The organism is Microbacterium aurantiacum, from assembly GCF_002872075.1.
Lineage (GTDB): Bacteria > Actinomycetota > Actinomycetes > Actinomycetales > Microbacteriaceae > Microbacterium > Microbacterium aurantiacum_A.
Genome location: NZ_PGGU01000005.1, coordinates 1 through 56,454, shown reverse-complemented (window position 1 = coordinate 56,454; position 56,454 = coordinate 1). Strand labels below are relative to the sequence as shown.

The 56,454-nt window shown below is 67.8% G+C and carries 56 protein-coding genes (1 of these 56 only partly in view); 14 read left to right on the top strand and 42 right to left on the bottom strand.

The features are described 5' to 3' along the window. From CUR96_RS03180 to nusA, 6 genes are all read right to left on the bottom strand, one after another. Positions 1 to 636 carry the start of a glycosyl hydrolase family 18 protein gene (locus CUR96_RS03180; protein ID WP_281255040.1) on the bottom strand. It extends 1,254 nt beyond the left edge of the window, so 636 of the gene's 1,890 nt are visible here — the first part of the coding sequence; it begins with the start codon at positions 634 to 636; its stop codon lies beyond the left edge, outside the window. A 177-nt stretch (positions 637 to 813) separates the two neighbouring features. Next, the gene (locus CUR96_RS03175) at positions 814 to 3,009 is read right to left on the bottom strand and encodes a helix-turn-helix domain-containing protein (RefSeq protein WP_102191850.1); all 2,196 of its coding nucleotides are present in this window, start codon (positions 3,007 to 3,009) and stop codon (positions 814 to 816) included. 71 nt (positions 3,010 to 3,080) lie between these two features. Next, positions 3,081 to 3,518, bottom strand: a complete 438-nt coding sequence (rbfA, locus tag CUR96_RS03170; RefSeq protein WP_102191849.1) for a 30S ribosome-binding factor RbfA — start codon at positions 3,516 to 3,518, stop codon at positions 3,081 to 3,083. Positions 3,519 to 3,590: 72 nt separating this feature from the next. Next, entirely contained in the window at positions 3,591 to 6,374 is a 2,784-nt protein-coding gene (gene infB, locus CUR96_RS03165; RefSeq protein ID WP_102191848.1) for a translation initiation factor IF-2, read from the bottom strand. A gap of 95 nt (positions 6,375 to 6,469) precedes the next feature. Next, a complete protein-coding gene (locus tag CUR96_RS03160) occupies positions 6,470 to 6,724 on the bottom strand; it encodes a YlxR family protein (protein WP_102191847.1) in 255 nt (84 codons plus the stop codon). A gap of 41 nt (positions 6,725 to 6,765) precedes the next feature. After that, positions 6,766 to 7,749, bottom strand: a complete 984-nt coding sequence (gene nusA, locus CUR96_RS03155) for a transcription termination factor NusA (RefSeq protein WP_102191846.1) — start codon at positions 7,747 to 7,749, stop codon at positions 6,766 to 6,768. 129 nt (positions 7,750 to 7,878) lie between these two features. Between nusA and CUR96_RS03150 the strand changes: the two genes are divergently transcribed. Then, the gene (locus tag CUR96_RS03150) at positions 7,879 to 9,234 is read left to right on the top strand and encodes a flavin monoamine oxidase family protein (protein WP_102191845.1); all 1,356 of its coding nucleotides are present in this window, start codon (positions 7,879 to 7,881) and stop codon (positions 9,232 to 9,234) included. Between the two features lie 7 nt (positions 9,235 to 9,241). On the opposite strand, the gene CUR96_RS03145 is transcribed toward CUR96_RS03150, so the two are convergent. The 6 genes from CUR96_RS03145 to CUR96_RS18690 form a co-directional block, all read right to left on the bottom strand. Beyond that, a complete protein-coding gene (locus tag CUR96_RS03145) occupies positions 9,242 to 10,276 on the bottom strand; it encodes a TIGR00730 family Rossman fold protein (RefSeq protein WP_102191844.1) in 1,035 nt (344 codons plus the stop codon). Between the two features lie 63 nt (positions 10,277 to 10,339). Beyond that, positions 10,340 to 12,097: a proline--tRNA ligase gene (locus CUR96_RS03140; protein ID WP_102191843.1), complete on the bottom strand. Its 1,758-nt coding sequence runs from the start codon at positions 12,095 to 12,097 to the stop codon at positions 10,340 to 10,342. A gap of 50 nt (positions 12,098 to 12,147) precedes the next feature. Next, positions 12,148 to 12,918: an isocitrate lyase/PEP mutase family protein gene (locus CUR96_RS03135; protein ID WP_102191842.1), complete on the bottom strand. Its 771-nt coding sequence runs from the start codon at positions 12,916 to 12,918 to the stop codon at positions 12,148 to 12,150. A 59-nt stretch (positions 12,919 to 12,977) separates the two neighbouring features. Beyond that, positions 12,978 to 13,244 (bottom strand): hypothetical protein, encoded by a 267-nt coding sequence (locus CUR96_RS03130; protein WP_102191841.1) that lies wholly within the window; start codon positions 13,242 to 13,244, stop codon positions 12,978 to 12,980. 26 nt (positions 13,245 to 13,270) lie between these two features. Further along, positions 13,271 to 13,918 carry an NAD(P)/FAD-dependent oxidoreductase gene (locus CUR96_RS03125; protein WP_219721956.1) on the bottom strand — a complete coding sequence of 216 codons (648 nt, stop codon included), beginning with the start codon at positions 13,916 to 13,918 and terminating at the stop codon, positions 13,271 to 13,273. Continuing rightward, positions 13,873 to 14,196: an FAD-dependent oxidoreductase gene (locus CUR96_RS18690; protein WP_219721954.1), complete on the bottom strand. Its 324-nt coding sequence runs from the start codon at positions 14,194 to 14,196 to the stop codon at positions 13,873 to 13,875. The genes CUR96_RS03125 and CUR96_RS18690 overlap by 46 nt, the downstream gene beginning before the upstream one ends. 77 nt (positions 14,197 to 14,273) lie before the next feature. Between CUR96_RS18690 and CUR96_RS03120 the strand changes: the two genes are divergently transcribed. Continuing rightward, complete coding sequence (locus tag CUR96_RS03120) at positions 14,274 to 14,864, top strand: helix-turn-helix transcriptional regulator (RefSeq protein WP_102192239.1); 591 nt, start codon at positions 14,274 to 14,276, stop codon at positions 14,862 to 14,864. 177 nt (positions 14,865 to 15,041) lie between these two features. Here the strand turns inward: CUR96_RS03120 and CUR96_RS03115 are convergent, their stop codons facing one another. Next, on the bottom strand, positions 15,042 to 15,422 hold the full coding sequence (locus CUR96_RS03115; protein WP_102191840.1) for a hypothetical protein: 381 nt from the start codon (positions 15,420 to 15,422) through the stop codon (positions 15,042 to 15,044). 265 nt (positions 15,423 to 15,687) lie between these two features. Here CUR96_RS03115 and CUR96_RS03110 point away from each other — a divergent pair, with 265 nt between their 5' ends. From CUR96_RS03110 to CUR96_RS03080, 6 genes are all read left to right on the top strand, one after another. Beyond that, positions 15,688 to 16,962: an HNH endonuclease signature motif containing protein gene (locus CUR96_RS03110; protein WP_102191839.1), complete on the top strand. Its 1,275-nt coding sequence runs from the start codon at positions 15,688 to 15,690 to the stop codon at positions 16,960 to 16,962. A gap of 109 nt (positions 16,963 to 17,071) precedes the next feature. Next, positions 17,072 to 18,487 (top strand): RNB domain-containing ribonuclease, encoded by a 1,416-nt coding sequence (locus CUR96_RS03105; protein ID WP_102191838.1) that lies wholly within the window; start codon positions 17,072 to 17,074, stop codon positions 18,485 to 18,487. An 80-nt stretch (positions 18,488 to 18,567) separates the two neighbouring features. After that, the gene (locus tag CUR96_RS03100; protein WP_102192238.1) at positions 18,568 to 19,332 is read left to right on the top strand and encodes an aminoglycoside phosphotransferase family protein; all 765 of its coding nucleotides are present in this window, start codon (positions 18,568 to 18,570) and stop codon (positions 19,330 to 19,332) included. 59 nt (positions 19,333 to 19,391) lie between these two features. Continuing rightward, entirely contained in the window at positions 19,392 to 20,303 is a 912-nt protein-coding gene (locus tag CUR96_RS18740; protein ID WP_245861066.1) for an NUDIX domain-containing protein, read from the top strand. An 81-nt stretch (positions 20,304 to 20,384) separates the two neighbouring features. Next, a complete protein-coding gene (locus CUR96_RS03085; RefSeq protein ID WP_102191837.1) occupies positions 20,385 to 21,281 on the top strand; it encodes a hypothetical protein in 897 nt (298 codons plus the stop codon). After that, a complete protein-coding gene (locus CUR96_RS03080; protein ID WP_102191836.1) occupies positions 21,278 to 21,625 on the top strand; it encodes a GntR family transcriptional regulator in 348 nt (115 codons plus the stop codon). Before CUR96_RS03085 ends, CUR96_RS03080 begins: the two co-directional genes overlap by 4 nt. Positions 21,626 to 21,631: 6 nt before the next feature. On the opposite strand, the gene CUR96_RS03075 is transcribed toward CUR96_RS03080, so the two are convergent. The 5 genes from CUR96_RS03075 to ispG are packed head-to-tail and all read right to left on the bottom strand — an operon-like array spanning position 21,632 to position 25,328. After that, positions 21,632 to 22,516 (bottom strand): hypothetical protein, encoded by an 885-nt coding sequence (locus CUR96_RS03075; protein ID WP_102191835.1) that lies wholly within the window; start codon positions 22,514 to 22,516, stop codon positions 21,632 to 21,634. Positions 22,517 to 22,538: 22 nt separating this feature from the next. Next, positions 22,539 to 23,273 (bottom strand): cytochrome c biogenesis CcdA family protein, encoded by a 735-nt coding sequence (locus CUR96_RS03070; RefSeq protein ID WP_102191834.1) that lies wholly within the window; start codon positions 23,271 to 23,273, stop codon positions 22,539 to 22,541. A 7-nt stretch (positions 23,274 to 23,280) separates the two neighbouring features. Then, positions 23,281 to 23,772, bottom strand: coding sequence for a thioredoxin family protein (locus tag CUR96_RS03065; RefSeq protein WP_102191833.1), 492 nt, complete (start codon positions 23,770 to 23,772; stop codon positions 23,281 to 23,283). Positions 23,773 to 23,818: 46 nt separating this feature from the next. Continuing rightward, positions 23,819 to 24,148, bottom strand: a complete 330-nt coding sequence (locus tag CUR96_RS03060) for a nuclear transport factor 2 family protein (protein ID WP_102191832.1) — start codon at positions 24,146 to 24,148, stop codon at positions 23,819 to 23,821. 28 nt (positions 24,149 to 24,176) lie between these two features. After that, on the bottom strand, positions 24,177 to 25,328 hold the full coding sequence (gene ispG, locus CUR96_RS03055; RefSeq protein ID WP_180968925.1) for a flavodoxin-dependent (E)-4-hydroxy-3-methylbut-2-enyl-diphosphate synthase: 1,152 nt from the start codon (positions 25,326 to 25,328) through the stop codon (positions 24,177 to 24,179). 229 nt (positions 25,329 to 25,557) lie between these two features. On the opposite strand from ispG, the gene CUR96_RS03050 reads away from it, so the two are divergent. Further along, on the top strand, positions 25,558 to 27,441 hold the full coding sequence (locus tag CUR96_RS03050; RefSeq protein WP_102191830.1) for a chorismate-binding protein: 1,884 nt from the start codon (positions 25,558 to 25,560) through the stop codon (positions 27,439 to 27,441). A gap of 18 nt (positions 27,442 to 27,459) precedes the next feature. Here the strand turns inward: CUR96_RS03050 and CUR96_RS03045 are convergent, their stop codons facing one another. Continuing rightward, the gene (locus CUR96_RS03045; RefSeq protein ID WP_102191829.1) at positions 27,460 to 28,773 is read right to left on the bottom strand and encodes a M50 family metallopeptidase; all 1,314 of its coding nucleotides are present in this window, start codon (positions 28,771 to 28,773) and stop codon (positions 27,460 to 27,462) included. Positions 28,774 to 28,857: 84 nt separating this feature from the next. Here CUR96_RS03045 and CUR96_RS03040 point away from each other — a divergent pair, with 84 nt between their 5' ends. After that, positions 28,858 to 30,483 carry a Mur ligase family protein gene (locus CUR96_RS03040; protein ID WP_180968924.1) on the top strand — a complete coding sequence of 542 codons (1,626 nt, stop codon included), beginning with the start codon at positions 28,858 to 28,860 and terminating at the stop codon, positions 30,481 to 30,483. Between the two features lie 20 nt (positions 30,484 to 30,503). On the opposite strand, the gene dxr is transcribed toward CUR96_RS03040, so the two are convergent. Then, positions 30,504 to 31,586: a 1-deoxy-D-xylulose-5-phosphate reductoisomerase gene (dxr, locus tag CUR96_RS03035; RefSeq protein WP_102191827.1), complete on the bottom strand. Its 1,083-nt coding sequence runs from the start codon at positions 31,584 to 31,586 to the stop codon at positions 30,504 to 30,506. Between the two features lie 16 nt (positions 31,587 to 31,602). Continuing rightward, on the bottom strand, positions 31,603 to 32,553 hold the full coding sequence (locus CUR96_RS03030; protein WP_102191826.1) for an FKBP-type peptidyl-prolyl cis-trans isomerase: 951 nt from the start codon (positions 32,551 to 32,553) through the stop codon (positions 31,603 to 31,605). Positions 32,554 to 32,675: 122 nt separating this feature from the next. Between CUR96_RS03030 and CUR96_RS03025 the strand changes: the two genes are divergently transcribed. Next, entirely contained in the window at positions 32,676 to 33,455 is a 780-nt protein-coding gene (locus CUR96_RS03025) for a lysophospholipid acyltransferase family protein (RefSeq protein WP_180968923.1), read from the top strand. Between the two features lie 26 nt (positions 33,456 to 33,481). Here CUR96_RS03025 and CUR96_RS03020 read toward each other — a convergent pair whose 3' ends face one another. Continuing rightward, on the bottom strand, positions 33,482 to 33,976 hold the full coding sequence (locus CUR96_RS03020; RefSeq protein WP_102191825.1) for an OsmC family protein: 495 nt from the start codon (positions 33,974 to 33,976) through the stop codon (positions 33,482 to 33,484). A 44-nt stretch (positions 33,977 to 34,020) separates the two neighbouring features. On the opposite strand from CUR96_RS03020, the gene CUR96_RS03015 reads away from it, so the two are divergent. Then, the gene (locus tag CUR96_RS03015) at positions 34,021 to 35,013 is read left to right on the top strand and encodes an asparaginase (RefSeq protein WP_102191824.1); all 993 of its coding nucleotides are present in this window, start codon (positions 34,021 to 34,023) and stop codon (positions 35,011 to 35,013) included. Here CUR96_RS03015 and CUR96_RS03010 read toward each other — a convergent pair whose 3' ends face one another. From CUR96_RS03010 to prmC, 17 genes are all read right to left on the bottom strand, one after another. After that, a complete protein-coding gene (locus CUR96_RS03010) occupies positions 35,014 to 37,788 on the bottom strand; it encodes an FtsK/SpoIIIE domain-containing protein (RefSeq protein ID WP_180968922.1) in 2,775 nt (924 codons plus the stop codon). It abuts the gene before it with no gap. Positions 37,789 to 37,846: 58 nt separating this feature from the next. Continuing rightward, positions 37,847 to 38,653, bottom strand: coding sequence for a PP2C family protein-serine/threonine phosphatase (locus CUR96_RS03005; protein WP_180968921.1), 807 nt, complete (start codon positions 38,651 to 38,653; stop codon positions 37,847 to 37,849). Positions 38,654 to 38,732: 79 nt separating this feature from the next. Next, positions 38,733 to 39,716: an aldo/keto reductase gene (locus tag CUR96_RS03000; protein ID WP_102191821.1), complete on the bottom strand. Its 984-nt coding sequence runs from the start codon at positions 39,714 to 39,716 to the stop codon at positions 38,733 to 38,735. 103 nt (positions 39,717 to 39,819) lie between these two features. After that, on the bottom strand, positions 39,820 to 40,527 hold the full coding sequence (locus CUR96_RS02995; protein ID WP_245861065.1) for a DUF5684 domain-containing protein: 708 nt from the start codon (positions 40,525 to 40,527) through the stop codon (positions 39,820 to 39,822). Positions 40,528 to 40,717: 190 nt separating this feature from the next. After that, a complete protein-coding gene (locus CUR96_RS02990; RefSeq protein WP_102191819.1) occupies positions 40,718 to 41,473 on the bottom strand; it encodes a YaaA family protein in 756 nt (251 codons plus the stop codon). Between the two features lie 70 nt (positions 41,474 to 41,543). Continuing rightward, entirely contained in the window at positions 41,544 to 41,804 is a 261-nt protein-coding gene (locus tag CUR96_RS02985; RefSeq protein WP_102191818.1) for a F0F1 ATP synthase subunit epsilon, read from the bottom strand. Positions 41,805 to 41,806: 2 nt separating this feature from the next. Further along, positions 41,807 to 43,261: a F0F1 ATP synthase subunit beta gene (gene atpD, locus CUR96_RS02980; protein WP_102191817.1), complete on the bottom strand. Its 1,455-nt coding sequence runs from the start codon at positions 43,259 to 43,261 to the stop codon at positions 41,807 to 41,809. Between the two features lie 22 nt (positions 43,262 to 43,283). Next, positions 43,284 to 44,183 carry a F0F1 ATP synthase subunit gamma gene (locus CUR96_RS02975; RefSeq protein ID WP_102191816.1) on the bottom strand — a complete coding sequence of 300 codons (900 nt, stop codon included), beginning with the start codon at positions 44,181 to 44,183 and terminating at the stop codon, positions 43,284 to 43,286. A gap of 20 nt (positions 44,184 to 44,203) precedes the next feature. Then, positions 44,204 to 45,844, bottom strand: a complete 1,641-nt coding sequence (gene atpA / locus CUR96_RS02970; protein WP_102191815.1) for a F0F1 ATP synthase subunit alpha — start codon at positions 45,842 to 45,844, stop codon at positions 44,204 to 44,206. A gap of 52 nt (positions 45,845 to 45,896) precedes the next feature. Beyond that, the gene (locus tag CUR96_RS02965) at positions 45,897 to 46,685 is read right to left on the bottom strand and encodes a F0F1 ATP synthase subunit delta (RefSeq protein WP_102191814.1); all 789 of its coding nucleotides are present in this window, start codon (positions 46,683 to 46,685) and stop codon (positions 45,897 to 45,899) included. Next, positions 46,685 to 47,236 carry a F0F1 ATP synthase subunit B gene (locus tag CUR96_RS02960; protein ID WP_102191813.1) on the bottom strand — a complete coding sequence of 184 codons (552 nt, stop codon included), beginning with the start codon at positions 47,234 to 47,236 and terminating at the stop codon, positions 46,685 to 46,687. Before CUR96_RS02960 ends, CUR96_RS02965 begins: the two co-directional genes overlap by 1 nt. A 27-nt stretch (positions 47,237 to 47,263) precedes the next feature. Then, positions 47,264 to 47,500, bottom strand: coding sequence for an ATP synthase F0 subunit C (gene atpE, locus CUR96_RS02955; protein WP_042541851.1), 237 nt, complete (start codon positions 47,498 to 47,500; stop codon positions 47,264 to 47,266). 57 nt (positions 47,501 to 47,557) lie between these two features. Beyond that, complete coding sequence (gene atpB / locus CUR96_RS02950; protein WP_245861064.1) at positions 47,558 to 48,343, bottom strand: F0F1 ATP synthase subunit A; 786 nt, start codon at positions 48,341 to 48,343, stop codon at positions 47,558 to 47,560. Between the two features lie 132 nt (positions 48,344 to 48,475). Next, positions 48,476 to 49,006: a hypothetical protein gene (locus CUR96_RS02945; RefSeq protein WP_102191811.1), complete on the bottom strand. Its 531-nt coding sequence runs from the start codon at positions 49,004 to 49,006 to the stop codon at positions 48,476 to 48,478. Further along, complete coding sequence (locus tag CUR96_RS02940; protein ID WP_102191810.1) at positions 49,006 to 50,175, bottom strand: MraY family glycosyltransferase; 1,170 nt, start codon at positions 50,173 to 50,175, stop codon at positions 49,006 to 49,008. The genes CUR96_RS02945 and CUR96_RS02940 overlap by 1 nt, the downstream gene beginning before the upstream one ends. Next, positions 50,172 to 50,870: an L-threonylcarbamoyladenylate synthase gene (locus CUR96_RS02935; protein ID WP_102192235.1), complete on the bottom strand. Its 699-nt coding sequence runs from the start codon at positions 50,868 to 50,870 to the stop codon at positions 50,172 to 50,174. Before CUR96_RS02935 ends, CUR96_RS02940 begins: the two co-directional genes overlap by 4 nt. A 49-nt stretch (positions 50,871 to 50,919) precedes the next feature. Further along, positions 50,920 to 51,780: a peptide chain release factor N(5)-glutamine methyltransferase gene (gene prmC / locus CUR96_RS02930; RefSeq protein WP_102191809.1), complete on the bottom strand. Its 861-nt coding sequence runs from the start codon at positions 51,778 to 51,780 to the stop codon at positions 50,920 to 50,922. A gap of 99 nt (positions 51,781 to 51,879) precedes the next feature. Here prmC and cysK point away from each other — a divergent pair, with 99 nt between their 5' ends. Together cysK and epsC are read left to right on the top strand one after the other, a co-directional pair. Next, positions 51,880 to 52,818, top strand: a complete 939-nt coding sequence (gene cysK, locus CUR96_RS02925; RefSeq protein WP_102191808.1) for a cysteine synthase A — start codon at positions 51,880 to 51,882, stop codon at positions 52,816 to 52,818. Then, positions 52,818 to 53,387, top strand: coding sequence for a serine O-acetyltransferase EpsC (gene epsC / locus CUR96_RS02920; protein WP_102191807.1), 570 nt, complete (start codon positions 52,818 to 52,820; stop codon positions 53,385 to 53,387). Before cysK ends, epsC begins: the two co-directional genes overlap by 1 nt. Before the next feature lie 6 nt (positions 53,388 to 53,393). On the opposite strand, the gene CUR96_RS02915 is transcribed toward epsC, so the two are convergent. The 3 genes from CUR96_RS02915 to rho all read right to left on the bottom strand — a co-directional run. Further along, positions 53,394 to 53,804 (bottom strand): phage holin family protein, encoded by a 411-nt coding sequence (locus CUR96_RS02915; protein ID WP_102191806.1) that lies wholly within the window; start codon positions 53,802 to 53,804, stop codon positions 53,394 to 53,396. Positions 53,805 to 53,859: 55 nt separating this feature from the next. Further along, positions 53,860 to 54,933: a peptide chain release factor 1 gene (gene prfA, locus CUR96_RS02910; protein WP_102191805.1), complete on the bottom strand. Its 1,074-nt coding sequence runs from the start codon at positions 54,931 to 54,933 to the stop codon at positions 53,860 to 53,862. 6 nt (positions 54,934 to 54,939) lie between these two features. Next, positions 54,940 to 56,454: transcription termination factor Rho (gene rho / locus CUR96_RS02905; RefSeq protein ID WP_180968920.1), on the bottom strand; the 1,515-nt coding region annotated here is incomplete at its 5' end.

The window sequence follows — 56,454 nt, the reverse complement described above, 5'->3', positions numbered from 1 at the left end:
GCCGCGTCCGTCGATGACGGGCAGGTTGCCCTTGATGTAGAGGTCGATGCAGCTGGAGACGAACGTCTTCCGGGTTGCGTCGGTCGCAGCGGCCGCCGAGAAGTTCTTCGACCAGGTCCAGCCGACGAGCGACAGCATGACGTTGAGGTCCGGGTTCTTCTGCTTGAGCTGCTTGAGCTGGTTGAAAGACCCGGCCAGCGGCTGGTCCCAGCTGTCGGCGACCCCCGAGACCGAGTTCGCCGCGGTATACCCCATCCCGAAGTCGGCCCAGGCATCACCCGCACCGTCGGAGCCGTTCGGGCCTGTGCCCTGCGCCTTGTTGGCGATGAAGCACTTCAAGGTCTCGTGGTGGATGTTGCCGAACGCGTAGTTGATGTGGGTGAGGTCGGCGGCGGCACCGGACACGTCCAGCTGCTTCGCCTGGAAACCCCGCCCGTACACGCCCCATTGCGCGAAGTAGCCGACGGTGCGGTAGCCGTTCAACGCGCTCGGCTCCTCGGCCGAAACGCTCTGGGTCTCCGTGGCAGCCGCGGCCGGCACTGCGGCGACGGTGGCGAGTGCGGCCACGGTCGCCGCCGTGGCCAGCGTCGCGAGCGCGGCGGCGATGCCGCGCCGGGATCGTTCAGGTCTCGTCATGATCTTCCTTCGTCGGGCGGATGCCGGAGCATCCGCATCCTGTTCCCTCCCGTACTCGATGACGAGCGGGAGATGCGGTGGTCTGACGCTATTGACGGCGTTCCCGGGGGCGCATCGGGGTTAACCACATGGGGCCGTCATGCGCGCGGCGCACGGGTGTCCCGCATCGACGGACGCTCAGGCGTACTGGTTCGTCCGATGAGCCAGCACCGTGAGCTCAGCGCGTGTGCGCACATCGAACTTCACGAACAGCCGTCCGACATGGACCTCCACGGTCCGCACCGACACGTGCAGCCGCGATGCGATCTCACGGTTGCTGTTTCCCTCGGCCACGAGCATCGCGACCTGCAGTTCTCGATCGGTGAGCACCGGTTCCCACGCCGCACGGCACGCCGCCAAGGGGTCGGCGGAGCATACCGGGATGGGAGCCGTCGGCAGGCTGGACCTCTCCGTGACCAGCTCCCCGAGGCGCAGCAGCCGGGCATCCACGGCAGATCTCCACGCGTCGGCGCCCGACGCGGCGAACAGACTCCGTGCCGCCTGCAGATGCCGTACTCCGGCGCCCAGATCGCCGCGCGTGACGCAGGTCGTGCCGAGGAGCGCCTCGACCCTGCCGCGCTCGAACGACGATCTGATCATGCGGCCGGCGTCGGCGGCCGCCTGGTAGTCCTGTCCCCACGCATTCACGCGCGCCGCGCGGATCTGGATGCGAAGGCGGCGTGCTGCGGTGATGTCCTCGGGCTCGATGAGATTCGGAAGAGTGACAGGGCCCACCTCGTCCAGGCCGGGCAGACCGAGACAGAAGGCGGGGGCGTCGCGATCAGCCCACAACCGCACGTGCGTCGCCGCCTCGTCGAACCGACCTTCCAGGTACGCGCTGATCCCGTCCTCCACGAGGTGGTCGCTGTGCAGCGCCTGCGGCAGAGCGAACTCGAGCGCCTCGGACACGGCACTCCGGCATCCCGTCCTGGCCTGTTCCACCAGGCGCATCAACGCGACGGCGAGGCCGGCGAATGGAAGCGCGAGCGGCACTGAGACCGCCGCGCGCATGAGGACCTCGTGCGCGGCACGCAGGTCTCCGGACCAGAGGCGCAGCAGTGCCACGGCTGTCGCCCGGTAGGCCTCGACCACCGGACTGCGATCGAATCCTCGCGTGTCCGTTCCTCGGCCGTCGATCCGGTCGTCTGCGGCCAGCAGCTGGAGTCCGCCTGCGGTGTCGCCCGAGAGCCCGCTCCGCAGTGCCAGAAGGATGCGCCGGAGCGGCGCATCACCGCGGATCTCCGTGATTTCATCACCGACGACCATCGCCGCCCAGGCGTCGGCGGGGCCGCTCAGCGCACCTCCTGCCGTGCATGCCGCATCGGCCTCGTGGGCCATCGCCGCCCACTTCCTGCTCTCCGCGCCGGCGTTGCGCTCCGTGCTCAGCATCGCCGCCACCGCGGCGAGTCGTCCCCAGTCGCGCCACATCCCGACTCCGGCATCAACCGGCCGGAGACGGGCAGCATCGACGACCGGGACGGTCCCGCTGCGCAGCGTATTCGCCACGACGAGCCCTGCTGCGGCCACGCCGTCGGGGCGTCTGTCGCGTCGGGAGTCCTCGTCGACCACGGCGCCGAGCAGGTCGGCGGCATCATCCACCCACCCGCCGCGGAGCGCAGCCATCCCCGCAGCGATCCGCGCCTCGACGAGGGCGTCCGTATCGGCGTGACCTGCCGCCTCCCTCGCCACGGCGAACGAGCGCGTCGCGTCTCCCTCGGCCGCGGCATGACGCGACAGTTCCAGGAGCGGGTGCACCAGCGCGGAATCGCCCTGCATGGTGCTCAGCGACCGATGCCAGAGGGCACGCCGCTCGTCGCCGATCTGATCGTATGCGCGGTGCAGGGCGGCGTGGACCGCTGTGCGCTCGGACAGGCCGGCGCCCTCGTGCACCCAGATGCGCAGCCGAGGGTCGACGAACGCGAAGTGCCCGGCGACGAGCAGCAGACCGGAACTGATCTCGCTGGTGATGATGTCCGCCATCGATCGCCCCGACACCGCACGGAGCACTTCGGTGCGGTCGTCGACGGCCGCAGCCAGCAGCGTCCGTCGCTCCCACGGCGCCAGGACGAGATCTGCGAACCGGGTGGCGACCGCAGCGGTCAGCGGAAGCGGATCCGGCAGCGCACGGGTTCCACGACGTTCACCGGCGGAGAGCTCCGCGGCGACCTCTGCGATCGCCTGCGTGTCGCCGTCGAGTTCACGGAACAGACCTGCCGCGACATGGGGCGCGATCAGCAGATCCCGCTCCCGGAGGTGCTCCAGCAATTGCCCGACCAGCTCAGGGCTTCGGTGCGAACGCGTCGCTCCTCCGCTGCTCGCATACGTCGCAGCCACACCTGTCTCCGCTCACCTCATCGTCGCGTGTCACAAATGTTAGCAGCGCTTACAAAGGTGAGGTGATGCGATCACGCCTCGTCGTCGTCGAGCTCCCGCGGCTTGACGTACGGGTCGGCGTCGCCGGCGTGCACGGCCGAAGCGGCGATTCCGGCGACAGCTGCATCGCGCTCGCGAGCTTGACGCAGCAGAGCCGAGATGTGGTCGGCGTTCTCCGGCAGTGCATCAGGGATGAACTCGAGTGTGGGCACGAGGCGCGTGCTCAGCTGCCGTCCGACCTCGCTGCGCAGCATCCCTGTGGCTGATGCGAGTGCCGCACCGCTGGCGATGCGCTCCTCTTCCGTGCCGAGCACGGTGTAGAACACCGAGGCATGCTGCAGATCGCCGCTCACTCGGACATCGGTGAGAGTGACGAATCCGAGACGCGGGTCGCGCAGCCCCTTCTCCAGACGCTCAGCCAGGATCACACGGATGCGATCGGCGAGACGGGCCTGTCGTTCACCAGCCATTGTTCTCTTCCTCTCCACGAAGCCTTCGGGCGAGGATGCTCAGCGCACCCTCGCCCGAAGATATCGAACTGATCAGCCGCGAGGCTTCTCGACGAGTTCGATGGTCTCGATCTCGTCGCCGATCTGAATGTCGTTGAACTTGCCGAGGCCGATACCAGCCTCGTAGTCCGTGCGAACCTCGGTGACGTCGTCCTTGAATCGCTTGAGCGACTCGATGGCGAGGCCGTCCGCGAGGACGACTCCGTCGCGGATGACGCGAGCCTTGGCGTTTCGCGTGATCGTTCCCGACCGCACGATGACACCGGCGATGTTGCCGAACTTCGAGGAGCGGAACACCTCGCGGATCTCGGCGACACCCGACTGGACCTCTTCGTACTCCGGCTTGAGCATTCCCTTGAGGGAGTTCTCGACCTCGTCGATGGCGTTGTAGATCACCGAGTAGAACCGGATGTCCACACCTTCGCGAGAAGCGCGCTCGCGCGCCTTCGTGTCGGGGCGGACGTTGAAGCCCACGATGATCGCATTGTCGATCGTCGCGAGGTTGACGTCGGACTCGGTGATCGCACCGACACCGCGGTGGATGATGCGCAGCTGCACCGAGTCGTCGACCTCGATCTTGAGGAGCGACTCCTCCAGCGCCTCGACGGCACCGGACACGTCACCCTTGATGATGAGGTTGAGCGACTCGACCTTGCCCTCTTCGAGTGCACGGGTGAAGTCCTCGAGCGAGATGCGCTTGCGGGCCTTGGCCAGCTGCGCGTTGCGCTCGACCGCTTCACGCTTCTCAGCGATCTGGCGGGCCAGGCGGTCCTCGTCGGTGACGAGGAACACGTCACCGGCGCGGGGCACGGAGTTCAGACCCTGCACCTGGACCGGACGGGACGGGTAGGCCTCTTCGACCGCATCGCCGTTCTCGTCGAGCATCGCTCGGACACGGCCATATGCCGTGCCTGCGACGATCGAGTCGCCGACACGCAGCGTTCCGGACTGGATGAGCACCGTCGCGATCGAACCGCGGCCCTTGTCGAGCTTCGCCTCGATGGCGACGCCGCGTGCGGACTTGTTCGGGTTCGCGGTCAGGTCGAGGCCGGCGTCGGCCGCGAGCAGCACGGCGTCCAGGAGCTCCTGGATGCCGGTACCGGCGCGGGCCGAGACATCGACGAACATGACGTCTCCGCCGTACTCCTCGGCGACCAGACCGTACTCGGTGAGCTGCTGGCGCACCTTGGCCGGGTTGGCGTCGGGCTTGTCGACCTTGTTCACCGCGACCACGATCGGCACGTTGGCCGCCTGGGCGTGGTTGAGCGCCTCGACCGTCTGCGGCATGATGCCGTCGTCGGCCGCGACCACCAGGATCGCGAGGTCGGTGACCTGCGCACCACGGGCACGCATGGCGGTGAACGCCTCGTGACCAGGGGTGTCGATGAAGGTGATGGCGCGTTCGATGCCCTCGTGCTCGGTCCAGACCTGGTAGGCACCGATGTGCTGGGTGATGCCACCGGCTTCACCCTCGATGACGTTGGTCTGACGGATCGCGTCGAGGAGCCGGGTCTTACCGTGGTCGACGTGACCCATGACGGTGACGACCGGCGGACGGATCTCGAGGTCGTCCTCGTTCTCCTCCTCCAGCTCCTGCTCGAGGTTGAGACCGAAGCCCTCGAGGAGCTCCTTGTCCTCGTCCTCGGGCGAGACCATCTGGATCTTGTAGCCGAGCTCGGCGCCGAGCACCTCGAACGTCGCCTCATCCAGCGACTCGGTGGCCGTGGCCATCTCGCCGAGGTTGAAGAGGATGGTGACGAGGGTTCCGGGCTGCACCGTGTAACCGGTCAGCGTCTCGATCTTGTCGGCGAAGTCCGCGATGGACGCTCCACGACGCATGCGAATGATCTCGCCGTTGCCGCGGGTGACGTTGACGCCACCGACGACCGGGGCACTCCGCATCTCGAATTCCTGCCGCTTCGCCCGCCGCGACTTGCGCTGCTTGCTCTTGCCGCCGCCCTTGCCGAAGGCACCTGCGGTACCGCCGCCGGGACCACGGCCACGACCACCGCCGCCACCGGGACGACCGGCGAAACCGCCACCGCCGCCGGGACGTGCACCGGGTCCGCCTGCGCCACCGGGGCCGCCTGCGCCGCCGGGACGACCGGGGCCGCCTGGACGCTGCTGGAACGGTGCGCCACCGGGACGACCGCCACCCTGTCCGCCGCGCGGAGCGCCGGGACGAGCAGGACCGCCTGGGCGGGGTGCACCCGGACGCGGAGCGCCGGGACGCGGAGCCTGCGGACGCGGGATGTTGCCGGGCGTCGGACTCGGACGCTGGCCCATCCCCTGCGCCGAAGCGAAGGGGTTGTTGCCGGGACGCGGACCAGCCGGTCGCTGGCCCATGCCCTGCGCCGAGGAGAACGGGTTGTTGCCGGGACGAGGCCCGCCAGGTGTGGGAGCCGCGCCGTCGGCCTTCGGCGTCGCGGTTTCCGCCTTCGCAGCAGCCGGAGCATCCTGCGCAGCCGGAGCAGGCGTCTCAGCGACGGGGGCGGGTGCTGCGGGGGCGGGAGCCTCCGGAGCGGGCTTGGGGCCGGGCTTCGGTCCCGGGGTCGGGCCGGTCGGCTTCGCCGCACCGGGCTTTGCAGCTCCGGGCTTGGCCGACGCGGCCTTGGCGGCCGGCTGGGCCGCGGCTTCTGCGGGCTTCGCAGCGCCGTCGGCCTCGATCGCGGCGCGCAGCTTGCGCGCCACCGGCGGTTCGATGGTCGAGGAAGGACTCTTGACGAATTCGCCGAGTTCCTTCAGCTTTGCAAGAGCGACCTTGCTGTCGACGCCAAGTTCGGCGGCGATCTCGTGTACGCGTGGTTTTCCAGCCACAATTCTCCTGTCAGGGTCGGTCCACCCAGACAGGGCAGACCACTAGTCGCGGACGGGTCTCATTTCGAGCCGTTCACTTTGTTTCCATAGCCGTATCAGCCTTTGTTTCTTGGTGGGTATTGTTCGATGGTCTGCGTGTCCAGTGGTGCGGACACACGGAGGGCTCGTGCGAAAGCGCGGCGCCGCAGCGCGGCATCCATGCATTCCTGCGTCGGATGCAGCCACGCGCCTCTCCCCGGCAGAACCGCACGCTCATCGATGATGAGGATGTTGTTCTGGGAAACCACCCTGAGGAGGGCGGAGCGAGAAGCACGGGTGCGACAGCCGACGCACGTTCGTACGGGTTCCATCTTACACCGCGCCGCCGAGAGTCTCTGCGCAGGCCATCGGCTCAGTCCAGGACGCTGTCCGGCTGGATGTCGATCTTCGCGCCGGTCAGCTTGGCCGCCAGACGTGCATTCTGGCCTTCCTTGCCGATGGCGAGCGACAGCTGGTAGTCGGGCACGAGGGCCCGCACAGCCTTGGTTCCGGCATCCAGGATGAACGAGCTGGTGACCTTCGCCGGTGACAGCGCGTTGGCCACGAAAGCCGCGAGCTCGGGGTTGTAATCGACGATGTCGATCTTCTCCCCCGCCAGTTCCTCGGTCACCGCCCGCACGCGCCGGCCGAGTTCGCCGATGCACGCGCCCTTGGCGTTGATGGAGGGGTCGTCCGACCTCACCGCGATCTTCGTGCGGTGCCCCGCCTCGCGGGCGAGCGCGACGATCTCGACGAGACCCGCCGCGATCTCGGGCACCTCGAGCGCGAACAGCCTGCGGACCAGTCCGGGGTGCGTGCGCGAGACGGTGATCTGCGGGCCCTTCATGCCCTTGGCGACGCTGGTGACGTAGACGCGGATGCGGGAACCGTGGGTGTACTCCTCGCCGGGCACCTGCTCCTCAGGAGGGAGGATCGCCTCGACGGCGCCGAGATCGACGTGGATCATCCGCGGATTCGGCCCCTGCTGGATGACACCGGCGACGATGTCGCCTTCCTTGTCCTTGAAATCTCCGAGTACGACGTCGTCGGCGATGTCGCGCAGCCGCTGGCTGATGACCTGCTTCGCCGCGAAGGCCGCGATACGTCCGAAGTCGTCGGGGGTGGCATCCTCCTCGCCGATGATCGCGCCCTCTTCGTCCTTGACGACCTGCAGCACGGCGACGTGGCCGGACTTGCGGTCGAGTTCGACGCGGACGCCCTCCGGCGTGGTCCCATCGGCGGCGACATGCTTCGAGTAAGCGGTCAGGACGGCCTGTTCGATGATCCGGACGAGTTCGTCGAAGGGGATCGCCTTCTCCTTCTCGATCCCACGCAGCAGACTCAGTTCGATGTCCATGACGACTCCCTATTCAGCTCTCGTCGGCGCTTGTTCACACGCCGACATCCGTACCACGATACCCTGTGGCCACCGCTCGGCGCGACGCACGGGACCGCCGCCCGCCGCCCCGGGGCCCCAGGAGGACCAGTGACCGCGTTCGACACGATCATCATCGGGGCCGGGATGTCGGGCGTGACCAGCGCCCGGATGCTGGCGGATGCCGGCCGGCGCGTGCTCCTCCTCGAGGCACGCGATCGCATCGGCGGTCGGATGCACACCGACCGCTCCGCCGGCTTCGCCGTCGATCTCGGCGCCTCGTGGATCCACGGGATCACCGATTCGCCGCTCTGGGATCTGGTCCGGACGCTCGGCATCCCCACGATCGAGTTCACCGTCGGGAGCTTCCAGGCCGGCGGCCGGCCGATCGAGAATTTCGACGGCGATGGCGACCCGATGGATGCCGAGGCCACCGAGCGCTGGGTCGCCGACGTCGCGTGGGCCGACCTCGCGCTGGCCGATGAGATCGCGCGCTCCGCGCCCGGCGACACGTATCTCGACGTCACCGAGCGGGTTCTGGACCGTTCAGGCTGGACGCCGGAGCGCATCGACGAGGTGCGCGAGTTCTTCCGGCACCGTGTCGAGGAGCAGTGCGGTGCCTGGATCGGAGATCTCGACGCGCACGGCCTCGACGAGGATGCGATCGAGGGCGATGAGGTGATCTTCCCCCGCGGGTACGACGAGCTGCCGCAGCGGATCGCCCGGGGACTCGACGTACGGCTCGACCACGTCGTCACCCGGGTCAGCCGTTCTCGCGACGGCGTGGTGGTCTCGACCGATCGGGGTGATTTCGCGGCGAGCCACGTCGTCGTCACAGTTCCGCTCGGCGTGCTCAAGACAGGAGCGATCGAGTTCGAACCGGCGCTGCCCGAGCAGGTCGCCGGACCCATCGCGCGCCTGGGCATGGGCGTCTTCAACAAACTCTTCCTGCAGTTCCCGGCGCGATTCTGGTCGGAGGACAGCTACGTGCTGCGCGCCCTCGGTGAGGCCGGCGAGCACTGGCACTCCTGGTACGACGTCTCCGCGGTCAGCGGACGCCCGACGCTGCTGACCTTCGCCGCCGGACCCTTCGGCCGGTATCAGCAGGGGCGGTCCGACGACGCGGTGATCGACGACGCACTCGCCAGTCTGCGCGCGATGTACGGCGAGCGCGTGGGGAGGCCCGTCGCGCACTGGATCACGCACTGGGGCGATGACCCGTTCTCGTTCGGCTCCTACTCCCACCTCGCCGTCGGCTCTTCCCACCGTGATCACGATGCGCTGGCCGGTCCGGTCGACGGCGTGCTGCACTTCGCGGGCGAGGCGACGTGGGGCGACGAACCGGCGACGGTGGGCGCGGCGCTGTACTCCGGGCATCGCGCGGCCGAGAGGATTCTGAACCGCCCGATCGCGATGAGTGACTTCGCTGGGCGCATCGCGGCGCGCGAGCAGACCGACACCGACTGACAGGTCCTCAGGGTGCGGAGGGAAGCGCGTTGATCGCACCGATCAGTCGGTAGAGGGCACCGACCTCACGCCGACGCAGCCGCAATCCGAGCCTTGGCAGTTCGAGGAGATCACGGTCGACCACCTCGGCCTGGACCGGTTCGATGCGCTCGATCACCCCTTCGGACAGCAGACCGCCGAACTCCTGGTTCAGCGCTGCGACATCCGCATCCGTCGGCTCCGCCCGCAGTCGCAGGACCAGCTGATCTCCGACCCAGCGCAGCGAGTCGTAGTTGCGCCAGAACCCGGTGATCGCGGCGGCGGCCGCATCGACGGAGTCGGTGACGAGCACCCGGTCGAAGTCGTGAGGTGAGATGACCCCGGCGGGGACCATCTGCTCTTCGATGAAGCGCTTGAGCCCCTGCCAGAAGTCGCCGCCCGGCTCGTCGAGGAGCACGATCGGCATCGGCTCGGCCTTGCCGGTCTGCTGCAGGGTGAGCAGCTCGAACATCTCGTCCATCGTCCCGAACCCGCCGGGAAGGCAGATGAAGCCGAGGGACTCCTTGATGAGCATCAGCTTGCGTGTGAAGAAGTACTTCATCTGCACGGTGTGGGAGTCGTTCGTCAGCGTCTCCAGGGGCTTCTCCTCGAACGGCAGGCGGATCGACACTCCGATCGCGCGTTCGCTGCCCGCCCCCTCCGCGGCCGCCTGCATGATCCCGGGGCCCGCGCCGGTGACGACCATCCAGCCCTGGGCCGCGAGAGCAGCCGCGACGTCTCGCGCCTGCTCGTAGAGCGGATCCTCCTGCCGAGTGCGTGCCGATCCGAACACGGTGACCTTGGGGATGTGCTCGTACGGCTGGAACAGCCGGAACGCATCGCGCATCTCCGCAAGCGCCGCCGAGGCGATCTTCAGATCCAGGCGCGACGTGGCGTCCTGCCCCAGCAGGACTCCGCTGCGCAGGATCCTGGTGATCAGCGATCGATTGGTGCGGATACCCGCCTCATCGAGCACCTTCGCGAGGTCGGCATCCAGGGCATCCGAAGTCAGTGCGTCGCTCATGACCCCAGCCTGTCACGTCCGCTGCAGACGGGCGCGAGCGACCCGGCGCGACACCCCTGCCCCTCAGCCGGCAGAGAGAGCCGCGATGGCCTCCGCGACCGAGACCGTCTCGCGCTCACCGGTACTGCGGTCCCAGAGCTCGACCTGGCCCTCGGCGGCCCCTCGGCCGACGATCACGATCCTCGGGACGCCGACGAGCTCCGCATCGCCGAACTTCACGCCGGGAGACACCTTGGGACGATCGTCGTAGAGCACATCGAGGCGTGCGGACTCGAGCTGAGCCGCGATGTCCTCGGCCACGTCGAATGCGACCTGGTCGCGGCCCGCGGCGACGACGTGGACGTCGAAGGGAGCGACGGATGCCGGCCAGATGAGGCCCTTCTCGTCGTTGTTCAGTTCGGCGATGATCGCAAGGATGCGGGTGACGCCGATGCCGTACGAGCCCATGGTGACGGTGACGAGCTTGCCGTTCTCGTTGAGGACCTTCAGTCCGAGCGTCTCCGCGAAGAAGCGGCCGAGCTGGAAGACGTGGCCGATCTCCATGCCGCGAGCCAATTCCACCGGACCTGAACCGTCGGGGGCGGGGTCGCCGGCGCGGACGTTCGCGATCTCGATGACGCCGTCGGCGATGAAGTCACGGCCGGCGGTGACCGAGTGCGCGTGCTTCTGGTCCATGTTCGCGCCGGTGATCCAGCTCGTCCCCTCGCTCACGCGCGGATCGACGAGGTAGCGGATGCCGGTGGCGGACTCCTCGCCGAGGACGGCGCCGGTCGGCGACCACGGCCCGATGTACCCCTTGACCAGAAGCTGGTTGTTCTCGAAGTCGTCCTCGGTGGCAGTCGAGACAGCGGCGGGGGCGAAAGCCACCTCGGCACGCTTCTCGTCGACCTCTCGATCACCGGGGATGCCGACGATGACCAGCTCGCGCGTGCCGTCGAGGTGGGTGAGTGCCAGGACGACGTTCTTCAGTGTGTCGGCGGCGGTGTACTCCCCTTCGAGGTGGGCGTTGCAGTGCGCGACGAGAGTCTCGATGGTGGGCGTGTTCGGGGAGTCGAAGATCACCGGCGCGGCATCCGCGTCGAAGGGGATCGCGTCCGGCACGGCCGTCGTGAACGCCTCGACGTTCGCGGCGTAGCCGCCGTCAGAACGCACGAACGTGTCTTCGCCGACCGGTGTCGGGTGCAGGAACTCCTCGCTGCGCGCGCCGCCCATGAGGCCGTTGTCGGCCGCGACGATCACGTACTCGAGGCCGAGACGCTGGAAGATCCGCTCGTAGGCATCGCGCTGCGACTGGTAGCTGATCTCGAGCCCGGCATCCGAAGCATCGAACGAGTACGCATCCTTCATCGTGAACTCGCGGCCGCGCAGGAGGCCGGCGCGGGGACGAGCCTCATCGCGGTACTTGTCCTGGATCTGATAGATCGTCAGCGGAAGGTCCTTGTACGAGGAGTACAGGTCTTTGACCAGGAGAGTGAACATCTCCTCGTGCGTCGGAGCGAGCAGGTAGTCGGCGCCCTTGCGGTCCTGGAGACGGAAGATGCCATCGCCGTAGGACTCCCACCGGCCCGACTGCTCATAGGGGTCGCGGGGCAGTAGCGCGGGAAAATGCACTTCCTGCGCACCGGCGTTCGCCATCTCGTCACGGACGATGCGCTCGATCTTGGCCTTGACCTTCAGTCCCAGTGGCAGCCATGTGAAGACGCCAGGAGCGGCGCGGCGGATGTAGCCGGCGCGTACCAGCAGGCGGTGGCTGGTGACCTCCGCGTCAGCGGGGTCTTCACGCAGCGTACGGAGGAAGAAGTTCGAAAGACGAGTGACCACGGGCCAAGTCTAGTGACCCGTGATCACTCGCTTTTCTTCGCGAGATGCGCTCAGTTCAGAGCGGGCAGCCCTGCCGGGACGACGCCACCGGCGTAGAGGCTGGAGGCGAGTTCCTGCAACGCCGTGAGCGCCACACGCTGCGGGAGCGGCCCGAATGAGATGCGGGCGACACCGAGCGTCTCATACGCGGACGCAGCGAGAGCCCCTGGTACCCCGATCACGCTGATCTTGCGCTCGCCGATGCCGTCGACGAGCTGGCGGGTCACATTCGCGTCGAGCAGCCCCGGCACGAAGACGCAGGTCGCACCGGCGTCGAGGTAGGCGCGGCCTCGCTGGATCGCATCGGCGATGCTCTCCTCGATCGGTCGGTGACCGGCGCGGACGAAAGCGTCGGTGCGGGCGTTGAGCGCGAACGGAACACCCTCGGCCTCGGCGGCCTTGATGATCGCTTCGACGTCCGCCACGGACTCGTCCAGGGGCTTGAGGCGGTCCTCGACGTTGGCGCCGACGACCCCTGCGGCGATGGCGAGGCGCGTGGTCTCCCCCGCGTCGCCGTAGCCGTCGTCGAGATCTGCCGTCACCGGCAGCTCCACGGCGGCGGCGATCCTGCCGACCATGTCGATCATCAGGTCGCGGGGAATCGCACCGTCCGCATATCCGAACGTCGCGGCGATGCCGTGTCCCGCAGTGGCGATCGCGGTGGTCTCAGGAAGGCCGGCGACGGCTCGCGCCGACACCACGTCCCAGACGTTGACGACGCGGAGGATCTGCGGCGCCTCGTAGAGTCCGACAAGGGTCTGAGCTTTGGATGCAGTGGTCATGGCTCAACGCTAACGCGACGTCGCCCGTGCCGGGCGGATGAGGGGCTTCAGCCCGTCAGTCATCGGCGTGCGCGGCGGACGAGCGCGCCGTAGGCCCGCATGAGCTGCGGGACGACGAGGTAGACGGCCACCGGGACGACGACGATGGTGAGGGCGAACGCGCGCAGTACGGGGTTCCATCCTTCGGCGAAGGGCGCGATGGCGAAGAGGCCGAGGGTGACGAGCGGAAAGATGGCGAGCCAGGTGATGATCGCGCGCACGTGCACGGAAGGCGGGCGCGGGGCGTCGACGGGAGGCGCGATCTCGGTGGGCGCAGACTGGGACATGGAGGCCTTTCGATGGTTGTCGGAGCTCACGCCGCGGCAGCGGCGTCGAGATTCAGTTGCAGAAGCCATCCGTTGATGGCGATGGCCGCGGCGCTTCCGGCGCCCGCTGCGGTGATGACCTGAGCCGTGGGAGTCACCACGTTGCCGGCTGCCCAGACGCCGGGCACGCTGGTCTGGCCGAAGCCGTCCGTGCGGACGAGCCCGCTGGTGTCGTCGGCGTCGCAGCCGAGGGCGCGCAGAAGCTCGTCATGCGGACGTTGTCGTGGTGCGATGAACACCGCCTCGCAATCCACGACCCCACCGGCGTCGAGGGCGATCTTCACGCGTCCGTCGTCACCGCTCAGGTGAGAAACGACCTCGTCCATCACGTGCACGCCGAAAGACGTGAGCCTGTGCAGTTCCGTCTCGGAGAGCTCGATTCCGTTCGTGATGAACGAGACGCGGTCGCTGTAGCTGCGCAGCAGACCCGCCTGTTTGATGGACATGTCGCGCATAACCCCGCCGATGACAGCGATATTCCGCCCGCGCACTTCATGGCCGTGGCAGTACGGGCAATGATGCACCGAAGTGCCCCACCCCTCGCCCACGCCGGGAATGTCGGGCAGTTCATCGATGAGACCTGTGGCGATCAGGATCGCACGTGCTTTCTCGTCGCGCGTGTCCGTCGAGACGATGAACGTGCCGTCGCTTTCGCGATCGACGCTTCCACTCCGGCGCGGAGAAGGGAAGCGCCGTAGTGCGCCAGCTCGTCACCGCCCGTGGCGAGGAATTCGGCTGGAGGGATGCCGTCGCGAGTGATGAAGCCGTGTATATGGGTTGCCGGAGCGTTCCGCTGCGCGCCGCTGTCGATCACCAGCACGTTCGCCCGGGCTCTCGCGAGCACGAGGCCGGCGCTGAGGCCTGCTGCACCTGCTCCGATGATGATCACGTCGTGGAGATCGTTCCTGTTCATACGGTCAACATGGCGACCACTATCCGGCGTTCGGGAATTCTGTTGCCGAAAGTGGGACGGTGTGCTTCGCTCGGCACGTGAGCACAACGCAACGCATCGAGAACGAGCTCAGCCAGGTCGCACCTCGACTTCGCCACGCACGTCAGAAGAAGGGCATCACGCTCGAGGAGCTCGCTGCGGAGACCGGCATCTCCAAGAGCACGCTGTCTCGGCTCGAATCGGGCCAGCGCCGGCCGAGCCTCGAGCTCCTGCTGCCGGTCGTGGCCGCCCTCGGCGTGCCTTTCGACGAGATCGTGCGCTCACCGCGCATCGAAGACCCTCGCGTCACGCAGCGAGAGACTCGCGCCGACGGACGGATCCTCACGCGCCTGTCGGCATCGCGAGGAGAACCGCAGGCGTTCAAGATCACGATCCCTGCGACGGAACGCGAGCCGGTGCTCCGCACGCACCCAGGCTACGAGTGGATCTACGTCCTGGACGGTCGCCTGCGACTCCTCCTCGGCGATCATGACATCGTGATGGGCCCTGGTGAGGTCGCGGAGTTCGATACGAAGAACCCGCACTGGTTCGGCTCGACCGGCACCGCGCCCGTGGAGATCGTGAGCCTGTTCGGCAAGCACGGTGAACGGATGCACGTGCGGGCGCGCACCCGTCCCACTTCGGCCTGAGTACGATCCCGACGGCACGTGCTCGGGACTATCTCGCGCCCAGGGTCTGCCCGCCGATCGCCTCAAGACCGCGAAGCGGATCCTCGCGACTGTGCCGAAGGATGGGCCGCCTGGCCGCAACCGGCTTCAGAATCATGATCAGCACGTCTCTCATCCTCTGCCGGCGCGCGCTATGAGTCAGCGTGCTTGTTTACCAGGTCGACGTGGGAGCCGCGTTGCGAGGAAAGCGACGATGACGAAAAAGGCAAGGGCGATCGCGCCAGCCCACAGTGTTGCCGGTGTCTCGACGCCGTAGCCAGGCAACACCCAATTCTCAAGCTCGGGTCGGCTGGCGAACTGTGTCCGATTCCAGGCCGTGAAGACCTCGATCAGACCGAACCGCGCGACGAAGAAGAGCACGGCCACCGCTAGAGCGATCACGGTCATTCGACGCGCGATCGGAGTCCACAATCGGTTCAACCGGCTGTCCACTCGCTCAGTCATCATGCGGTCATCGTACGCGTCCGATACGCCAGCGCTCGACGGTTCCGGCGAGGGCTCAACCACGATCGCGATCACGAGAACTCCACTGGGATCTACCCTCGCAGCGACTGACCGACCCCAGCCAAGCTCGGCTTGAGACGCGTTCTTTGCTCAGACTATGTCGGGATGGGCATCACGCCGCAGCGACAGACGGCGAAACAGTGACGGTTCGTGAGGTGGGACGCGGTTCCGGAACACTCGTTTCGCTCACGTTCGAGTCGTTATCCAGTCGTGATCCGGTTGGGTGTTTTCAGCCTGGATCTGGGGTTTGAATGTCGGTGGCCCCTGGTGTACTTGGGTTATGACGGCGTTGATAGATGCGACAGTGGAGCAGGTGGACGCGCTGGGCGCGCTCACCGATTCTGTCGTGGAGATCGAGCGCACGATCAGCCAGTTGCAGGCCGCACGCGACGGGCTTCTCACCCTCGGCTCGCGCCTCGCGTTGGAAGTCGCGCAGCAGGCGGAGCACTCCGACTACGGCGACATGGCGCTGCGGACGGTCTCCGCCGAGATCGCTGCCGCGCTGCGCGTCAGTGACCGCACCGTGCAACGCCGGATCGCGGAAGCGTCGTTCCTGGTGGAACAGTTCCCGTCGGTGTGGCAGGCGCAGGGTGCGGGACGGATCAGTGCCTCACATGCCCGGGTCATCGTCGACGCCGGTGCACACCTCGACGATGCTGCCGATCGAAATGCGTACGCGGAGCAGATGATCGGGTTCGCGGAGACCGAGTCCCCGAACCGGGTGGGGCGGATGGCTCGCCGAGTCGCGGAACGATTCCAGCCCCGATCGATCGAGGACCGGCATCAGGATGCTCGCGACCGGCGCGGCGCCTGGGTGAAAGACAAGGCCGACGGGATGGCCGAGTTCGGCCTGTCAGGCCCGGCGGCGCTCGTGCACGGTGCATTCGGGCGGCTCACCGGGATGGCCAAGGAGGTGCAGGGTGCTGGCGACGGTGCGGATGCTCCCGACCCGCGCACGCTCGATCAACTCCGCTGCGACCTCGCCCTCGACCTGCTCCTCACCGGAACACCCGCCGGGCACGACACCCCCGACGGGCTCCTCGCCACCGTCACCGCGCACGTGTCCGTGACCGTCCCGGTGACGACGCTGATGGGTACCGGCACGACTCCGGCTGAGCTGAACGGCCGCACCCCGATCGACCTAGCCACCGCCCGTCGGCTGGCCGGTGCGGCATCCGGGTGCGACAGGATCCTCACCCACCCGATCACCGGCGCCCTCCTCGCCGTCGACCGGTACCGCCCTTCCGCACACCTCAAACGCCACCTGAAAGCCCGCGATCAACGCTGCCGCTTCCCGACCTGCGGGCTCCCCGCCCGAGACTGCGACCTCGACCACAACCAGGATGCCGCCCTCGGCGGTGCCACCACCGAGGCGAACCTCGGCGACCTCTGCCGCCGACATCACGTCCTCAAACACCACTCCCCATGGCACGTCGAACAACAAGGCGCCGGCATCTTCGCGTGGACCAGCCCCACCGGGAAGGTCTACCTCGACCGACCCCCATCCCAGAACACCGTCACCTTCACCGAAGACGACACCCCACCACCCTTCTGAGGCCGCGGGTGGAGCGAGGCCGCCCACGAATCGCCGAGAACCGCCACGGTCAGGTCGGTTGCCGTGCCGCATCGGCGTGGGTACACCAGCAGCCGCATAGTGTGGATTCATGCCTCAACGCCGATCACACGTCGCTCCCTCCGCCGCGCAGACCGAGCTGGCAGCGGCCCTCGCAGCGCTTCGGACCTCGTTGGACGCACCGGTCGAGTTCCCAGCATCCGTCCTCGCAGAGGCCGAAGCCGCAACCGCACCGACACCCGAGCTCGACCTGCGAGACACCCCGTTCGCAACACTCGATCCGGCCGGCGCACGCGACCTGGACCAGGCGTTCCACCTCGCACGCAACGGCACCGGATACACGGTGCGCTATGCGATCGCGGACGTCCCCGGCTTCGTCGTGCCGGGCGGCGCCGTCGACGCCGAGGCTCGATTGCGCGGCCAGACCCTGTACGCGGCGGACGGCACGATCCCCTTGCATCCACCCGTCCTGAGCGAAGATCGCGTCTCACTTCTGCCCGACGTCGACCGGCCCGCGCTGGTGTGGACATTCGAACTCGACGAGGCCGGAGTGGTCACCGAGTTCCGGCTGGAGCGCACACTCATCCGGTCGCGGGTGCAACTGGACTACGTCAGCACTCAGCAGGCGCTGGACCGTGGTGAAAACGGACCCGCGGCGCTCCTGCCTGAGATCGGTGCACTGCGGCTGGAACAGGAGCGTCTGCGAGGAGGCGCGAGCCTGAACCTCCCCGACGACGAGGTCGTGCGCACCGCCGACGGCGGGTACGCCATGGAGCGGCGGCGACCTCTGCCCATCGAGGAATGGAACGCCCAGCTCTCGCTGATGACCGGGATGGCCGCTGCCTCGCTGATGCTGGATGCCGGTGTGGGCATCCTGCGCACCATGCCGCAGCCTGACGAGAAATCGTTCGCGACCTTCCGCCGTCAGACCGAGGCGCTCGGCCGCCCCTGGACGACAGGACGATACGGCGAATACCTGCGCACTCTCGATCGAGACGATCCGATGACCCTGCCGGTGCTCGAAGCGGCCGCGATGCTGTTCCGCGGCGCCGGCTACCTCCCCTTCGACGGCACTTCGCCAGCGGATGCCGAACAGGCGGCGATCGCCGCCCCCTACGCGCACGCCACCGCACCGCTGCGGCGTCTCGTCGACCGGTGGGTGCTGACGATATGCCTCGCCGTCTCGAACGAGAAGGATGTTCCCAACTGGGTACGGGAGTCTCTCGACGAGCTGCCCGGCCTGATGCAGGCATCCGGACAACGCGCGTCGCAGTTGAACAATGCCACGATCAACTGCGTCGAAGCCGCCCTGCTCACGCCACTCGTCGGGTCCGTGATCGAAGCGACAGTGATCGAACTGCGGGAAGGGCGAGCGACGATCCAGATCGCGGAACCCACGGTGACAGCGTCCGCTCCCGTGCCTGCGGGCACCGCGCCCGGCGACACCGTGTCGCTGACGCTCGTCCGCGCGGACATCGCGAAGGGTGAGCTGGAGTTCTCGTTGTGAGCGATTGGCACCAGCGGCTGTCGCCGGCGCAGTCGCAGTGGGCCTCGGTACGCGTTCGCGGCGCCGAACTCGTGCGCGACATGTCCTGGGATCTCGTCGAATCGACCGTGCTGCACGTACGAACCTCTGACGGCGATGTCATTGTCAAAGCCGGTGGGGAGTCGAACCATCACATCGAGCGCGAGGTCTCGGCGCATCCGACGTACACCCGGGATCTGGTGGCGAGCGGACACGCAGCCCGCTTGCGCGATGCCGACTCGTCACTGCGTGTGATGGTGCTCGACTACCTGCCGGGCGGGTTGGTCGAGGGCACAGAAGCGGAGTGGGATCGTCCGACCTACGTCCAAGCCGGCGCGCTACTTCGGCGATTGCATGACGTCGAGGCGCGGATCGACCCTGAGATCGCGGCCGACACGGCAGCACGCGCTCTGGCCTGGCTCGATCGGCCGCATCGCATCAACCGAGAGAAGGAGCAGGCAGCGCGGCGCGCGCTTGCGGATGCGCCGGCGGGTCCGGTGCCCGTCGTGCCGACGCACGGTGACTGGCAGCCGAGGAACTGGCTGATCGACAGCGGTGTCGTGCGCATCATCGACTTCGGTCGGTTTGCCTTCCGGCCGGCGTCGAGCGATCTTGCGCGTCTCGCAGCCCAACAGTGGCGCGGCAGGCCGGATCTCGAGCGGGCGTTCTTCGAAGGCTATGGCGAAGACCCTCGCGATGCGGCTCAATGGCGATGGGACCAGCTCAAGGAGGCGGTGGGCACAGCCTGCTGGGCCTTCCAGGTTGGCGACGAGGAGTTCGAGGCCCAGGGGCATCGGATGCTCTCCGAGGCCCTCGCCGCATTCTGACGCCTCGTCGGGTCTGTGATCAATGCTCGTGGAGGGCACCTCGACGTAGGCTCGCCTGCATGCCGAAGTCACCATACGTCGAGAAGCTCCGGGCGCACGTGGGCCATGATCTGCTGCTGCTCCCCGCCATCACCGCGATCATCCATGACGGCGACCGGTTCCTGCTCGCCCGACAGCACGGCTCCGACATGTGGGGTCTGATCGGCGGTGGCATCGAGCCGGGCGAGAGTCCGCAGGATGCCGTCGCCCGCGAAGTACTCGAAGAGTTGGGCATCGGGACTACGGTCGGCACCCTCATCGGCGCCTATGGCGGCCCCGATCTGGTCGTCGAGTACCCCAACGGCGACCACGTCGGCTACACCACCATCGCGTACGAATGCGAGTTACCGGCCGGGACAGCCCTCACCCTCGAGGAGGAGGAGATCGTCGAGGTCGGCTGGTTCGCCCCGTCCGAACTGGCCGCATTGCCGCTGCATCCGGGGGTGCTGCGGATACTGGGCGATGCGATCCGGATACTTCCGACTCCGGGCAGAGCGGTCGTCGAGAAAGCCGTCTGCTACGTCATCTCCGACAATCACCTGCTGGTCTTCACACATGACGACGTACCCCTGACCGCGACCGGCGTGCAGGTGCCTGCGGGGACGGTTCGCCCCGGAGAATCACCAGACGAAGCTGCCGTGCGGGAGCTCTTCGAGGAGACCGGGCTGCGCGGGGAGATCTTCTCTGCTCTCGGCACCGCGGACTATGACCTCGCGCCGACCCGGTCCGAGATCGCGAGGAGACACTTCTTCGTGATGCGCGTCGACGAGGCGGACACTCGCGCTTCGTGGGTTGCCGGCGAGGGCGACCCCGATGGCGGCGGAGGGAAACAGACATGGACCTGCCGATGGATGCCGCTCGCGCAGGCTCACGTCCTCGCCGCCGGACTCGGCGCGAAGCTCGGAGAAGTCGCAATTCCCGTCGACGACTGACGCGGAGAACCGACCCGCTTGCAATGTATCGACCAATCAGTACATTATGTATCAATTGATTGGCACATTCTGGAGGGATCGATGTTCACGTTCATCCTGATCGCTGTGGGCCCGATCGCTCTCGCCGTGATTGCCGCCCCCTGCATCCGCTTCCTGATCCTGCGAACGGTTCCACCGCTGAGCGCACGGACGGCGCTGCTCACGGCTATCGCCGGCGGCATTCCGGCACTCGCTTTCGTGCTTCTCCGCGTCTTCGGGTTCTGGTTTCCGCTCGTGATCACGCTGGACTTGCGATTCCGTGCGATGCTTCCGCTGGCCCTCGGCATCGTCGCCGTACTCCTGCTGATGGTCCCGCCATCGTCACAGCGCACGAGGGCGACCGCCCAGGTATCCCGCCGCACAGTGCTGTCTTTCCTCTCACCATGGTGGATCGCCGGGGCAGGCGTGCTCGTCGCGATCATCCTCGCTTTGTCGATCGCTGCGGGAGTGGCTTCCCGGCCAGATTTCGAAGGTCACTACACGTTCTATTCGATCACCCTGGGCTCGATGGAAATGGGGACCGGGATCTACGGCTGGTACTACTCCGTGCCGGCCCTGTTCGGACTCGCTGCCCTCGTGGTCACTGCCTCGATCGCGTGGGCCGTCATTCCTCGAACCGCATGGAACGACGATCTGACGCACGACGCCGCAGTCCGCCGCCTTCGCGCAGACAACATCGGGCGGGTCACGTGCGCTGCACTACTGGTCCATCTCTCCACGGTGCTGACCTCGCTGGGCGGGACAGCCTCGCTGCGCGGATCAACGAGTACAACCGAGCTCGGGTCGGTCGCGACCGGCACTCCGTTTGCGGCACTCGGGCCCGCTCTGCACACGTCTGCCGCGCTCACGCTCGCCCTCGGCCTGACGCTGTGGATCCTCACCGCTCTCACGGCGGTCCCGGTCAGATCACGACGCACCTCGCCGGTGCGTGCCTCATGATCATCGTCGTCTCGCCCACGGGCGGAACGCCAGCGGAACAGGTGCACAGCCAACTTCGGGGTCTCATCACAACGGGCGGTCTGGCGTCCGACGAAAGGCTCCCCTCGGTACGCCAGCTCGCGTCCGATCTCGGCATCGCGCCTGGAACGGTCGCCAAGGCATACAAGCAGCTGGAGGCGGAGGGACTCGTCGAATCGCGCATCGGCGCCGGGACGCGAGTGAGCCGCTCTGCGACCGCCGTATCGCAGGATGTCGCGGATGCCGCCCGCGCCCTGGCCGCTGCCGCACGACGTGCACAGTTGACTCAGGCGGATACGGTACGAGTCCTGCGCGCGATGTGGTGACTCGCCTCAGACCGCAGGAACCGCTGTCGTCGTCATCACCAGCAGCTGCGGATCGCTGAGATCGAGCGACACCGAGATGGCCGAGAACTCCGCGAGCGATGCCACGTGAGTCCCGCCGCAGAGGATCACGGCCTCTCCTTCGGGCAGCTCGCAATGCCAACGACGGCGATCGACGATGGTCGGCCCGTCGACCTCGATCCGGCTGCGGGCACCGGACGCCACCCACGCCGCGAGCTGCGCGTTGATGCGCTCCTGGCGCTCGACGAGCGTCGCGACGAACGTCTCCGTATCGAAGCCGGCCTTGCGCAGGCTCTTTCCGAGCCGGTACTCGTCCACGCTGCCGTCGTCGTGGATACGGCTGGACTGGTTCGCGCGCCCCTCGAAATCCGGGCTTCCCAGCGCATCCGCTCCCGGGTCCTTCCGCCACAGATCGGCGAGCGCCAGGTCCAAGGCGAGCGACGCCAGATGACAAGCCGTATGCCCGCGACTGAGCGCCGCACGTCGCTCAGCATCCGCCTCCGCGACGACCGTCGATCCGGCGGCGAGCCAGGCCGGAGCATCCGCCGTCTCGATCCGATGCGCGACGAACCAGCTCCACCCTTCACTCCCCCGCCGAACTGGAATCTCCGCGCCGAGCGCGAACTCACCCGCGTCACTGCGCGCAGCCATCTCCGTGTCTGTGACGAGTACCCGGCCGGCCTCGCTGACCAGCGCACCCGTGTCCCCCGGCTGATCGGGCCACGTGTGATCGACCGGGTGGAACGGAGTCGCATCCAGCACGATGACAGCCCCGTCCTGGCGACTCTCGATCTGCAGGATCCGCGCGTCACCGCGCAGCCCGCCCGCGGGGAAAGTCACGATCGTGTCGGTCACGGCACTGCTCTGCGTCATCGGGTTCCTGCTCCATTCACGTTCAACCGCCGCCGATCCAGCGCTCGAGCTGCTCTACCGGGGCATACCAGCCCAGATCCAGGATCAGCGTCTGCAGTGCCTTGTCCAGGCCTGCGATCACGGCGATCCCCACGATAACGAACAGAACGCCGATCACCCGACGGAACCAGCCCCGCGGATCAGCGAGCCAGCCGAGCCGCCTCACCAGACGCCGCCCGAGAAGACCCACCAGCAGCAGAGTGCCGGCGAGCCCCACCGCGTACGCGATCACGTGGACGAACCCTTCGGCGAACGACACCGGCAGGATGGCGGCGACGATGAGCGCGTATGTGGGGCTGCAACTCGAGAAGACCGGCCCGAGGGCGGCTCCGGTGAGCACGTCGCCCGCGATCCCCCGGCGCGACTGCGAGCTCTCCAGCATTTCGCCGCTGCGCTCCTGCAGACGGAGCCGCGCGGAAATCCGGTCCCAGATCACCGGGAAGAGCAGATCCACACCCAGCAGGATGATGATCGTTCCCGAGACGATCTGCCAGACGGCGGGTGGGATGCCCAGCAACGCGGTCGTGGCCTTCAGTGCAAGGGTGAAGACGATGACGCTCACGGCGAGCGACGCTGCGATCGTGTAAGGCCGTAGCCGGCTGCGCCGCTCGTCTCCGACGGCTGCGCCGCCGATGATGATCGGCAGCAGAGGCAGCACGCAGGGCGCGGCGACGGTCAGAATCCCGGCGGCGAGGCTCAGCAGCAGCGACGCGGTCATCGCACGGTCACGGCGCCGCGGCGAGAAGCGACTCGATGGACGGCTCGTCGTACACCACGGCGCTGGACAACTTCTCCCCGTCGTCGCCGACGTACACGACCGTCGTCTGCAGGGTCACACCGTACTGCTGTCGCAGATCCACCCGATCGTCGTAATCGACCTTGAACACGGTCACCCCGTCGGGCGCCCCCTCGTTCCGAAGCTGTTCATCGAGCATCCGGCACTGCGGGCACCACGTCGCGTGGAAGAAAAGGACCTTGGTGCCGGGTGTGGCTTCGATCGCCCCATCCTCGTAGTCCAAGTAGACACCCGCTATCGGCGAGTCATCTTCCGGGGACGGCTCGACGGCCGGGGCTACGGACTCGGACGGAGCAGGCTCGGTCGCCTCCGCCGAAGCGGGTGACGACGGCTCAGCGGACGGCATCGGCGCGCACGCAGACAGCGAGAGTGCGATGACGGCGCCGAACACGATCCCGACCCGGGTCTTTGCAGTACGCATCAAGCACCTCCCGATGAATGGTTCCGTTATCGGTACCGTACTCCGCTCAGTGATTCGGCGGGATGGTGAAACTGGCGAGCCTGTCACCGGAGACGACGAAGATCCCGTCGGACTCCCCGTTGAACACCCGACTGGACCATGCGAAGCGGATGCGTGTCGTGTCGCCCTCGGTCTCCGCGCTCAGCACCGTCATCTGCGCCCCGGCGCCGATGGCGTCGCTCCCCGCCCAGCTGCGGACGCCGTCGGGGCCGGCCCTGACCGTGCCCCAGTCGCTGACGAAGCCGTCGGGCGTGAACGCGGCCACGAAAGCCTCCGTGTCGGCGGCGTTGATCGCGTCGACCATCGCCTGGACGGGAGCAGGAACCTGAGTGGACATCGTCGTCTCCTTGTCTGAGGTGCGGAGGTCAGATCGTGATGACCTGGGCGGTGCCGAGGGGCGATCCCGGTCCCATCTCGGCGGCGATGCGGTTCGCCTCTTCGATGAGCGTCGCGACGATATCCGCCTCGGGAACGGTCTTGATGACCTCGCCCTTCACGAAGATCTGTCCCTTGCCGTTGCCGGATGCGACGCCCAGATCGGCTTCGCGCGCCTCGCCCGGCCCGTTCACGACGCAGCCCATGACGGCGACGCGGAGCGGCACCGTCATGTCCTTGAGGCCCTCGGTGACGTTCTCGGCAAGCGTGTACACATCGACCTGGGCGCGTCCGCACGAGGGGCAGGAGACGATCTCGAGCTTGCGCTCGCGCAGGTTCAGCGACTGCAGGATCTGATGACCGACCTTGACCTCTTCGGCCGGCGGCGCGGACAGCGAGACCCGGATGGTGTCGCCGATGCCTTCGGAGAGGAGGATGCCGAACGCGGTGGCGCTCTTGATGGTGCCCTGGAACGCCGGGCCGGCCTCGGTGACGCCGAGGTGCAGCGGCCAGTCACCGCGTTCGGAGAGCAGGCGGTACGCCTTGACCATCACGATCGGGTCATTGTGCTTGACCGAGATCTTGAAGTCGTGGAAGTCGTGCTCCTCGAACAGCGACGCCTCCCACACGGCACTCTCCACGAGGGCCTCGGCGGTCGCCTTGCCGTGCTTCTGCAGGATGCGCCTGTCGAGCGAGCCGGCATTGACGCCGATGCGCAGAGAGACACCGGCAGCTTTCGCGGCTTCTGCGATCTTGCCGACGTTGCCGTCGAACTCGCGGATGTTGCCGGGGTTCACGCGAACCGCACCGCAACCGGCGTCGATCGCGGTGTAGATGTAGCGCGGCTGGAAGTGGATGTCGGCGATCACCGGGATCTGGCTCTTCATCGCGATGATCTTCAGCGCGTCCGCGTCGTCCTGATGCGGCACGGCGACACGCACGATCTCGCATCCCGATGCCGTGAGCTCGGCGATCTGCTGCAAAGTGCCGTTGATGTCGGTGGTCTTGGTCGTCGTCATCGACTGGACGCTGACCGGAGCGTCACCGCCGACGAGCACCTTGCCGACCTTGATCTGACGGGTCTTGCGGCGAGGGGCGAGGACTTCGGGGATCTTCGGCATCCCAAGGTTCACTGCTGGCACCCCTCAAGCCTACGCCGCCCGCATGCGCGCGGGCTGGATGCCGGCCACGAGCCGCACTCCGTCATCCGGCCGGATCACACACCGCTCGTGTGGTAGTTTCGGCCCATGCTCGCGAACGTCACCTGGTGGCCCGCCTCCTAGGCGGTGTGTTCGCGTTCCCACGAATTCAGACCGCCTCCGGGGCGGTCTTTTCGTTGGGCCGAGCCGGAGCACCGCACAGGAGACATCGATGACCCTCTCACGCCTCGCCGAGCTCACCGCAGATCCGGCGGCTTCCTTCGTGCTCATCGCACGCGACGGCGCCGACACCGTCGAGCTGCTCACCGGCGACGTCGCCGACGTCGACCTCCTCGCCGACATCCCGCTCACCATCGAGGGCGTCTCCCGTGAGATCTTCGCCATGGTCCCGTACCGGCAAGTGCGAGAGCGGGGCTTCGTCGCTCAGGACGACGCCGCGCCGCTTCGGTGCCTGATCGTCGACGAGCACCTCGCGCTTTCCACCGCAGATCTTCTCGACGAGCTCCCGGATGCACCCATCCCGCTGCAGGACGCCGGCTTCGACATCACCGATGACGACTATGCCGCGATCGTCGAGCGCGTCATCGCCGACGAGATCGGCCGAGGCGAGGGCGCGAACTTCGTGATCCGCCGCGACTTCACCGCGCGGATCGAAGCCGACGACCGCGCCGCCGCCCTCACCTGGTTCCGCGCGCTCCTGACACACGAACGCGGCGCGTACTGGACGTTCCTCGTCGTGACGCCGGGCCACATCTCCGTCGGCGCGAGCCCCGAGGCGCACGTCGTCGCCCGCGGCGGCGTCGTCACCATGAACCCGATCTCCGGCACCTTCCGCCACCCGGCGGGCGGCGCCACCAAGGAGACGCTGATCGACTTCCTCTCCTCGACGAAGGAGACAGAGGAGCTCTTCATGGTCGTCGACGAGGAACTGAAGATGATGAGCGCGGTCTGTTCGGACGGCGGCCGCATCACGGGGCCGCACCTCAAAGAGATGTCGCGTCTCACCCACACCGAGTACATGCTCCGCGGCCGCAGCCGGCTCGACCCGCGCGACATCCTCCGAGAGACGATGTTCGCGCCGACCGTCACCGGATCGCCGATGCAGAACGCGTGTGCGGTGATCCGCCGGCACGAGCGCTCCCCCCGCGGTTACTATTCGGGCGTCGCCGCGCTGTTCACGCCGAACGCCGAAGGCGGACACGACTTGGACGCGCCGATCCTGATCCGCACGGTGTATCTGCAGGACGGCACGCTGCGCGTTCCGGTCGGTGCAACGCTCGTGCGCCACTCCGACCCCCATGGCGAGGTCAGTGAGACCCACGGAAAGGCCGCCGGCGTCCTGGGCGCCATCGGAGCGATCGACCGTGATCGCGTTGCCGAGGCGCGCAGCGACGCGGATGCTCCGGCCGAGGAGCACGCACTCGCCGACGACCCGGCGATCGCCGAGCTGCTCGCCTCGCGCAACAGTCGGCTCGCCGAGTTCTGGCTGAACCCGCAGGACGATGGAGCGCCGGGGCCGTTCACCGGCCGCACGGCCGTCGTGGTCGACGCCGAGGATCGGTTCACCACGATGCTCGCGCACCAGTTGCGCCACCTCGGACTGGAGGTCACGATCGCCGGGTGGAGCGAGATCGGCGATCAGGACCTGGATGCTGCAGACCTCGTCGTCGCGGGCCCCGGTCCGGGCGACCCGCGGGATGACGCCAACCCTCGGATCGCGCGGATGCGCGAGATCGTGGCCCGTCGACTCGACCACGGCGCACCGCTGCTCGCGGTCTGCCTGAGCCATCAGATCCTCGCCGATCGGCTGGGCATCGACCTCACACCGCTGGATGCACCGCACCAGGGCCTGCAGAAGTCGGTCCCCGTCTTCGGCGAAGAGGCGTCGATCGGCTTCTACAACACCTTCACCGCTCGAGTGGCACCGGGAGTGACATCGATCGGCGGCGCGGAGGTCTCAGCCGACCCGGCATCAGGTGATGTGTACGCGCTCCGCGGCGCGCACTTCGCCTCCGTGCAGGGACATCTCGAGTCGATCCTGTCGCGCGACGGCATCCGTACCCTGACGCGCCTGGTCGCGCAGGCACTGGCCTGACCACCGCCTGCAGTCCGGTCACTGCAGGATGCTGATCGGCTTGAAGACATCGGCGACCAGGAGCAGCGCGCCCATGCCGATCAGCAGTGTCGCCACCACCACGGTCAGCGGCACGAGCCTGGTCGCATCGACCGGTGCAGGCGGCGGGCGGCGGAACAGCTTCGCCCAGACCCGGCGGATTCCCTCCCACAGCGCGACCACGACGTGTCCGCCGTCCAGCGGCAGCAGCGGGATCAGGTTGAAGACGAACAGGGCGATGTTGAGCGACCCGAGCAGGCTGAGGAGCACCGTGAAGCGATTGAGGATCGGCGCCTCAGTCGCAGCAACCTCTCCAGCCAGCCGTCCGACTCCGACCACGCTGAGCGGGCCGTTCGGATCGCGCTCGCTCCCCGTGAAGAGCGACATGCCGACATCCCAGAGGCGCACAGGCAACGTCGCCACCAGGTTGGCGACCCGCGCGACGTTGTCCATGGCGAGTTCGGGACCGACGAGCAGAGGCTGCTGCACGAAGCCCATCTGCGAGCCCATCCCGACGTAGCCGACCTCGCGGACGACCTGTTCACCGCCCGCATCGAGTACCGGCTGGCCACTCGCGTCCGTGATCTTCCGCTCGGCCGCGATCGGCCTGATGGTCAGCGTCTTTTCCACCCCATCGCGCCGCACGACCATGTCCAGCGACTCCCCGGGGGCGGCCTGCACGATGGCGGTCGCCTCGGCGAAGGTGGAGACGGGCGTCCCATCGATCGAGAGCAGCACGTCGCCCGGAAGGATCCCGGCTTCGGCGGCCGGCGATGCCGGGTCACCCGCGCGGCACTCCTCCTGCGTCGACCCCGCCGGCAGTACGCATTCCGTCACGGAGGCGATCGTGGTCGTGCCCTGCTGGAGGCCGATGCCGGAGGCGAGCACCGTGAAGATGAGCACCGCCAGGATCAGGTTCATCAGCGGTCCGCCGAGCATGATGATCACGCGCTTCCACACCGGAAGCCGATAGAACACACGATCCTCGGCGCCTTCGGCGATCGTCTCGTCGTTGGCGGAGCGGGCGTCCTGGATGAGCGTGCGGAACAGGCCACGCGCGGGGCCTGCGTCCTTCGACGCGGGATACATCCCGGACATCGAGATGAAACCGCCCAGCGGGAGGACCTTGAAGCCGTACTCGGTCTCCCCGAACCGCTTCGACCAGAGACGCGGCCCGAAACCGATCATGTACTGCCCGACGCGCACGCCGAAGAGCTTCGCCGGGACCAGATGGCCGACTTCGTGCAGGCCGATCGACAGACCGAGCCCGAGCAGCATGAACAGGATGCCGCCCGCATACAGCAGGATTTCCACGTGCCCACGCTACTGCGCGATCCCTAGGAATCCGCCCGGCGCCGTGCCGGGTTCGCACGCGCGCCGTGAGATCATGGATGCGCCATGTCGATTGAACAACAACCGAGCCTGCCTCCTGTGCTCCGCCCCGCGAACCCGCCGCGGCGTGAGCTCACCGAACTCGCCTCCCGATTCGCCCGCGACGTGCGCGGCGACGCTGAAGGGGTCACGGTGACGGGGATCACGCTCGCCACCGCCGACCTCCGACCGGGCGAGGCGTTCGTCGCGATCCAGGGCGTGAACCGCCACGGCGCCGATTTCGCCGCCACCGCGGCGGAGAAGGGAGCCGTGGCCGTCATCACCGACGAAACGGGCGCCGCCATCGCCGCCTCATCCGGGCTCCCCGTGCTCGTCGTCGACGATCCCCGCGGAATTCTCGGCGCGCTGAGTGCGTGGGTGTACGGCACCGGTGCCGACGACCCGCTCCCGTTGCTTTTCGCGACGACCGGAACCAACGGCAAGACCAGCGTCTCGCATCTACTCGAAGGCATCCTCGATCAGCTCGGCGTGGTCACCGGCCTCTCCTCGACCGCCGAGCGTCACATCGCGGGCGAGGTCATCGTGTCGCGCCTCACCACGCCCGAAGCGTCCGAGATGCACGCACTGCTGGCCCTGATGCGCGAGCGAGAGGTCGAAGCGGTGGCCGTCGAGGTCAGCGCCCAGGCACTGTCCCGGCATCGGGTAGACGGCATCCTGTTCGACGTCGCCGGGTTCACGAACCTCAGCCACGACCACCTCGACGACTACGCCGACATGGAGGAGTACTTCGAGGCGAAGCTGCCGCTGTTCCTCCCCGATCGTGCGCGCCGCGCGGTCATCTGCCTGGACTCCCCGTCGGGCTCGATCGTCGTCGACCGCGCCGAGATCCCGGTGGTCACCGTCGGCACCCCGTCGATCGCCGCCGATGCGGATGTCGCAGCCCGTGCCGACTGGGTGATCGTCATCGACGACGAGCGCGCCACCGGCACGACGTTCACGATGACGGGCCCCGACGGCCGCACCCTCACCACCACTGTTCCCGTCATCGGCCCGCACATGGCCGCCAACGCCGCGCTCGCGATCGTCATGATGCTCGAGGGCGGGTACGCCTGGGAGCGCATCTCGGCGGCCCTGGAGCGCGATGGCGGCATCCGCGCCTACCTGCCCGGCCGCACTCAGCTGGTCTCCGGCGATCGCGGTCCCGCTGTCTTCGTCGACTTCGGGCATTCTCCCGACGCCTTCGAGAAGACCCTCGCGGCGGTACGGCGGGTGACACCCGGCCGAGTACTGATGCTGTTCGGCGCCGACGGCGACCGCGACGCCAGCAAGCGATTCGACATGGCCCGCACGGCCGTCGAGGGCAGCGACATCCTGGTCGTCACCGACCACCACCCGCGTTTCGAGAATCCTGAGTCGATCAGGGCGACCCTCGTCGAGGGCGCCCGCGCTGCGCGGCCGGATGCCGAGATCCACGAGTACTCCCCGCCCGAGCGTGCGATCGTCGCCGCGGTCGGGCTCGTCGGCGATGGCGACGCAATCCTCTGGGCGGGCCCAGGACACCAGGACTACCGCGACATCCGCGGAGTGCGCACACCGTACTCGGCGCGAGAACTCGCCCGCCGCGCCCTGCGCGCGGCCGGATGGCCCGTGCCGGAATCGCGTTGGCCGGTGCCCTACCCCGACGAGTCGTAGACGCCCGACAACCGCGCGACTCAGGCGGCGGCGATCAGCTGGTCGGCCTTCCGGCGAGCCCAGATCTCGGCGTCGGCGAGCGACTCCACGGTCAGCTTGTCCGGCGGCTCGTGCGCATCGACGACGCGTGCGATGGTGTCGACGATTCCGAGGAACGGCAACCGTCCCTCGTGGAAGGCGTCCACCGCCTGCTCGTTGGCGGCGTTGTAGACGGCTGGGAACGTGGCGCCGGCACGACCGACGGCTTTGGCCAGCGCGACCGCGGGGAAGGCCCCGTCGTCCAGCGGCTCGAAGGTCCACGACGTCGCCTTGGTCCAGTCCAGCGGACGGCCCACTCCCCCGACGCGCTCGGGCCAGTCGAGTCCGAGCGAGATCGGGAGACGCATGTCGGGGGGTGACGCCTGGGCGATGGTCGAACCGTCGACGAACTCGACCATCGAGTGCACGATCGACTGCGGATGCACCACCACCGCGATGTCGTCGTAGGCGACGTCGAACAGCAGATGCGCCTCGATGACTTCGAGTCCCTTGTTGACCAGCGTCGCCGAGTTCGTCGTCACCATCCGGCCCATGTCCCAGGTCGGATGCGCCAGGGCTTCCGCGGGCGTCACGGCGGCCAGCTCCGCGCGGCTCCGACCTCGGAACGGACCCCCGGATGCCGTGACGACGAGCCGCCGCACCTCGTCGTGACGGCCGCTGCGCAGCGCCTGGGCGATGGCGGAGTGCTCCGAGTCGACCGGAACGATCTGCCCGGGTGCGGCTGCGGCGAGCACGAGCTCTCCACCGACGATCAACGATTCCTTGTTGGCGAGCGCGAGCGCGCGCCCCGCTTTCAGAGCCGCGAGCGTCGAGCCGAGGCCGATCGAGCCGGTGATCGCGTTGAGGACGACATCAGCCTCCACATCGCGCACCAGCTGCTCGGCCTCCGCCGCTCCGAGTGCGGTGTCCTCCACCTGGAACTGCGCGGCCTGGTCGCCGAGCATCTCGGCGTTGCTGCCGGCTGCGAGCCCGACGAGTTCGAATCGACGCGGATTCGCGCGGATGACTTCCAGCGCCTGAGTGCCGATGGAACCTGTGGACCCGAGGACGATGACGCGACGCATGTCGCCAGCCTATTGGCTACTGCGGGGCGGCAGTGGTGGCGAGGATGTCGACGACGAAGACGAGGCTCTCCTTCTCGAGCTCATGACCGGCGCTCGCGCCGTAACCGTCCTTCGGGGGCATTGTGACGATCACCTGCGAGCCGACCTTCTGGCCTTCGAGCGCCACGCGGAATCCGGTCACGACTCCCGATGTCTGGAACTGCGTGGGCGTCGCCTCGCGACTCCAGCTGGAGTCGAACTCCTTGCCGTCGGACCACTTCACACCGAGGTACTGCACGACCACGAGGTCACCGGCGCCGACGACGGGGCCGTCGCCTTCCTTGAGGAGGGCGACCTTCGTCTCGGCAGGCGCATCGCCATCCGGGATCGTGATCGTGGGTGCGCCGTCGTCGTCCAGCTTCACCTTCGGCATGCCCGGAGTGGGCTCCACCGGCTCGCCGGTCGCGACGGTCGGAAGCTCCTCGACGGCTTCTGCATAGACGACGATGTTGCTCGCGCCCTCGCCGAGCACGCTGCTGGGCAGTGCGAGGACGATCTGGGAACCGACGGGGTTGCACTCCAGCGCTGCGACGAAGAGCGAGGACTGGTTGGTGTCCATCAGGATCGGCAGCAGGCCGTCCTCGCCCCGTGCGGACGAGTCGAGGACCGTACCGCTCGCGGCGTCTACGATCTGGTAGCGGACCGAGACGAGGTCGCCGACGGTGACCTCGTCACCGTCTCCCTCACCGATGACGGTGCGCTCGACGTCGGCGAAGGGCGCGTCGGCGGGAACGGTGACCTTGGCGTCGGCGCCCTCACCGTCGACGACCACGGCATCCGAGGTGGCACCGGCCTTGGCGTCGAGTGCGCACGCGCTCTCCGGTTCCGGGGTCGTCGAGCTCTCCGGAGCGGGGCTGCCTGCGCAGCCGGCGAGCAGGAGGGTCGCTGCAGCGACGGTGGACAGGACGATGAGCGGACGCTTGCGCACAGTGGGACCTCGGGATCGCGGGCGGAAACCACCATCCTCCCGCATCCCCCTTTGCCCCCGCTGGGAGACGCGCGCGTTTCTGCATTCCCACACGGGCATGGATCCGGGAGTAACCTGCTCTGATGACCTCTGAGCAGTCCGTGGAGCCCGAGCACTCGGTCGAAGAGTCGGCGAAACCGCGGCACGCAGGGTTCACCTACGCGCTCGGTCGCAGTCTGATCAGCCCATTGGCCCGCCTTATCTACCGGCCGCGGGTCGAGGGTCGGGAGAACGTCCCGATGACGGGTCCGGTGATCTTCGCGAGCAACCACCTCTCGTTCATCGACTCCATCGCAATCCCGGTCGCCGCTCCCCGCCCCGTCCACTTCCTGGCCAAGTCGAGCTATTTCGAGGGCACCGGCATGAAGGGCGCGCTCAGCAAGACCTTCTTCGAATCGATCGGCGCCATTCCCGTGCGCCGTGGCGCGGGGCAGGCCGCCCTGGACGCTCTCGATCTGCAACGTCAGCTGCTCGAGGACGGCCTGGCCGTCGCCCTCTATCCCGAAGGCACACGCTCCACAGACGGTCGCCTGTACAAGGGACGTACCGGCGTGGCATTCCTCGCGCTGCAGACCGGCGCGCCCGTTGTTCCGGTCGGTCTCATCGGCACCGACAAGGTGATGCCCGTCGGTGCGAAGATGCCCTCGATGTCCGAGCGGATCACGGTGCGCTTCGGTCAGCCACTCGACCTGTCGCCCCATGGCCCGGCATCCAGCGGTAAGGCACGACGTCTCGCCACCGACCAGATCATGGCCGCGATCCATTCGCTGTCGGGTCAGGAGCTCGCCGGGGCGTACAACGAAGCACCGGCTCAGAGCACGATCGAGAAGATCAAGCAGGCGCTGCCCCACGAGCGCCGCTGAGCTTCGACGACTTCAACGACCAGTGGCTATCCCGCGGTGACGGTCGCCCGGTGGCGGACCGGGAAGTTCACCGAGTTGGCGATGAAGCACCACTCGTTGGCCTGGGCATGCGCGAGCTCAGCCGCCTCGATCATGGATGCGTCGGCGACCACGACCTCCGGATGCAGGGTGACCTCCACGAATGCCCCACCTCCGGCGCCGTTCTCGCGCATCACGCCGGTCGCCCGGTCGGTGTAGGACACCACGACGACCCCCGCCGTGACGCAGGCGTGCAGGTACGACAGCAGATGGCACTCCGAGAGCGAGGCCAGCAGCAGGTCTTCGGGGTTCCAGCGTGCGGTGTCGCCGCGGAACGGCTTGTCGGAAGACGCCAGAATTCCCGGCTTCCCCGCGACGTCGAGCGTCACATCGCGTCGATAGTCACGGTAGCCGGACGTGCCGGTGCCGGTGTTGCCCGTCCATGTCGCGACGAGTTCGTAGTGGTGCTCACCGAGGGGTCGAGAGATGCTCTGTTCTGCCATGGCAACAGTCTGCCAGCCGGGGCATTGGCTAGGGTTGGAGCGTGATGGAGACTCTGACCGTTCAGGATGCCGTGGAACTCGCCGTCGTCGAGCGGAGCGGGTTCATCGAGTCCCGACATGCCGGGGCCGCTGTCGTGCTCTCGACAGACGGTGATGTCGTCGCGCGGTACGGCAACGCCGAGGCCCTGGTGCTCCCCCGGTCGAGCATGAAGCCCATGCAGGCGGTTGCATGCATCACAGCCGGCGCCGCGCTCGAGGGCGAGCAGCTGGCCGTCTCCACTGCCAGCCATACCGGCACGAATCGCCACGCCGCCGTGGTGCGGGACATCCTCACCGCCGGCGGTCTCACCGAGGACGACCTCGGCTGCCCCACGGCATGGCCGAGCGACACCGCGACCCGCGACGAGATGGTGCGCGAGCACGGCACGCCGTCCCGCATCCGGATGAACTGCTCCGGCAAGCACGCGGCGATGCTGCGCGCCTGCGTCGCCACCGGGTGGCCGATCGAAGGCTACCTCGACCCGGCGCACCCGCTGCAGGCGCACATCCGAGAGGTCGTCGAGCGTCTCACCGGCGAGAAGGTCGCACACACGGCGATCGACGGATGCGGCGCCCCCGTGTACGCGCTCACCCTGACCGGCGTCGCACGTGCGATCCACCGCATCGGCAGTGCATCGGACCGCTCGCCGTTCGCCCTGCACCGCGTGGCCGGCTCGCTGGTCCGCGCTGTGCGCCAGCATCCGTGGACGATCGAGGGCCCCGAGCGCCCGGACACGATCGCGATCGAGACCCTCGGAGTCTTCGCGAAGGGCGGCGCTGAGGGCTTCATGGTGATGGTCGCCCCGAACGGCACGACTGTCGCCCTCAAGATGCTCGACGGCTCCGCCCGCGCCGCGACGCTGGTCGCGGCCACCCTCCTTGCGCGCGCGGGCGCCCTCAGCGACGACGACGTCACGAGGCTCTCCGCCGCCCTGCCGCTGGATGTGCTCGGCGGTGGCCTCCCGGTCGGAACCGTCCGCGCCGGCGCCGGGATCTGATCAGCCGCCCACTCCTCTGTTCGATGCGGTCGCCGGTAGGAGCGCAGGCACGATCACGCGCCGGGGCATCCTCGCGTCCCTGAGGGACCACGCTCGTCCGGCATGGGTGAGAGCGTACGGAGGCAGCTCGCGCACACCCGCGAGCTGCCGCAGCTCTGTAGGACATTCAGCGCGGACGAGCACCTCGCCCTCGGCCCGCACCCGCTGCCAGACCGTCCAGCAGCGCTGCCAGGCATCGGCATCGCCCACGACGATCAACGGCCTCGAAGCGCGCTGGACGTCGCTTGCCGCGGGAACGACGTCGCACCACGGGTACGCGTCGCGGAGGGCCGTGGCCACCGCATCGGCGCCGGAACTCACGACACCGGTGATCACGCTCTCCGGTTGCCAGGCGTCGCTTCCGCTGCGCCGGGACGGTCGTGACTCGGCGACCCCCTCCTGCTCGTCGATCCACGCGAACTGCACCTCACGATCCCCGATGCATGCACGGCCGGGTGCCCTGTCGCGGTCGTACCCCGCGGCCTCACCGCCCGCCGCCAGGTGCTCGACCCGGCTGGACATCTGCAGGAGCGCCCTCGACGGGAGCGCGTCGATGAGCCGTGCCACCAGCCCGCCGGCGCGCGCCGCGGTGAGCACGACTGTCGCGCCTGAACCGGCCCGAAGGATCTGCTCCCACCGCTGAGCCATCTGCTGCGCGTGATCCAGCGGTAGGCGGGCGAGCAGCCGATCGATGTCGTCGCAGAGCACCAGCGATCCGGGGGCTGGGTCTCGCTCAGCCAGCTCGGTGACGAGGTCCCATGCGCGCTCCGGGTCGCCGGGGATCCATAGGGCTTCCGGATGCTGGGCCGCGAGGGCTCGGATCGCCGCCGATTTCCCGGCCCCAGAGCCGCCGAGGATCGCGAGGCCGCGGTCGACGCCAGGTCGGAGCAGCTCCAGCGGCTGCGCCTGACGATCAGGGTCGTCGGCACGCCCGAGAACCAGGGCTCCCTGTCTCGCCGCCCCGTCGGAGGTCAGCTCCGCCAGGGGCAGCAGACGCGGGAGCGGCGGCAGCCAGGGACTCTGCGCTGTCGCCGCAGCGGACCATCGCATCCCGACGGCCCGTAGATCTGCCGCTCCGGTGAGCGCCACACGGAGCGCCACCGGATCCACATCCTGCGGGCGTCGGGAGAACGCGAGTCCGCGAGACCCCGGGCCACCGGGCAGCTCGGCCGCCGCATCTGTTCCGAGAACCAGTCTGCTGTCGGCCGGATCCCCGACGCGCAGGCTGAGGCGCAACGGGCAGTTCGCCGCGAGCGCCTCCCGGATCACCCCGGACGCGCGCTGAGTTCCCAGAATCAGATGCATGCCGAGAGCTCGCCCGCGCGCGGCCACATCGGTGAAGACGCTGCCGAGGTCGGAGTGCTCCTGCAGAAGAGCGGCGAACTCGTCGACGACGATCACGAGCCGTGGCATCGTGACCTCGCTGATGTCCCGGGCGCCGGCGGCGGCCAGTACGGCCTCGCGCCTGCGAAGCTCCGCCGTGAGACTGGACACGCCACGGCGCGCACCGGACTCGTCCAGATCGGTGATCACGGCGACGACCTGCGGCAGTTCTCGCAGCGGCTCGAACGCGGTACCGCCCTTGAAGTCGGCGAGCACGAACGACACCCGGTCGGGACCGTGACCTGCCGCGATCGCCGTCACCCAGCTGACCAGCAGTTCGCTCTTGCCGGTGCCGGTCGTCCCCGTCACGATCGCGTGAGGCCCGTCGTCGACGATGTCCAGCAGCACGTCTCCGCGTTCCCCGCGGCCGATCACGGCGGGGAGACCACTCGTGGAGTGCGGCTGATCGAGATCGTGCAGCGACACGGCGTCGGGCAGCACGTCGACTTCTTCGACTCGATCACTGCAGTCGCCGGCGACGACCTCGGTCTGAGCGAGCGAGAGGCATTCGACTGCGAGATCCTGCACCCCCCTGGTGGTGCGCAGCTGCGCGCGCTGGGGCTCGACGCAGTCGATCACCGTCGTCACCCCCTCCGGGACCTCGGCCTCCGGAGGGAGGAGCCAGAGCACCGCATCCGCTTCTGGCCTGGTGGCTCCGGAGCTCGCAACACCGACGCGGAGCGCACCTCGCCGTGCACCGCGCACATGCGGGAAACCGCCGAGACCACTCGAGTCCAGGTCGCCGGCGAGAGTGAGCTGCGCCGGGCTGAAGCGCAGACAGAGCTGCACCACGAGCGCTCGAGCGGCGGCTGCGACGATCGGTGCGGTGCCGCGCAGGCAGACGCCCCCGCCGAGCGGCACCGTTATCGGTGCATCGCTCAGTGCGCTGCTGCGCGCGAGGAACTCGCGCGCCCGGTCGCCCTCTCCCCCGGATGTGCGGATGCCGCTCGCGACGACACCGTGACCGAGCACGAGCTCCGTGTCCGCATCCGGCGCCTGCACCCCGCGCAGCGGCGGCTGCATGAGACAGGTCGCAGCGTCCGGATGACGATGTCGGAGCCGGATCCGTTCCTGGTTCTGCCTGTCGCGGAGATCCGTCTCAGCCCGCGCCCATGCCTGCGCCGACTCATCGTCCGAGAGTCGACGGTCACGTCGTCGGCTGCGTGCACCATCGAGCAGGGAAGCGACGAGCATCAGCGGCCCGAGAGCAGCGAAGCACAGCGCGAACAGTGATCCGGTGATCAACCAGAGAACGACTCCACCCGCGATCGGCACCACTGCGGCGAGGAGGGGGATCGGCGGACGCCGGGCCGGAGGGATCGCGGCCGGGAGTGCGATGGGCGGGGAATCCATACCCGCCATTCGACATCAACTGCGACGTCGAATCATCGTTGTCCCCAGCGATCGGCCGCTATTCGACCGTTTCCGTGTCTGTGGAGGAGGAGTCAGCGACGTCTTCGGTGGTCTGCACGACGATGACAGTCACGTTGTCACGTCCGCCGTTCTCCAAAGCCGCGACCAGCATCGCAGCCACTGCATCACCGGGGTCGGCGTTCTCCCGGAGGAAGTGCTGGATGCCGTAGTCCGTGAGTTCCTTGGTGAGTCCGTCCGAGCAGATCACGAAACGGTCTCCGGCGCGCACATCGATGCTGATGTAGTCGGGAGCCATCAGCTCGCTGGCCCCGACCGCACGGGTGATGACGTTGCTGTATGGATGACCTTCAGCCTCTTCAGGGCTGATCTTCCCTGCGGCGATGAGTTCCTGCACCACCGAGTGATCCGTCGTGATCTGGATCAGTCGATCGTCGCGGAGCAGGTAGACGCGGGAATCGCCGATGTTCAGGGACACCCAGTTCGGCAACTCGGTGTCGAGGTCGAGGAACACGCCGGTCAGTGTCGTCCCCGTGCCTTCGTCGGTCGTCTCCGGGTGGTCGGCGATGTCGCCCACCGCGAGCTCCAGGGCATGCTCGATCGCGGTTCGGCTGACCGGGCCGTCGGAGACCACCGTCTTCAGACGGCCGATCGCGCTCCGGCTGGCGATCTCGCCGCCGGCGTGGCCGCCCATGCCGTCGGCGACGATGAAGAGCGGGAACTCGGCGAGGAAGGCGTCCTGGTTCGAATCGCGACGACGCCCCTGATCGGTGACGCCTGCCCAGGAGAGCCGCATCTCATGGTCCGCGACCATGAGAGTGCGTGTCTGGGTTGTCGTCTCAGCCACGTGCATCCTCCGAAATCCCTGCGGTCGCTCGGAAGAACGCAGGATACTCACACATCGTAGTAGAACTCCGCATCCGCCCTCATACCCGCGCTCCCGGATCCTCGGGCAACGGGAAGAGCTCGTCGATGATCGCGAGATCCGCCTCGTCAGGACTCCATGCCGTGCCCGCTGCCGCGTTCGCCTCGATCTGGGCGGCCGACGTCGCCCCGGCGATCACACTGGACACAGCCGGCCGCGCCAGAAGCCAGCCGAACGCCGCCTGCAGCATGGTGATGTCTCGTTCGGCGCAGAAGACCCGGAACTCGTCGAGAGCATCCCAAGGCGCGTTCTCCCAGACGTGGCGGCGCGAGGACATGATCCGGCTCGATGCGGGTCCCCCATCGCGTGTGAACTTTCCGGTGAGGAGACCGTTGTGCAGCGGGAAGTACGGGAAGAAGCCGAGCCCGTACCGCTCCGCAGCCGGCAGAACCTCGCGCTCCGCCGCGCGGGCGAGCAGCGAGTAGTGGTTCTGCGCCGAGATGAAGCGGCCGGTCGAGCGCTCCCGGGAGGTGAACTCCGCCTCGGCGACCTGCCACCCGGTGAAGTTCGAGTGGCCGTAGTAGCGGATCTTCCCCTCTCTGACCAGCTCGTCGAGGGCGTCGATCGTCTCGGCGATCGGTGTCTCAGGATCGGGCAGGTGCAGCTGGTAGAGGTCGATCCAATCGGTGCGCAGACGACGCAAGGACTCCTCGACGGCACGGCGGACGTATCGGCGGGAGCCTCGTCCGGCCGGGAAGTCGTACCCCATGTCCCGCTCGTGACCGAACTTCGTGGCCAGAACGATGCGATCGCGGCGACCTTCCAGCGCCTCCCCCATCAGCGCCTCGCTCGTTCCCGCGACCGCGCCGTACATGTCGGCGGTGTCGAGCAGCGTGATGCCATTGGCGATCGCCGCGTCGATCACCTCCCGCGTACCCTCGAGCGTCTGGGTCGCGGTGCCCGCGCGCCCGAAGTTGTTGCAGCCGAGTCCCGTCGGCGAGACCAGAAGACCGGATGCGCCCACGCGGCGCTGCGACATCACCATGCCCTCCACGCTATCCCAGTCGTTCGCCCGGACGGCGCGACGGGCCGGTCCCCGCACGCGACAGAGCCCCCGACCGAGGTCGAGGGCTCTGTGTTCACAGCTGTCAGGCCGGGGGCGGTGTGGGGTTCGCCGGCGGCGTGGTGGGAGGTGCCGGCGGAGCAGCAGGCGGAGCCTGCGGTGTCGTCGGCGGAACCGGCGGGACGCTCGGAGCACCCGTCGCCGGAGCGGACGGCGCTGCAGGAGGCGTGTATCCCGGCTGTGCGGGAGCAGCGTAACCGGGCTGAGCCGGCGGTGCGTAGCCCGGCTGAGCCGGCGGTGCGTAGCCCTGAGGGGCAGCGCCGTATCCGGGCTGTGCGGGGCCTGCGACCGCGGACGGCTGAGTGGGAACGCCTTCCCAGACGGTGCGGTCGCCGAGGAACGCGTTGCCTGCCCACGGTGCGGGCGCGACGTTCGCGTTCCAGCGCGACTTGTCGAACGCGTTGATGCCGAGCCAGACGATGCTCAGGAAGATGTAGAGAACGACCCAGACCGCGTCCTTCTGCAGCTTGAGGCCGACCCGCCATGCGGCGAGCACGGAGAGGACCGCCAGCGCCAGGGAGAAGACGACGCCGATGCCGATCCAGCTGAGCAGGATCGCGCCGCCGACACCGTAGAGCACGAGCCAGGGGCTGAGGTCACCCAGCTTGAACATCACCATGGAGTTGTAGACCGGAACCCAGGCGCGCCATCCGCCCTGCACGCCGGCCTTCTGGAAGATCTTCATCAGGAACAGCGAGGTCAACACGTAACCGGCGATCGCAATGATGAACATCACGAAACCGTAGGCAATGATGAGGCCGTAATAGCCAGAACTGTCGTCGTACATGAGACTCACATTTCTTTGGGTCTCGGGAGACGTGTCTCGTCCCCCGCCACGAAGCGTGCGCTTCGCGTCACCACACTAGCGGTGACACTGTGGCCGGGCAATGACAAACACGGGCAGAAATCCCCATTCGGGCTCTTCAGCCGGCGACGACGAGCTCGAGCACCCTGTGGTCGTCGGTCGCTCGGAGCAGGATCCCGCGTCCCGACGTCCACGACAGCAGTGCCCGCAGCGAGCGCAACCGAGGACGATCTTCGGCCAGCGCACGCACGAGCTGCCCCTTCGCCGTCTTGTTGAAGTGGTTGAGCGCCCTCGATGTGCCCCCGTCGTCGGTGACGACGCGCACGTAGGCGGCCGGGACGGATGCCGGGATCGGTCCGAGGGCGACGTACGCCTCACTGCGCAGATCGAGCACGAATGCCGGCTGCTCATCAGCGAACGCCGCGGTGGTCGCCGCCGCCCAGTGCCGCCGCAGTGCGGCCACTCCCGGCAGTGACGTTCCCGCGGCGAGACGGTAAGACGGGATCGGGTCCAAGGCTCCGACCGGTCCGAACGGGGCGGAGTGGATCCAGACGTTCGCGCCGAGCCAGCGTCTGGAGGCGGTCGGCAGAGTGGCGGCATCCAGCGCATCGAAGAGCACGCCGGTGTACCGATCGACGGCCGGCATCGTCGGCGAGGAGAGCAGCGTCCGATTGTGCGCGATGTCGCCGAGCTGACGCTCGCTCAGCTTGAGCACCCTGCGGGAGGCAACTTCGTCCGCTGCCAGCTCGACAAGGGCGCCGGCGACCGCCGCGCGCTGATCGAGAAGGCCGGGCAGCGCCAGGGACCCCAGCTGGATGACCGGACCGGAGCCTCCGGACCGCTTGGTCTCCGACGGCGGCAGCAGGATCTTCATGCTCTTCCTCACAGGAGACGCCGAAGCGCAAGGACCCGATGGGTCCTTGCGCTTCGGAATCGATTCGTTGCTAGGCGATGAGCGCCGCGTTGCCGGCGACGATCGTCAGGTTGCTGCCCTCCATGGAGAGGAACCCATCCTGAGCGTTCGCCAGCACCTTGGTGCCGTCGGCCTGGGTGATCCGGACCTGGCCTTCGGCCAGGATGGCCAGCACCGGCTCGTGACCGGTCATGAAGCCGATCTCGCCCTCGACGGTCTTGGCGACCACGAGGCTCGCCTCTCCCGTCCAGACCTCCGCGTCCGCGGAGACGAGGCTGACATGCAGTGCCATGATCAGCCGTTCTCCTTCTGGATCTGAGCCCACTTCTCTTCAACGTCGCCGATGCCGCCGACGTTGAAGAAGGCCTGCTCGGCCACGTGGTCGAAGTCACCGCGGGTGATCGCGTCGAAGGACTCGATGGTCTCCTTCAGCGGAACCGTCGAACCCTCGACACCCGTGAACTTCTTGGCCATGTAGGTGTTCTGCGAGAGGAACTGCTGGATGCGACGTGCACGCGACACGACGATCTTGTCCTCTTCGGAGAGTTCGTCGACACCGAGGATGGCGATGATCTCCTGCAGTTCCTTGTTCTTCTGGAGGATCTGCTTGACCGTGGTGGCCACGCGGTAGTGGTCCTCGCCCAGGTAGCGGGGGTCCATGATCCGCGAGGTCGAGGTCAGCGGGTCGATCGCCGGGTAGAGACCCTTCGATGCGATCTCGCGCGAGAGCTCGGTGGTCGCGTCGAGGTGGGCGAAGGTGGTCGCCGGGGCAGGGTCGGTGTAGTCGTCGGCCGGCACGTAGATCGCCTGCAGCGAGGTGATCGAGTGACCGCGGGTCGAGGTGATGCGCTCCTGGAGGACACCCATCTCGTCGGCGAGGTTCGGCTGGTAACCCACGGCGGAGGGCATGCGGCCCAGCAGTGTGGAGACCTCGGAACCGGCCTGCGTGAAGCGGAAGATGTTGTCGATGAAGAGAAGCACATCCTGCTTCTGCACGTCGCGGAAGTACTCCGCCATCGTCAGAGCCGAGAGGGCGACGCGAAGACGCGTTCCCGGCGGCTCGTCCATCTGGCCGAACACGAGGGCGGTCTTGTCGAAGACGCCCGCCTCTTCCATCTCGTGGATGAGGTCGTTGCCCTCACGGGTGCGCTCTCCGACACCGGCGAACACCGACACACCACCGTGGTCCTGCGCGACGCGCTGGATCATCTCTTGGATGAGGACGGTCTTGCCGACACCGGCGCCGCCGAAGAGGCCGATCTTTCCACCCAGCACGTACGGGGTCAGGAGGTCGATCGACTTGATGCCGGTCTCGAACATCTGAGTCTTGGACTCGAGCTGGTCGAAGTTCGGCGCCTTGCGGTGGATCGGCCAGCGCTCGGTGACCTCGAGGACCTCGCCGGGCTCGCCGTTGAGGACCTCGCCGATCACGTTGAAGACCTTGCCCTTGGTGACGTCGCCGACGGGCACCGAGATGGCCTCGCCGGTGTCGCGCACCTCCTGGCCGCGGACGATGCCGTCGGTCGGCTTCAGGGCGATGGCGCGGACCAGGTCGTCACCGAGGTGCTGAGCGACCTCGAGCGTGATCTCGGTCGACTCCTCGCCGATCGTGATCGTGGTCTTCAGCGCGTTGTAGATTTCGGGGATCGAGTCGTGCGGGAACTCGATGTCGACAACCGGACCGTTGACGCGTGCGACGCGCCCGACGACCGCGGTCGCGGGCTTGTCAGCCGTAGCGGTGGGGGTCATTTCTCGTCTCTTTCCTGAGGTTCTATTTGCTCGATGAGAGGGCGTCGGCGCCGCCGACGATCTCCGCGATCTGCTGCGTGATCTCAGCCTGACGCGCGTTGTTGCGCAGGCGTGTGTAGTCGGTGATGAGCTTGTCGGCGTTGTCGCTGGCGGACTTCATCGCCTTCTGCGTCGCGGCCTGCTTGGCGGCGGACGACTGCAGAAGGGCGTTGAAGACGCGGCTCTGGATGTACACCGGCAGGATCGCGTCCAGCACGGTCTCGGCATCCGGCTCGAACTCGTACAGCGGGTAGACGGTGCTGCCCGCCTCCGAGTCGTCGGCCTCCGTGATCTCCAGCGGCAGCAGGCGCACGGACTCCGGCGACTGCGTCATCATGCTGACGAAGCGGTTGTACACGAGGTGGATCTCGTCGACCCCGCCGCCGTCCCCACCGCGGGAGAAGGCGTCGAGCAGCGTGTGCGCGATCTCCTCCGCCGTGTGGAAAGAGGGGGTGTCGGTGTCGCCGGTCCACTGCGCGGCAGCGGCGATGCGCCGGAACTGGAAGTATCCGACCGCCTTGCGTCCGATGAGGTAGAACACCGGCTCCTTGCCCTGCTCGCGCAGGAGCTCGGCGACCTCGAGACCCTCACGGAGGATCTGCGAGTTGAAGGCACCGGCCAGACCGCGGTCCGAGGAGAAGATGACCACCGCCGAGCGGCTGATGTTCTCCGGCTCGCGGGTGAGCGGGTGATCCACGTTCGAGTGGGTCGCGACGGCTGAGACGGCCCTCGTCACGGCTCGCGCGAAGGGAGTGGACGCCTTGACGCGTGCCATCGCCTTCTGGATGCGCGAAGCCGCGATGAGTTCCATCGCCTTCGTGATCTTCTTGGTCGTCTGGGCAGAAGAGATCTTCTGCTTGTAGACCCTGAGTTGAGCGCCCATGTTCTCAGTACCTCACGCGATTACGCGCGACGACCCTTGACGATCTTCTCCTGGTTGACGTCCTCCGCCTCAGCAGCCGCGTGCTCCTCGTGGCCCGGGGCGCCGATGGCGTGTCCCTTGCCGCCCTGGAACTCCAGGATGAAGGCATCCGTCTGCTTCGTGAGCTCGGCGATGGTGTCATCATCGAGGACGTTGGTCTCACGCAGCGTCTCGAGCACCTTGCTGTTGCGACGCAGGTGGTCGAGCAGCTCGCGCTCGAAGCGCAGGACGTCTTCGACCTCGATCGTGTCGAGCTTGCCGTTGGTTCCGGCCCAGATCGAGACGACCTGCTCCTCGACGGGGTACGGCGAGTACTGCGGCTGCTTGAGCAGCTCGGTCAGTCGTGCACCGCGCGACAGCTGGCGACGAGAGGCCGCGTCGAGGTCGGATGCGAACATCGCGAAGGCCTCGAGCGAGCGGTACTGCGCCAGCTCCAGCTTCAGCGTTCCGGAGACCTTCTTGATCGACTTGACCTGGGCGTCACCACCGACTCGCGAGACCGAGATGCCGACGTCGACCGCGGGACGCTGGTTGGCGTTGAAGAGGTCGGACTGCAGGAAGATCTGGCCGTCGGTGATCGAGATCACGTTGGTCGGGATGTATGCCGAGACGTCGTTCGCCTTGGTCTCGATGATCGGGAGACCCGTCATCGAGCCCGCACCGAGTTCGTCGGACAGCTTCGCGCAACGCTCCAGCAGACGGGAGTGCAGGTAGAAGACGTCACCCGGGTAGGCCTCACGGCCCGGCGGACGACGCAGGAGCAGCGAGACGGCACGGTAGGCCTCGGCCTGCTTCGACAGGTCGTCGAAGATGATGAGGACGTGCTTGCCGCCGTACATCCAGTGCTGGCCGATCGCCGAACCCGTGTAGGGGGCGAGGTACTTGAAGCCGGCGGGGTCGGATGCCGGAGCAGCCACGATCGTGGTGTACTCCAGGGCGCCGGCCTCTTCGAGCGCACCCTTCACCGAAGCGATGGTGGAGCCCTTCTGGCCGATGGCGACGTAGATGCAGCGGACCTGCTTGTTGACGTCGCCCGACGCCCAGTTGTCCTTCTGGTTGATGATCGTGTCGATCGCGATGGCCGTCTTGCCGGTCTGGCGGTCGCCGATGATCAGCTGACGCTGACCGCGGCCGACGGGGATCATCGCGTCGATCGCCTTGATGCCGGTCTGCATCGGCTCGTGCACCGACTTGCGCTGCATGACGCCGGGGGCCTGGAGCTCGAGTGCGCGGACGCCCTCGGTCTCGATGGCGCCGAGTCCGTCGATCGGGTTGCCGAGCGGGTCGACGACGCGGCCGAGGTAGCCGTCGCCGACGGGGACCGAGAGGACCTCGCCGGTGCGGGTGACCTTCTGGCCGGCCTCGACACCCTGGAAGTCGCCGAGGACGACGACGCCGATCTGGTGCTCGTCGAGGCTCAGCGCGAGGCCCTTGGTGCCGTCGCCGAAGGTGACGAGCTCGTTCGCCATCACACCGGGCAGTCCTTCGACGTGCGCGATGCCGTCTGCGGCGTCGATGACGGTGCCGACCTCGGTCGCCGCGGCCCCGGAGGGCTCGTACGCAGCGGCGAAGTCCTTCAGCGCGTCACGGATGACGTCGGGGCTGATCGATAGTTCTGCCATTGTCTTCCCTTTGTATTAGAGAGTCTGCGCGGTTCCCCGCGCGAAAATCGTGTTAGCCCGCGAGCTTCTGGCGAAGATCGGCGAGACGTGCGGCGATGCTGCCGTCGATGACGTCATCGGCGATCTGCACGCGCAGGCCTCCGACGACGGTCGGGTCGATGACGATGTTGAGCGACACCCGGCCGTCGTAGCGACGCGAGAGCGCGTCGCTCAGACGGGTCTGCTGGGCTGCGCTGAGCGCCTTCGCGCTGTGCACCGTGGCCACGACGCGGCCGCGCTGGTTGGAGACGATGTTCATCGCCCGGCTCAGCAGCTGGCGCACGCGGCGCCCACGGGGCTGGCGGACCAGCGACGAGACGATCAGCGTCGCGGGGGCGCTGGCGCCACTCGCGAGCAGTCGATCGACGAGGGCGCCCTTGGCGTCCTCTCCCCCGAGCCGTCCGCCGAGCGCGAGCTCGAGCTCGGCGTTCGCCGCGATCACGCGGGTGAAGGCGAACAACTCGCCCTCGATGTCCGCGTTCTCGTCGGCGATCGCCGCTGCCCGGATCGCGAGCTCCTCGATGCCGTCGATGAGCTGGTCGGCGTTCGACCAGCGCTCCGCCACGGCCACCTTGAGGACGTCCCTGGTGTTCGCAGAGAACCCGCCGAACACCGCTGCGACGACATTCTGTCGCGCCTCGACCGGAGCCGAGGGGTCGGCGAGCGCGCCGCTCAGGTGGGACGACTCGCCCACGGCACGTGCGGCGGCGAAGAACTCCCGCGCGGTGTCGAGCGTGACGCCGGACGCTGCGGCAAGCGCCTGAACGGATGCCGCGAGTGCCTGAGTGGTCGCGCTGCCCATTACTGAGCCGCCTTCTCGGATGCTTCGAGGTCGGCGAGGAACCGGTCGACGACGGCCGTGGCACGTGCGTCGTCGGAGAGAGTCTCCCCGACCACGCCACCGGCGAGGTCGATCGCGAGCGTGCCCACCTCGGAGCGGAGCGAGACGAGAGCGGCCTGGCGCTCGGCCTCGATCTGCGTGTGTGCGGTCGCGGTGATGCGAGCGGCTTCGCTCGACGCCGCATCCTTGGCCTCGGTGACGATCTTCTTGCCGTCCTCACGGGCGGCCTCACGGATCTCACCGGCCTCGGTGCGCGCCTCAGCGAGCTGACGCGTGTACTCCTCGAGTGCCGCCTCCGCCTGCTTCTGCGCCTCGTCGGCCTTGGCGATGTTTCCCTCGATGGCGGCGGACCGCTCATCGAGCATCGCTGTCAGCTTGGGAAGGGCGACCTTCCACACGACGACGAGGATGACGAGGAACCACAGGCCCGACCAGATGATGTCGTACCACGCGGGGATGAGCGGATTCGGTGTCTCTTCCGCCGCGAGTGTCGTGACAAGAGCGTTCAGCATCCTGTCTCCTTCAGAAGTCGGTGCGGATTACGGGAAGGGGATGAATCCGACGGCGATGCCGACGAATGCAAGCGCCTCGGTGAAGGCGATACCGATCCACATGAGGACCTGAAGGCGACCGGCCAGCTCGGGCTGACGGGCGACGCCCTCGATGGTCTTGCCGACGACGATGCCCACACCGATGGCCGGACCGATCGCTGCGAGGCCGTAGCCGACAGATGCGAGGTGACCGTTGATGTCTGCGAGAACCGTAGTTGCGTCCACGGGTTTTTCCTTTCGTTGGGTGGGTGGCCTGGGCCGACCCGCTCAGTGTCTAGTGGCTTAGTGTTCTTCTGCGACCGCGAGCTGGATGTAGACCGCGGTGAGGACGGTGAAGACGTACGCCTGGAGGACGGCGACCAGAATCTCGAAGAGAGTGAAGGCGCCGCCAAAGGCGAGGGTTCCGACACCGAGTGCGGCCCAGCCGCCACCTGCGGTGAAGAAGAAGAACTGGGTTGCTGCGAAGCACAGCACCAGGAGCATGTGGCCGACGACCATGTTCATCAGCAGTCGGAGCATCAGCGTGACCGGACGGATGATGAAGGTCGAGAGGAACTCGATCGGTGTCACGATGATGTACACCGGCCACGGCACACCCGCCGGGAACAGCGCGTTCTTGAAGAAGCCACCGGGGCTCTTCTTGATGCCCGCGTAGATGAAAGTGAAGTAGCTCACGAGCGCGAGCGTCAGCGGAACGGCCGCGATGCTGGTTCCGGCGATGTTCAGGAACGGGATGATGCCGGTGATGTTCATGAACAGCACCATGAAGAAGATCGTGGTGAGGATCGGGAGGAAGCGGTCGCCGTCCTTGCGACCGAGCAGGTCGTGGGCGATGTTGCCGCGGACGAAGCCCAGGCCCATCTCGACGAGGCTCTGGAAGCGTCCGGGCACGACGCGCATGTTGCGAGTGCCGAGCCAGAGGATCAGGACGACCACGATCACCGAGAGGAGCTGCACCAGATGAATGCGGTGCACAGGGATGCCCGCGACATCGAAAAGGATCTCCGGGAAGAATTCATTGATCGACGGGCCGTGGAACTCGCCGTCAGAGGCAAGTCGTGGGGTCAAGGTCGCAGCAAGATTAAACAGCGCGGGCTCCAGCTTCGGGGCACCGGTCAGAACCGGGGCGACGATGGTCGGTGTGCTTCACAGCGCAAGCGCTCGCAGGAGAGCGGCGGGCACGGTTCAACCCTATCAGAATCACGGAGTCTGCGAAGACGCCGGGCCCCCCTCGGACGGCTCCTCCGGGGCGCGGTTCGCGGCTCCTGGCGCGCGATCCTCTGGCACTTCGGTGGGCAGCGAGATGTCACTCACGTTCGGCAGCCGCATCCTCGTCAGGACGAGGACATCGATCACGAGCGACATCATCACACCGGCGACGATGGAGAGGAAGAACGTCATCGGGTGGATCCACGGCGCGCCGCTGAGCATGATCATCACCACGATGAAGACGCCGAGTTTCAGCAGCCATCCGCCGAGCACGATCGCGAAGAACAGCTGCACGTAGATCGGGTCCCCGTACCAGCGGTTCGCGACGAGGATGCTGATCGCCGTGATCGCGAGGAACAGCGCGGCCAGGAGCACGCCGAGCAGACCGCTCACCAGACCCGAGCCCTGCGCGAAGGCGAAGCCCAGGACGCCGGCGACGACGGCGAGCACCGCGGTCGCCACTGCGGACCAGATCAGGGTGCGGCGCAGGATCGGCGTGCTGGATACGGGATTCGGGCTCATCAGGACTCCAGGGGTGACGGGTCGGGCTCGGCGATCGCCGCGGGCTTCGCGCGGGGCGTGGGCATCAGGGTGATCACGAGGCAGGCGCCGATGCCCACCACGCCGAAGGCGACGCCGGGCAGGTACTGCCCCGGCCAGTCCTCGCGTGCGCCGACGTACATCAGCAGCACGGCGAGCGAGATCACTGCGGCCCAGGCGTAGAAGATGAGCACGGCGTCGCGGTCGCGGTGCCCCAGATCGAGCATCCGGTGGTGCAGGTGCTTCCGGTCCGGCGAGAAGGGCGACTTCCCGGCGCTCATGCGTCGGAGCACGGCGAGCCCGAAATCGAGCAGCGGCAGCAGCACGACGAGCACCGGCAGCAGAATCGGGATGAAGGCACCGAGCAGCTGCGATCGTCCGAGCTGCTCCGGGTCGAGCGCTGAGGGATCCAGCTGACCGGTGAGCGCGATGGCGGACGTGGCCATCAGCAGCCCGAGCACGAGCGCCCCGGAGTCTCCCATGAAGAGTTTGGCGGGACTCCAGTTCAACGGCAGGAAGCCGAGGCACGCGCCGATCAGGACCGCGGCGAGGAAGGAGGCCAGGTTGAAGTAGCTGGATGCTCCGGTGTCCCTGGTCAGGATGTAGGAGTAGGCGAAGAACACGCCGTTCGAGATGAGGCAGACGCCGGCGACGAGGCCGTCGAGGCCGTCGATGAAGTTCACGGCGTTCATGACGATGACGATCGCGAACATCGTCATCGTGATGCTGAACCAGCTCGAGAAGACGATGATGTCGCCGAACGGCAGCGAGAGGATCTGCAGTCCGCCGCCGACGGTGATGACTCCGGCGGCGAGGAACTGCGCGCCCAGCTTGATCATCCAGTCGAGATCCCAGAGATCGTCGATCACGCCGATCACGGCGATCAGCAGCGAGGCGCCGAGGATCGCCCACATGGTCTGCGGTCGCACCCACATCGTGGCGAAGAACGGGTTGGCCGCCGAGAAGCCGATCGCCGCTGCGATGCCGAGGAAGATCGCGACGCCGCCGAGTCGCGGGGTCGGCGTGGTGTGCACGTCGCGCTCACGGATGCCGGGGTAGAGCTTGAACCGCAGGCTCAGCCGCCAGACCGCCCAGGTCAGCGCGAATGTGATCGCGGCGGTCAGGATGATCGTGAAGAGGTACTGCTTCACGAATCCTCGTCCGACGACGCGATCGGCTCCAACACATCGCCGAGCACCTCGCTCAGCTGCTCACGCGTGATCACGCCGTCGCGGAGGATCCGCACCCGTGCGGGTTCGTCATCGGCACCCCGGCGCACGAGGGATGTCGCGTCGACGATGGTCGAAGCGATCCCGTTCTTGCTCAGGCCGTCGGCGAGGTACACGGCGACGCTGTCTCCCAGCATCCGCTCGGCGTCGTATGCGGAGATCGCCGCATCCTTGCCCGTGAGGTTCGCGCTGGAGACGGCCATCGGCCCCGTCTCGGCAAGCAGCTCCAAGGCCACCTGTCCCTCGGGCATGCGGACCGCGACGGTGCCGAGGGTCTCCCCCAGGTCCCATGCCAGCGAGGCCTGAGCCGGCAGCACGATCGTCAGGCCGCCGGGCCAGAACGCGTCGACGAGCTTCTGCACCGCCTCGGGGACCTCTTCGACCAGGGCGTTCAGGGTCTCCTTGGTGCCGATCAGCACCGGCGGCGGCGCGTCGCGGCCGCGGCCCTTCGCATCGAGGAGCCGCTGCACGGCGGCCGGCGAGAAGGCGTCTGCGGCGACGCCGTACACGGTGTCGGTGGGCATCACGATGAGTTCGCCGCGACCGATCGCCTGGCGCGCATGGCGCATGCCGGTGAGCAGCTGCGCCGCATCGGTGCAGTCGAAGATAGGAGACATGACCATTCGATTCTAGTCGGGGGTTCCTGGATGAGAAGGTCGCCCGGGCTCAGGGACACACGGCGGTCGTGGCCCGGTCGCGCTGGGTCAGGTCGCGGTGCGTGGCAGCGGCTCGCCACCCGTCCGTGGTGAGGATGTCGCGGATGGCCTCTCCCTGCAGCTCCCCGTGCTCGATGACGAGGAGACCACCGGGCATCAGCAACTGCCGGGCGCGGGTGCTGAGCACGCGCACGATGTCCAGTCCGTCCTCCCCGCCGTACAACGCCAGAGCGGGATCGAACAGGCGCACCTCCGGGTCGCGTGGCACAGCGGCGTCCGGGACGTAGGGCGGGTTGGAGATGACGACCGTCACGGTGCCTTCGAGTTCGGCGAAGGCGTCGGCGAGGTCCGCGTGCACCAGCGTCAGGTTGCCCACCCCGGCGGCGTTGCGCGCTGCCCAGGCGTGGGCATCCGCCGAGACCTCGGCGGCGAAGATCCTGGCGTGCGGCACCTCGGTGGCCATCGCCAGGGCGATCGCCCCGCTGCCGGTGCCGAGATCGACGCCGATCGGCGCGGGCTCCGGTGCGTTCTGCAGCGCGTCGATGGCGTACTGGACCACGATCTCGGTCTCGGGACGCGGCACGAACACCCCCGGCCCGACCGCGAGTTCCAGATGCCGGAACGGAGCGGTGCCGGTGAGGTGCTGCAGGGGCTCGCGCCGCGCGCGCCTCGACACGAGAGCGTCGAGCGCCGCAGCATCCGCCTCATCCATCCCGTCGCCGCGGATGATCGCCGCCTGCACCTCCCCTCGGCGCTTGTGCAGCACGTGCGCGACCAGCAGCTCCGTGTCGACAAGCGGATCCGGCACGCCCGCTTCGGCGAGGCGCTGCGCCGCAGCCCGGACGAGGACGGTGAGAGAGGATTCGGGCATGCGTTCCAGCGTAGAGCGCAATTCGCCGTCACATTGGCCGTCGGGCAGGTGCCCTCACTTAGGCTGGTGCCGCAGCGTCCCGTCTAGGAAAGGCCCTTCATGCCCGGCATCCACGCAGACATCACCACCGCGTTCGGAAACACTCCCCTAGTCCGCCTGAATCGCGTGACCGAGGGTCTGGGTGCGACGGTGCTGGCCAAGCTCGAGTTCTTCAACCCCGGCTCGAGCGTGAAGGACCGTCTCGGTATCGCGATCATCAACGCCGCCGAAGAGGCCGGCACACTCGCCCCCGGCGGGACGATCATCGAAGCCACCAGCGGCAACACCGGCATCGCGCTCTCGCTCGTCGGCGCGGCCCGCGGCTACACAGTGATCCTCACGATGCCCGCATCGATGTCGAAGGAGCGCCGCGTCCTGCTGAAGGCGTTCGGCGCGCAGCTCGTGCTCACCGACCCGACACTGGGGATGAAGGGCGCGATCGCCGAAGCCGAGCGGATCGCCGCCGAGACGCCCGGGGCCATCCTCGCGCGCCAGTTCGAGAACCAGGCGAATGCAGAGATCCACCGCCGCACCACGGCCGAGGAGATCTGGCGCGACACCGAAGGCGACGTCGACATCTTCGTGGCCGGCATCGGCACCGGCGGCACCATCACCGGCGTCGGCCAGGTGCTCAAGCAGCGCAACCCGAACGTCCAGGTGATCGCGGTCGAGCCGACCGCGTCTCCGCTGCTCTCGCAGGGCACGCCCGGCCCCGCCAAGATCCAGGGCATCGGCCCGAACTTCGTCCCCCCGATCCTCGACACGACCGTGTACGACGAGGTCGTCACGGTCGAGTTCGAGGATGCGATCTCCACCGCACGCGACCTCGCGGCGAAGGAGGGGCTGCTGGTGGGCATCTCCAGCGGTGCAGCCGCCTGGGCGGCACTCTCCGTCGCCGCACGCCCTGAGAACGCCGGAAAGAAGATCGTCGTGATCATCCCCGACACGGGCGAGCGCTACCTCTCCACCGCGCTGTTCGAGGACATCCGCGAAGACTGATGAGCATCGTCTCGCGAATGCGCGAGGATCTCGCGGCCGCCAAGCTGCGGGATCCCGCGACTCGATCGAGCCTGGAGATCGCCCTGTTGTATCCCGGACTCCATGCGGCCTGGGCTCACCGCGCCTGGCACTGGCTGTGGACGCACCGGGCGCGCTTCGTCGCCCGGCTGGGCTCGCAGCTCACACGATGGCTGACCGGCATCGAGATCCATCCGGGCGCACAGATCGGCCGGCGCTTCTTCATCGACCACGGCATGGGCGTCGTGATCGGTGAGACGGCTGAGATCGGCGACGACGTGATGCTGTATCACGGTGTCACCCTGGGCGGTCGCACGCGGGACTCCGGAAAAAGGCATCCCACGATCGGCGACGGCGTCGCGGTCGGCGCCGGTGCGAAGATCCTCGGCCCTGTGACGATAGGCGCCGGCTCCGTGGTCGGCGCGAACGCGGTCGTGACGAAGGATGCACCGGCGGACAGCATCCTCGTCGGCGTCCCCGCCAAACCGCGTCAGCGCACCGTCGGCGAGGACACCCGCGCGCTGCTCACCGCGCCGGACTACTCGATCTGAACCGGCTCAGCGCGAGCGCCTGCCGCGCTCCGCAGCCGGGTCCTTCTTGAGGAAGATCATCGGCAGCAGGATCGTGCCGAGCGCGGTGACCAGCCAGACGATGACGGCGCCGAGGATCCAGCCGGCCGCGCCGACGATGCGCAGACCGCCGATCGGCAGCAGGACGACGATGACCAGGGCGATCAGCGTCGAGAAGATGCCGATCCCGCCGAGCAGCACCGGCGCGTAGCGGTCGGCGAGCCTGCTGATCCACGGTGAGAGGATGCTCTGCAGGATCGCGAAGATCACGATGCAGATGGCGAAGCCCCACCACTTCGACCAGTCGATCCGGAAGCCCTCGAGCACCAGGTCGGCGACGATGAGGCCGAGGCCGGCCGACGCGAGGTAGATGAGCGTGCGGAACAGGAGCGTGATCACGCGCTGAGCATATCGCCCGGCACGACCGCTCCCGAGGGAGACGCGCGGTCCGGCTTCAGGAGCCGACAGCGGCGAGTCGAGCCTCTTCGTCGGCCTGGATCGCGCTCTCGACGATCGGGCCGAGTGCGCCGTCCATCACCTGGTCGAGGTTGTACGCCTTGAAGCCGGTGCGGTGGTCGGCGATGCGGTTCTCCGGGAAGTTGTACGTGCGGATGCGCTCGGAGCGGTCCATCGTGCGGATCTGCGACTTGCGCGCGTCGGATGCGACGGCATCCCGCTCCTCCTGCTGGCGAGCGAGCAGGCGGGCGCGCAGCACGCGCATGCCGGCCTCGCGGTTCTGCAGCTGCGACTTCTCGTTCTGCATCGACACCACGATGCCCGTCGGCAGATGCGTGATGCGCACCGCCGAGTCCGTGGTGTTCACGGACTGACCGCCGGGTCCGGACGAGCGGAAGACGTCGATCTTGAGATCGTTCTGGCTGATCTCGACCTCGTCGGGCTCATCGACCTCGGGGAATACCAGCACGCCCGTCGTCGAGGTGTGGATGCGCCCCTGCGACTCGGTCGCCGGCACGCGCTGCACACGATGCACGCCGCCCTCGTATTTGAGGTGCGCCCAGACGCCCTGAGCGGGATCGGTCGAGGACCCCTTGATGGCGATCTGGACGTCCTTGTAGCCGCCGAGGTCGGATTCGTTGCGCTCCAGCAGCTCGGTCTTCCAGCCCTTGGATGCCGCGTACTGGATGTACATCCGCAGCAGATCGGCGGCGAACAGCGCCGACTCGGCACCGCCCTCCCCCGCCTTGATCTCCATGATCACGTCGCGGGCGTCATCCGGGTCGCGGGGAATGAGCAGCCGCCGCAGACGCTCCTGAGCGGCCTGGAGACCGGCCTCGAGAGACGGCACCTCTTCGGCGAACGCCTCATCCTCCTTCGCGAACTCCCGTGCGGCATCCAGATCGTCGGATGCGGCACGCCACGCGTCGTAGGCAGCGACGATCCGGCTCAGCTCGGCGTACCGGCGGTTGACCCGCTTGGCTCGCGCGGCATCGGCGTGCACCGCCGGGTCGGAGAGTTCCTCCTGCACCCGGCGGTGCTCGTCGATGAGAGTCTGGACGGACTCGAACACGTCAGCTCAGCGGATGTTGTTGTCGTGGCCGTGGCCGCCCGCGGGCAGCGTGGGGATCGACTTCTGCATCTGGATCAGGAACTCCACGTTGGAGTGCGTCTCCTTCAGCTTTCCGAGCACGACCTCGAGAGCCTGCTGCTGGTCGAGGCCGGCGAGGGCGCGACGCAGCTTCCACGTGATCTTCACCTCGTCGGCGGAGAGCAGCATCTCCTCACGGCGGGTGCTGGACGCGTTCACGTCGACCGCCGGGAAGATCCGCTTGTCGGCCAGCGAGCGCGACAGGCGCAGTTCGCTGTTGCCGGTGCCCTTGAACTCCTCGAAGATGACCTCGTCCATCTTGGAGCCAGTCTCGACGAGCGCGGTGGCGATGATCGTGAGCGATCCGCCGTTCTCGATGTTGCGTGCGGCGCCGAAGAAGCGCTTCGGCGGGTACAGCGCCGAAGCGTCGACACCGCCGGTGAGCACGCGGCCCGACGCAGGAGCTGCCAGGTTGTATGCGCGACCGAGTCGCGTGATCGAGTCGAGCAGCACGACGACGTCGCGTCCCAGCTCGACGAGGCGCTTCGCGCGCTCGATCGCCAGCTCGGCGACCGTCGTGTGGTCTTCGGCCGGGCGGTCGAACGTCGAGGCGATGACCTCGCCCTTCACCGTGCGCTCCATGTCGGTGACCTCTTCGGGGCGCTCGTCGACGAGCACGACCATGAGGTGGACCTCGGGGTTGTTCTGCGCGATCGCGTTGGCGATCTGCTGCAGCACGATCGTCTTGCCGGCCTTGGGCGGCGCGACGATGAGACCGCGCTGACCCTTTCCGATCGGCGCGACGAGGTCGATGATGCGCTGCGTGAGCTTCTCGGGCGCCGTCTCCAGGCGCAGACGCTCCTGCGGGTACAGCGGGGTGAGCTTGCCGAACTCGACGCGAGTCGCGGCGTCGTCGACCGACAGGCCGTTGATGGAGTCGACCTTGACCAGCGCGTTGTACTTCTGGCGGCCCGGCTGCTCGCCCTCGCGGGGCTGCTTGATGGAGCCGACGATCGCATCGCCCTTGCGCAGGTTGTACTTCTTGACCTGACCGAGCGAGACGTAGACGTCGCTGGGGCCGGCGAGGTAGCCCGTGGTGCGGACGAACGCGTAGTTGTCGAGCACGTCGAGGATGCCGGCGATCGGGATGAGGACGTCGTCCTCGCCGATCTCGGTGTCGAACTCGTCGGTGGGCTCGCCGCCGCGGCGCTTGTTGCGCTGACGGTTGCGGCTGTTCGCGGACTGTTCGCTCTCGGCGGGTGCGGCCTGCTGCTGCGGCTCCGGAGCGGTTCCGTTCTGACCGCGTCCGCGGTTGCGGCTGCGGTTACGACCACGGCCACGGCCGTTCTGCTCGTCGCCGTCCGCGTTCTCGGAGGAGGCGTCGCCGTTCGCCGGTGCGTTCTCGGCCGGTGCGGGCGCCGGCTGCTCGGCGGCAGGCGCCTCGGCAGCGGCATCCTGAGCCGGCTTCGCGGCGCGGCGTCCGCGGCCGGTGGTCTTGGGGGC

What these genes read in the sequence shown, in the direction of transcription:
- CUR96_RS02960 (WP_102191813.1), bottom strand. Translation starts at nt 47,236, where the DNA reads ATGCTGAACGCTCTTGTCACGACACTCGCGGCGGAAGAGACACCGAAT.
- rbfA (WP_102191849.1), bottom strand. Translation starts at nt 3,518, where the DNA reads ATGGCTGGTGAACGACAGGCCCGTCTCGCCGATCGCATCCGTGTGATC.
- CUR96_RS03075 (WP_102191835.1), bottom strand. Translation starts at nt 22,516, where the DNA reads ATGACGCAGAGCAGTGCCGTGACCGACACGATCGTGACTTTCCCCGCG.
- dxr (WP_102191827.1), bottom strand. Translation starts at nt 31,586, where the DNA reads ATGCGTCGCGTCATCGTCCTCGGGTCCACAGGTTCCATCGGCACTCAG.
- CUR96_RS18740 (WP_245861066.1), top strand. Translation starts at nt 19,392, where the DNA reads ATGCCGAAGTCACCATACGTCGAGAAGCTCCGGGCGCACGTGGGCCAT.
- nusA (WP_102191846.1), bottom strand. Translation starts at nt 7,749, where the DNA reads ATGGACATCGAACTGAGTCTGCTGCGTGGGATCGAGAAGGAGAAGGCG.
- CUR96_RS02995 (WP_245861065.1), bottom strand. Translation starts at nt 40,527, where the DNA reads ATGTTCATCATTGCGATCGCCGGTTACGTGTTGACCTCGCTGTTCCTG.
- CUR96_RS03015 (WP_102191824.1), top strand. Translation starts at nt 34,021, where the DNA reads ATGGAGACTCTGACCGTTCAGGATGCCGTGGAACTCGCCGTCGTCGAG.
- atpA (WP_102191815.1), bottom strand. Translation starts at nt 45,844, where the DNA reads ATGGCAGAACTATCGATCAGCCCCGACGTCATCCGTGACGCGCTGAAG.
- CUR96_RS03085 (WP_102191837.1), top strand. Translation starts at nt 20,385, where the DNA reads ATGTTCACGTTCATCCTGATCGCTGTGGGCCCGATCGCTCTCGCCGTG.
- CUR96_RS03065 (WP_102191833.1), bottom strand. Translation starts at nt 23,772, where the DNA reads ATGCGTACTGCAAAGACCCGGGTCGGGATCGTGTTCGGCGCCGTCATC.
- CUR96_RS03105 (WP_102191838.1), top strand. Translation starts at nt 17,072, where the DNA reads ATGCCTCAACGCCGATCACACGTCGCTCCCTCCGCCGCGCAGACCGAG.
- CUR96_RS03025 (WP_180968923.1), top strand. Translation starts at nt 32,676, where the DNA reads ATGACCTCTGAGCAGTCCGTGGAGCCCGAGCACTCGGTCGAAGAGTCG.
- CUR96_RS03135 (WP_102191842.1), bottom strand. Translation starts at nt 12,918, where the DNA reads ATGACCACTGCATCCAAAGCTCAGACCCTTGTCGGACTCTACGAGGCG.
- CUR96_RS03145 (WP_102191844.1), bottom strand. Translation starts at nt 10,276, where the DNA reads ATGAGCGACGCACTGACTTCGGATGCCCTGGATGCCGACCTCGCGAAG.
- atpD (WP_102191817.1), bottom strand. Translation starts at nt 43,261, where the DNA reads ATGACCCCCACCGCTACGGCTGACAAGCCCGCGACCGCGGTCGTCGGG.
- CUR96_RS03060 (WP_102191832.1), bottom strand. Translation starts at nt 24,148, where the DNA reads ATGTCCACTCAGGTTCCTGCTCCCGTCCAGGCGATGGTCGACGCGATC.
- CUR96_RS02985 (WP_102191818.1), bottom strand. Translation starts at nt 41,804, where the DNA reads ATGGCACTGCATGTCAGCCTCGTCTCCGCGGACGCGGAGGTCTGGACG.
- CUR96_RS03130 (WP_102191841.1), bottom strand. Translation starts at nt 13,244, where the DNA reads ATGTCCCAGTCTGCGCCCACCGAGATCGCGCCTCCCGTCGACGCCCCG.
- CUR96_RS02965 (WP_102191814.1), bottom strand. Translation starts at nt 46,685, where the DNA reads ATGGGCAGCGCGACCACTCAGGCACTCGCGGCATCCGTTCAGGCGCTT.
- prmC (WP_102191809.1), bottom strand. Translation starts at nt 51,780, where the DNA reads ATGCCCGAATCCTCTCTCACCGTCCTCGTCCGGGCTGCGGCGCAGCGC.
- CUR96_RS03010 (WP_180968922.1), bottom strand. Translation starts at nt 37,788, where the DNA reads ATGGATTCCCCGCCCATCGCACTCCCGGCCGCGATCCCTCCGGCCCGG.
- CUR96_RS03020 (WP_102191825.1), bottom strand. Translation starts at nt 33,976, where the DNA reads ATGGCAGAACAGAGCATCTCTCGACCCCTCGGTGAGCACCACTACGAA.
- CUR96_RS03160 (WP_102191847.1), bottom strand. Translation starts at nt 6,724, where the DNA reads ATGGAACCCGTACGAACGTGCGTCGGCTGTCGCACCCGTGCTTCTCGC.
- CUR96_RS03070 (WP_102191834.1), bottom strand. Translation starts at nt 23,273, where the DNA reads ATGACCGCGTCGCTGCTGCTGAGCCTCGCCGCCGGGATTCTGACCGTC.
- CUR96_RS03000 (WP_102191821.1), bottom strand. Translation starts at nt 39,716, where the DNA reads ATGGTGATGTCGCAGCGCCGCGTGGGCGCATCCGGTCTTCTGGTCTCG.
- CUR96_RS18690 (WP_219721954.1), bottom strand. Translation starts at nt 14,196, where the DNA reads ATGAACAGGAACGATCTCCACGACGTGATCATCATCGGAGCAGGTGCA.
- CUR96_RS02945 (WP_102191811.1), bottom strand. Translation starts at nt 49,006, where the DNA reads ATGAGCCCGAATCCCGTATCCAGCACGCCGATCCTGCGCCGCACCCTG.
- CUR96_RS02935 (WP_102192235.1), bottom strand. Translation starts at nt 50,870, where the DNA reads ATGTCTCCTATCTTCGACTGCACCGATGCGGCGCAGCTGCTCACCGGC.
- CUR96_RS03050 (WP_102191830.1), top strand. Translation starts at nt 25,558, where the DNA reads ATGACCCTCTCACGCCTCGCCGAGCTCACCGCAGATCCGGCGGCTTCC.
- CUR96_RS03100 (WP_102192238.1), top strand. Translation starts at nt 18,568, where the DNA reads ATGTCCTGGGATCTCGTCGAATCGACCGTGCTGCACGTACGAACCTCT.
- CUR96_RS03040 (WP_180968924.1), top strand. Translation starts at nt 28,858, where the DNA reads ATGTCGATTGAACAACAACCGAGCCTGCCTCCTGTGCTCCGCCCCGCG.
- epsC (WP_102191807.1), top strand. Translation starts at nt 52,818, where the DNA reads ATGAGCATCGTCTCGCGAATGCGCGAGGATCTCGCGGCCGCCAAGCTG.
- CUR96_RS03110 (WP_102191839.1), top strand. Translation starts at nt 15,688, where the DNA reads ATGACGGCGTTGATAGATGCGACAGTGGAGCAGGTGGACGCGCTGGGC.
- CUR96_RS02975 (WP_102191816.1), bottom strand. Translation starts at nt 44,183, where the DNA reads ATGGGCGCTCAACTCAGGGTCTACAAGCAGAAGATCTCTTCTGCCCAG.
- cysK (WP_102191808.1), top strand. Translation starts at nt 51,880, where the DNA reads ATGCCCGGCATCCACGCAGACATCACCACCGCGTTCGGAAACACTCCC.
- CUR96_RS02990 (WP_102191819.1), bottom strand. Translation starts at nt 41,473, where the DNA reads ATGAAGATCCTGCTGCCGCCGTCGGAGACCAAGCGGTCCGGAGGCTCC.
- CUR96_RS03080 (WP_102191836.1), top strand. Translation starts at nt 21,278, where the DNA reads ATGATCATCGTCGTCTCGCCCACGGGCGGAACGCCAGCGGAACAGGTG.